Origin of the sequence: Citrobacter sp. CK194, from assembly GCF_030333395.1 — a bacterium.
Taxonomy (GTDB): domain Bacteria; phylum Pseudomonadota; class Gammaproteobacteria; order Enterobacterales; family Enterobacteriaceae; genus Citrobacter_B; species Citrobacter_B koseri.
The window spans coordinates 115,343-173,013 of the sequence record NZ_JAOWGA010000012.1 but is presented as its reverse complement, the minus strand read 5'-3'; the positions used below and the strand labels follow the sequence as shown (position 1 = coordinate 173,013).

Annotated in this window: 49 protein-coding genes and 1 riboswitch (2 of these 50 running past the window's edge); of the genes, 28 read left to right on the top strand and 21 right to left on the bottom strand. The window is 55.8% G+C overall.

Going from position 1 to position 57,671, the window contains the following annotated elements:
* Positions 1-481 carry the 3' portion of a glutathione-regulated potassium-efflux system protein KefC gene (gene kefC / locus OGX80_RS01490; protein ID WP_115182001.1) on the top strand. The gene continues 1,382 nt to the left of window position 1, outside the view, so only the last 481 of its 1,863 coding nucleotides appear in the window; its start codon lies off the left edge, out of view; it ends in the stop codon at positions 479-481.
* Between the two features lie 266 nt (positions 482-747).
* Positions 748-1,227, top strand: a complete 480-nt coding sequence (gene folA, locus OGX80_RS01485) for a type 3 dihydrofolate reductase (protein WP_012134119.1) — start codon at positions 748-750, stop codon at positions 1,225-1,227.
* A 116-nt stretch (positions 1,228-1,343) separates the two neighbouring features.
* Here the strand turns inward: folA and apaH are convergent, their stop codons facing one another.
* The 6 genes from apaH to lptD are packed head-to-tail and all read right to left on the bottom strand — an operon-like array spanning position 1,344 to position 8,087.
* Positions 1,344-2,192, bottom strand: coding sequence for a bis(5'-nucleosyl)-tetraphosphatase (symmetrical) ApaH (apaH, locus tag OGX80_RS01480; RefSeq protein WP_012134118.1), 849 nt, complete (start codon positions 2,190-2,192; stop codon positions 1,344-1,346).
* A gap of 10 nt (positions 2,193-2,202) precedes the next feature.
* Positions 2,203-2,580: a Co2+/Mg2+ efflux facilitator ApaG/CorD gene (gene apaG / locus OGX80_RS01475; protein ID WP_012134116.1), complete on the bottom strand. Its 378-nt coding sequence runs from the start codon at positions 2,578-2,580 to the stop codon at positions 2,203-2,205.
* Positions 2,581-2,582: 2 nt separating this feature from the next.
* Positions 2,583-3,404: a 16S rRNA (adenine(1518)-N(6)/adenine(1519)-N(6))-dimethyltransferase RsmA gene (gene rsmA, locus OGX80_RS01470; RefSeq protein WP_115181999.1), complete on the bottom strand. Its 822-nt coding sequence runs from the start codon at positions 3,402-3,404 to the stop codon at positions 2,583-2,585.
* On the bottom strand, positions 3,401-4,390 hold the full coding sequence (gene pdxA, locus OGX80_RS01465; RefSeq protein ID WP_115181998.1) for a 4-hydroxythreonine-4-phosphate dehydrogenase PdxA: 990 nt from the start codon (positions 4,388-4,390) through the stop codon (positions 3,401-3,403). Before pdxA ends, rsmA begins: the two co-directional genes overlap by 4 nt.
* Positions 4,390-5,676 carry a peptidylprolyl isomerase SurA gene (gene surA, locus OGX80_RS01460; protein WP_047458976.1) on the bottom strand — a complete coding sequence of 429 codons (1,287 nt, stop codon included), beginning with the start codon at positions 5,674-5,676 and terminating at the stop codon, positions 4,390-4,392. The genes pdxA and surA overlap by 1 nt, the downstream gene beginning before the upstream one ends.
* Before the next feature lie 53 nt (positions 5,677-5,729).
* Entirely contained in the window at positions 5,730-8,087 is a 2,358-nt protein-coding gene (gene lptD, locus OGX80_RS01455; RefSeq protein ID WP_049011438.1) for an LPS assembly protein LptD, read from the bottom strand.
* Positions 8,088-8,462: 375 nt separating this feature from the next.
* Between lptD and djlA the strand changes: the two genes are divergently transcribed.
* Positions 8,463-9,278, top strand: a complete 816-nt coding sequence (gene djlA / locus OGX80_RS01450; RefSeq protein WP_012134111.1) for a co-chaperone DjlA — start codon at positions 8,463-8,465, stop codon at positions 9,276-9,278.
* A gap of 99 nt (positions 9,279-9,377) precedes the next feature.
* Here djlA and rluA read toward each other — a convergent pair whose 3' ends face one another.
* The 6 genes from rluA to araB form a co-directional block, all read right to left on the bottom strand.
* Positions 9,378-10,037: a bifunctional tRNA pseudouridine(32) synthase/23S rRNA pseudouridine(746) synthase RluA gene (gene rluA / locus OGX80_RS01445; protein ID WP_104867779.1), complete on the bottom strand. Its 660-nt coding sequence runs from the start codon at positions 10,035-10,037 to the stop codon at positions 9,378-9,380.
* Positions 10,038-10,048: 11 nt separating this feature from the next.
* Positions 10,049-12,955: an RNA polymerase-associated protein RapA gene (gene rapA / locus OGX80_RS01440; RefSeq protein WP_012134109.1), complete on the bottom strand. Its 2,907-nt coding sequence runs from the start codon at positions 12,953-12,955 to the stop codon at positions 10,049-10,051.
* Positions 12,956-13,086: 131 nt separating this feature from the next.
* Complete coding sequence (gene polB / locus OGX80_RS01435) at positions 13,087-15,438, bottom strand: DNA polymerase II (RefSeq protein WP_012134108.1); 2,352 nt, start codon at positions 15,436-15,438, stop codon at positions 13,087-13,089.
* Positions 15,439-15,535: 97 nt separating this feature from the next.
* Positions 15,536-16,231, bottom strand: a complete 696-nt coding sequence (araD, locus tag OGX80_RS01430; RefSeq protein ID WP_012134107.1) for an L-ribulose-5-phosphate 4-epimerase — start codon at positions 16,229-16,231, stop codon at positions 15,536-15,538.
* Between the two features lie 98 nt (positions 16,232-16,329).
* Positions 16,330-17,832, bottom strand: coding sequence for an L-arabinose isomerase (araA, locus tag OGX80_RS01425; protein WP_115181997.1), 1,503 nt, complete (start codon positions 17,830-17,832; stop codon positions 16,330-16,332).
* A gap of 10 nt (positions 17,833-17,842) precedes the next feature.
* On the bottom strand, positions 17,843-19,552 hold the full coding sequence (gene araB / locus OGX80_RS01420) for a ribulokinase (RefSeq protein ID WP_049008525.1): 1,710 nt from the start codon (positions 19,550-19,552) through the stop codon (positions 17,843-17,845).
* 340 nt (positions 19,553-19,892) lie between these two features.
* Between araB and araC the strand changes: the two genes are divergently transcribed.
* Both araC and OGX80_RS01410 read left to right on the top strand, forming a co-directional pair.
* The gene (gene araC, locus OGX80_RS01415) at positions 19,893-20,738 is read left to right on the top strand and encodes an arabinose operon transcriptional regulator AraC (protein WP_012134104.1); all 846 of its coding nucleotides are present in this window, start codon (positions 19,893-19,895) and stop codon (positions 20,736-20,738) included.
* A 119-nt stretch (positions 20,739-20,857) separates the two neighbouring features.
* Positions 20,858-21,625, top strand: a complete 768-nt coding sequence (locus OGX80_RS01410; protein ID WP_012134103.1) for a DedA family protein — start codon at positions 20,858-20,860, stop codon at positions 21,623-21,625.
* Between the two features lie 92 nt (positions 21,626-21,717).
* Here the strand turns inward: OGX80_RS01410 and thiQ are convergent, their stop codons facing one another.
* From thiQ to sgrR, 4 genes are all read right to left on the bottom strand, one after another.
* The gene (thiQ, locus tag OGX80_RS01405; protein WP_058668564.1) at positions 21,718-22,416 is read right to left on the bottom strand and encodes a thiamine ABC transporter ATP-binding protein ThiQ; all 699 of its coding nucleotides are present in this window, start codon (positions 22,414-22,416) and stop codon (positions 21,718-21,720) included.
* On the bottom strand, positions 22,400-24,010 hold the full coding sequence (gene thiP / locus OGX80_RS01400) for a thiamine/thiamine pyrophosphate ABC transporter permease ThiP (protein ID WP_115181995.1): 1,611 nt from the start codon (positions 24,008-24,010) through the stop codon (positions 22,400-22,402). The genes thiQ and thiP overlap by 17 nt, the downstream gene beginning before the upstream one ends.
* The gene (gene thiB, locus OGX80_RS01395) at positions 23,986-24,969 is read right to left on the bottom strand and encodes a thiamine ABC transporter substrate binding subunit (RefSeq protein ID WP_115182358.1); all 984 of its coding nucleotides are present in this window, start codon (positions 24,967-24,969) and stop codon (positions 23,986-23,988) included. Before thiB ends, thiP begins: the two co-directional genes overlap by 25 nt.
* Before the next feature lie 31 nt (positions 24,970-25,000).
* Positions 25,001-25,122, bottom strand: a riboswitch (TPP riboswitch).
* 33 nt (positions 25,123-25,155) lie between these two features.
* Complete coding sequence (gene sgrR, locus OGX80_RS01390) at positions 25,156-26,811, bottom strand: HTH-type transcriptional regulator SgrR (RefSeq protein WP_012134099.1); 1,656 nt, start codon at positions 26,809-26,811, stop codon at positions 25,156-25,158.
* A gap of 93 nt (positions 26,812-26,904) precedes the next feature.
* On the opposite strand from sgrR, the gene sgrT reads away from it, so the two are divergent.
* Positions 26,905-27,027 carry a glucose uptake inhibitor SgrT gene (sgrT, locus tag OGX80_RS01385; RefSeq protein WP_024130713.1) on the top strand — a complete coding sequence of 41 codons (123 nt, stop codon included), beginning with the start codon at positions 26,905-26,907 and terminating at the stop codon, positions 27,025-27,027.
* A 122-nt stretch (positions 27,028-27,149) separates the two neighbouring features.
* Positions 27,150-28,328 (top strand): sugar efflux transporter, encoded by a 1,179-nt coding sequence (locus OGX80_RS01380; protein ID WP_012134096.1) that lies wholly within the window; start codon positions 27,150-27,152, stop codon positions 28,326-28,328.
* 90 nt (positions 28,329-28,418) lie between these two features.
* On the opposite strand, the gene leuD is transcribed toward OGX80_RS01380, so the two are convergent.
* The 5 genes from leuD to leuL form a co-directional block, all read right to left on the bottom strand.
* Positions 28,419-29,024 (bottom strand): 3-isopropylmalate dehydratase small subunit, encoded by a 606-nt coding sequence (gene leuD, locus OGX80_RS01375; RefSeq protein WP_049008518.1) that lies wholly within the window; start codon positions 29,022-29,024, stop codon positions 28,419-28,421.
* A gap of 10 nt (positions 29,025-29,034) precedes the next feature.
* Positions 29,035-30,435, bottom strand: a complete 1,401-nt coding sequence (leuC, locus tag OGX80_RS01370; RefSeq protein ID WP_012134093.1) for a 3-isopropylmalate dehydratase large subunit — start codon at positions 30,433-30,435, stop codon at positions 29,035-29,037.
* A 2-nt stretch (positions 30,436-30,437) separates the two neighbouring features.
* Positions 30,438-31,529, bottom strand: a complete 1,092-nt coding sequence (gene leuB / locus OGX80_RS01365; protein WP_012134092.1) for a 3-isopropylmalate dehydrogenase — start codon at positions 31,527-31,529, stop codon at positions 30,438-30,440.
* A complete protein-coding gene (gene leuA, locus OGX80_RS01360; protein ID WP_012134091.1) occupies positions 31,529-33,100 on the bottom strand; it encodes a 2-isopropylmalate synthase in 1,572 nt (523 codons plus the stop codon). Before leuA ends, leuB begins: the two co-directional genes overlap by 1 nt.
* Before the next feature lie 90 nt (positions 33,101-33,190).
* Complete coding sequence (gene leuL, locus OGX80_RS01355; protein WP_047458945.1) at positions 33,191-33,277, bottom strand: leu operon leader peptide; 87 nt, start codon at positions 33,275-33,277, stop codon at positions 33,191-33,193.
* Between the two features lie 659 nt (positions 33,278-33,936).
* On the opposite strand from leuL, the gene leuO reads away from it, so the two are divergent.
* From leuO to secM, 21 genes are all read left to right on the top strand, one after another.
* Positions 33,937-34,881 (top strand): transcriptional regulator LeuO, encoded by a 945-nt coding sequence (leuO, locus tag OGX80_RS01350; protein WP_012134089.1) that lies wholly within the window; start codon positions 33,937-33,939, stop codon positions 34,879-34,881.
* A 318-nt stretch (positions 34,882-35,199) separates the two neighbouring features.
* Positions 35,200-36,924: an acetolactate synthase 3 large subunit gene (ilvI, locus tag OGX80_RS01345; protein ID WP_012134088.1), complete on the top strand. Its 1,725-nt coding sequence runs from the start codon at positions 35,200-35,202 to the stop codon at positions 36,922-36,924.
* A 2-nt stretch (positions 36,925-36,926) separates the two neighbouring features.
* Entirely contained in the window at positions 36,927-37,418 is a 492-nt protein-coding gene (gene ilvN / locus OGX80_RS01340; RefSeq protein WP_003829566.1) for an acetolactate synthase small subunit, read from the top strand.
* Positions 37,419-37,683: 265 nt separating this feature from the next.
* Positions 37,684-38,688: a catabolite repressor/activator gene (gene cra / locus OGX80_RS01335; RefSeq protein WP_024130712.1), complete on the top strand. Its 1,005-nt coding sequence runs from the start codon at positions 37,684-37,686 to the stop codon at positions 38,686-38,688.
* Between the two features lie 643 nt (positions 38,689-39,331).
* Positions 39,332-39,790, top strand: a complete 459-nt coding sequence (gene mraZ, locus OGX80_RS01330; protein WP_012134081.1) for a division/cell wall cluster transcriptional repressor MraZ — start codon at positions 39,332-39,334, stop codon at positions 39,788-39,790.
* 2 nt (positions 39,791-39,792) lie between these two features.
* The gene (gene rsmH, locus OGX80_RS01325; protein WP_024130711.1) at positions 39,793-40,734 is read left to right on the top strand and encodes a 16S rRNA (cytosine(1402)-N(4))-methyltransferase RsmH; all 942 of its coding nucleotides are present in this window, start codon (positions 39,793-39,795) and stop codon (positions 40,732-40,734) included.
* Positions 40,731-41,096: a cell division protein FtsL gene (gene ftsL / locus OGX80_RS01320; RefSeq protein WP_012134079.1), complete on the top strand. Its 366-nt coding sequence runs from the start codon at positions 40,731-40,733 to the stop codon at positions 41,094-41,096. Before rsmH ends, ftsL begins: the two co-directional genes overlap by 4 nt.
* Before the next feature lie 15 nt (positions 41,097-41,111).
* Positions 41,112-42,878 (top strand): peptidoglycan glycosyltransferase FtsI, encoded by a 1,767-nt coding sequence (gene ftsI, locus OGX80_RS01315; protein ID WP_012134078.1) that lies wholly within the window; start codon positions 41,112-41,114, stop codon positions 42,876-42,878.
* Entirely contained in the window at positions 42,865-44,352 is a 1,488-nt protein-coding gene (gene murE / locus OGX80_RS01310; protein ID WP_058668566.1) for a UDP-N-acetylmuramoyl-L-alanyl-D-glutamate--2,6-diaminopimelate ligase, read from the top strand. The genes ftsI and murE overlap by 14 nt, the downstream gene beginning before the upstream one ends.
* Positions 44,349-45,707: a UDP-N-acetylmuramoyl-tripeptide--D-alanyl-D-alanine ligase gene (gene murF, locus OGX80_RS01305; protein ID WP_115181993.1), complete on the top strand. Its 1,359-nt coding sequence runs from the start codon at positions 44,349-44,351 to the stop codon at positions 45,705-45,707. The genes murE and murF overlap by 4 nt, the downstream gene beginning before the upstream one ends.
* Positions 45,701-46,783 carry a phospho-N-acetylmuramoyl-pentapeptide-transferase gene (gene mraY, locus OGX80_RS01300; protein WP_012134075.1) on the top strand — a complete coding sequence of 361 codons (1,083 nt, stop codon included), beginning with the start codon at positions 45,701-45,703 and terminating at the stop codon, positions 46,781-46,783. The genes murF and mraY overlap by 7 nt, the downstream gene beginning before the upstream one ends.
* A gap of 2 nt (positions 46,784-46,785) precedes the next feature.
* Positions 46,786-48,102, top strand: coding sequence for a UDP-N-acetylmuramoyl-L-alanine--D-glutamate ligase (gene murD / locus OGX80_RS01295; protein ID WP_012134074.1), 1,317 nt, complete (start codon positions 46,786-46,788; stop codon positions 48,100-48,102).
* The gene (gene ftsW, locus OGX80_RS01290; protein ID WP_115181992.1) at positions 48,102-49,349 is read left to right on the top strand and encodes a cell division protein FtsW; all 1,248 of its coding nucleotides are present in this window, start codon (positions 48,102-48,104) and stop codon (positions 49,347-49,349) included. The genes murD and ftsW overlap by 1 nt, the downstream gene beginning before the upstream one ends.
* Entirely contained in the window at positions 49,346-50,413 is a 1,068-nt protein-coding gene (murG, locus tag OGX80_RS01285) for an undecaprenyldiphospho-muramoylpentapeptide beta-N-acetylglucosaminyltransferase (RefSeq protein WP_012134072.1), read from the top strand. The genes ftsW and murG overlap by 4 nt, the downstream gene beginning before the upstream one ends.
* A 52-nt stretch (positions 50,414-50,465) precedes the next feature.
* Positions 50,466-51,941, top strand: a complete 1,476-nt coding sequence (murC, locus tag OGX80_RS01280) for a UDP-N-acetylmuramate--L-alanine ligase (protein WP_115181991.1) — start codon at positions 50,466-50,468, stop codon at positions 51,939-51,941.
* Complete coding sequence (locus OGX80_RS01275; RefSeq protein ID WP_012134070.1) at positions 51,934-52,854, top strand: D-alanine--D-alanine ligase; 921 nt, start codon at positions 51,934-51,936, stop codon at positions 52,852-52,854. Before murC ends, OGX80_RS01275 begins: the two co-directional genes overlap by 8 nt.
* 1 nt (position 52,855) lies before the next feature.
* Positions 52,856-53,686 carry a cell division protein FtsQ gene (gene ftsQ, locus OGX80_RS01270; RefSeq protein ID WP_012134069.1) on the top strand — a complete coding sequence of 277 codons (831 nt, stop codon included), beginning with the start codon at positions 52,856-52,858 and terminating at the stop codon, positions 53,684-53,686.
* Positions 53,683-54,945 (top strand): cell division protein FtsA, encoded by a 1,263-nt coding sequence (ftsA, locus tag OGX80_RS01265; protein ID WP_003018755.1) that lies wholly within the window; start codon positions 53,683-53,685, stop codon positions 54,943-54,945. Before ftsQ ends, ftsA begins: the two co-directional genes overlap by 4 nt.
* 61 nt (positions 54,946-55,006) lie before the next feature.
* Positions 55,007-56,158, top strand: a complete 1,152-nt coding sequence (gene ftsZ / locus OGX80_RS01260) for a cell division protein FtsZ (protein ID WP_004857884.1) — start codon at positions 55,007-55,009, stop codon at positions 56,156-56,158.
* Positions 56,159-56,258: 100 nt separating this feature from the next.
* Positions 56,259-57,176, top strand: coding sequence for a UDP-3-O-acyl-N-acetylglucosamine deacetylase (lpxC, locus tag OGX80_RS01255; RefSeq protein ID WP_012134068.1), 918 nt, complete (start codon positions 56,259-56,261; stop codon positions 57,174-57,176).
* A 401-nt stretch (positions 57,177-57,577) separates the two neighbouring features.
* A protein-coding gene (secM, locus tag OGX80_RS01250) for a secA translation cis-regulator SecM (protein ID WP_024130709.1) crosses the window boundary here: on the top strand, positions 57,578-57,671 show its beginning. Its footprint extends 413 nt past the window's final position; the window shows 94 of its 507 coding nt (coding positions 1-94); it begins with the start codon at positions 57,578-57,580; its stop codon lies off the right edge, out of view.

Below are 57,671 nucleotides of genomic sequence, written 5' to 3'. Positions count from 1 at the left end.
GGCGAAAGCGGAAGTGCTGATCAACGCGATTGACGATCCGCAAACCAGTTTACAACTGACAGAAATGGTAAAAGCCCATTTCCCCGACCTGCAAATTATTGCCCGCGCCCGCGATGTCGATCACTACATCCGTCTGCGACAGGCCGGTGTTGAGATGCCGGAGCGTGAAACGTTTGAAGGCGCGTTAAAAACAGGGCGTCAGGCGCTGGAAAAATTAGGGCTGGGACGCTACGAGGCGCGCGAGCGTGCCGATCTGTTCCGTCGTTTTAATACGCAGATGGTGGAAGAGATGGCGAAAGGGGAAAACGATCCAACGTCCCGCGCGGCTGTCTATAAACGCACCAGCGCTATGTTGAGCGAGATTATTACTGAAGACCGTGAACATTTATCGTTAATTCAACGCCACGGCTGGCAAGGCACGGATGAAGGTAAACATACGGGTGACGCAGATGATGAGCCGGAAGTGAAACCGTCAACGTAGGCCAGGTAAGGCGTTTATGCCGCCATCCGGCAATTTGCCCGGTGGCGCTGCGCTTACCGGGCCTACAAACCATCGTAGGCCGGATAAGGCATTTATGCCGCTATCCGGCATTGGGCCTGATGGCGGCCTGCGAGCTGACACCGCTTTAAATAAGTCGGGTTGCCAGCAGAACGGAAAATTTTCGTGCTATTCCTCTTTTCGTTAGTCGACGAAAGATTGCTCTTTCCGTATAGTGGCGACAATTTTTTGTATCCAGGAAATATTCAATGATCAGTCTGATTGCGGCGTTAGCGGTAGATCGCGTTATCGGCATGGAAAACGCCATGCCGTGGAACCTGCCTGCCGATCTCGCCTGGTTTAAACGTAACACCTTAAACAAGCCTGTGGTTATGGGGCGCCATACCTGGGAATCCATCGGGCGACCGCTGCCGGGGCGTAAAAACATCGTCATCAGCAGCCAGCCTGGCACTGACGATCGCGTGCAGTGGGTGAAATCGGTCGATGAAGCGATTGCCGCCTGCGGCGATGCGCCAGAGATTATGGTGATTGGCGGCGGACGCGTGTACGAACAGTTCTTGCCGAAAGCGCAGAAACTGTATCTGACGCATATTGATGCCGAAGTGGAAGGGGACACCCATTTCCCGGACTACGAACCGGATGACTGGGAATCGGTCTTCAGCGAGTTCCACGACGCCGATGAGCAGAATTCTCACAGCTACTGCTTCGAGATTCTGGAGCGTCGTTAATCCGGCATGTTGTAATGCAGATTTGTAGGCCTGATAAGCGAAGCGCCATCAGGCAATAATGTGGAGTGAATGCCGGATAGCGGCGTAAACGCCTTATCCGGCCTACAAAATAACGCTCAGGCGTTTACCGCCTCGCCTTTGCCTGAATCAAGATGACGATTCGACGGCTGCACGAAGTAGCGCTTATCTTCCCAACGCAGGCAGGTTAAATCCCCGCCCCAGCAGCAGCCGGTATCCAGACCATAAATGCCTTCCGGCGTCCCTTTACCTTCCAGCGACGCCCAGTGACCAAAGACAATGCTGTATGCTTCGCTAACCGGTCCCGGAATGGCGAACCAGGGTTTCAGCGGCGCAGGGGCGTTTTCCGGCGACTCTTTGCTGTACATATCCAGTTGGCCGTTCGGGAAACAGTAACGCATACGGGTGAAGGCATTCGTGATAAAACGCAGCCGCGCCAGACCCGTTAGCTCCGGCGTCCAGTTGTTCGGCATATCGCCGTACATCGCGTCGAGGAAGAAGGGATAGGAGTCGCTCGACAGTACGGCTTCAACATCGCGCGCGCAGTCTTTCGCTGTCTGTAAATCCCACTGCGGCGTAATGCCCGCATGCGCCATCACCAGCTTCTTCTCTTCGTCGACCTGCAACAGCGGCTGACGGCGCAGCCAGTTGAGCAGTTCGTCGGCGTCTGGCGCTTCCAGCAGCGGAGTCAGCCTGTCTTTCGGCTTATTGCGGCTAATGCCCGCAAAGACGGCCAACAGATGTAAATCGTGATTGCCAAGCACCAGACGCACGCAGTCGCCCAATGATTTCACGTAGCGGAGCACTTCCAGAGAACCAGGGCCGCGAGCGACCAGATCGCCGGTAAGCCACAGGGTATCTGAACCGGGGGTAAATTCCACCTGGTGTAACAATGCGATCAGTTCGTCGTAGCAACCGTGAACGTCGCCAATGAGGTATGTTGCCATTGCTTTAGTTTTAATGAATAAGTGTTGGAACGGCGAGTCGGAACACGGGAATATCGATAGTAAAGGCGACGCCTTTTTCATCGATCATTTCGTAGTGACCCTGCATGGTGCCCAGCGGCGTTTCAATAACGGCGCCGCTGGTGTACTGGTACTCTTCTCCGGGCGCGATGTGCGGCTGCACGCCAACCACACCTTCGCCCTGTACTTCGGTTTCGCGGCCATGACCATTGGTTATCAGCCAATAACGCCCCAACAACTGCACTGGCGCTCGCCCCAAATTGCGGATGGTTACCGTGTATGCGAATACGTAACGTTCATCATCAGGTGAAGATTGCGCTTCAATGTAGACGCTCTGAACCTGAATACACACTCGGGGCGAATTGATCATGCTTAACTCTCCTTCGCAGGCGCGTTTTCTGACAGATAGTTCGCCATCTGGCAATATTGCGCGACAGAGATATTTTCCGCTCGCAATGCCGGGTCAATGCCCAGTTCCGTCAGCACCTCGACGCTGAACAGATTGCCGAGGCTGTTGCGAATCGTTTTACGACGCTGGTTAAACGCCTCGGTGGTGATGCGGCTCAACACGCGTATGTCTTTCACCGGATACGGCATCGTCGTGTGAGGCACCAGGCGCACAACGGCGGAATCGACTTTAGGCGGCGGCGTGAAGGCGGATGGTGGCACTTCCAGCACCGGGATCACCTGGCAATAATATTGCGCCATGACGCTTAATCGACCATACGCCTTACTGTTCGGCCCTGCAACCAGACGATTGACCACTTCTTTTTGCAACATAAAGTGCATGTCGGCAATGGCATCAGTATAGCTAAAGAGGTGGAACATCAACGGGGTGGAGATGTTGTAGGGCAAGTTGCCGAATACGCGCAGCGGCTGACCTATCTTTTCAGACAGCTCGCCAAAGTTCATGGTCATGGCATCTTGCTGATAAATCGTCAGTTTCGGCCCCAAAAACGGGTGCGTTTGCAGGCGCGCGGCCAGATCGCGGTCAAGTTCGATCACCGTGAGCTGGTCCAGACGTTCGCCGACAGGCTCCGTCAGCGCTGCCAGACCGGGGCCGATTTCGACCATTGCCTGACCCTTTTGCGGGTTAATGGCGGAGACAATACTGTCGATCACAAACTGATCGTTGAGAAAGTTTTGCCCGAAACGTTTACGGGCTAAGTGGCCCTGATGGACTCGATTATTCATTGGGTATTAACAATCATTTTGATGGCGAGATTAAGCGCCGTAATAAAACTGCCGACATCCGCTTGCCCCCGACCCGCCAGTTCAAGCGCGGTGCCGTGGTCTACGGATGTTCGAATAAAAGGCAGGCCCAGCGTGATATTCACGCCGCGACCAAATCCCTGGTATTTTAGCACGGGGAGACCCTGATCGTGGTACATCGCTAGCACGGCATCGGCATGATCGAGATATTTAGGCTGGAAAAGCGTGTCGGCGGGCAAAGGGCCGCTTAAGCGCATCCCCTGAGCGCGCAGATCATCCAGTACCGGAACGATCGTGTCGATCTCTTCGGTTCCCATATGGCCGCCTTCACCCGCATGCGGATTTAGCCCGCACACCAGAATATGCGGATCGGCAAGGCCGAATTTCGTGCGTAAATCATGATGCAGAATGCCGATCACCTCATGCAGCAAAGTGGGCGTAATGGCGTCGGCAACCGCTCTTAACGGCAGGTGCGTTGTCGCCAGCGCGACCCGCAGCTCCTCGGTGGCCAGCATCATCACCACTTTCTTCGCCTGCGAACGCGCTTCAAAAAACTCCGTGTGTCCGGTAAACGGTACGCCAGCGTCATTGATGACGCCTTTGTGAACCGGCCCGGTGATCAGCGCCGCAAATTCCCCTTGCAGACAACCGTCGCAGGCGCGTGCCAGCGTATCCACCACATACTGTCCATTCTCAACGCTGAGTTGACCTGGGGTGACAGGAGCGCGAAGCGCTGTCGGCAACAGGGTCAGCGTGCCGGCGGATTGCGGTTTTGCAGGGTGATTTGGCGAGTAGGGAAGAAGCGAGAGGGGCAAACCGAGCAACGCGGCCCGGTCGGTTAACAGACGGGCATCTGCACAGACGACGAGTTCGACTGGCCACTCACGCTGTGCGAGCTGAACGACTAAGTCAGGACCAATCCCGGCGGGTTCGCCGGGAGTGATAACAACGCGTTGAACCGTAGTCATTAATTGCTCAGGATTTTAACGTAAGCGCTGGCGCGTTGTTCCTGCATCCAGGTCGCCGCTTCTTCCGAGAACTTACGGTTCATCAGCATACGGTAAGCTCTGTCTTTCTGCGCCGCGTCGGTTTTATCAACGTTACGCGTATCCAGCAGTTCGATCAGGTGCCAGCCAAAGGAGGAGTGTACCGGGGCGCTCATCTGGCCTTTGTTGAGGCGGGTCAGCGCGTCGCGGAAGGCAGGATCGAAAATATCCGCCGCTGCCCAGCCCAGATCGCCGCCCTGGTTGGCAGAACCTGGGTCCTGTGAAAACTCTTTCGCTGCGGCAGCAAAGGTCGTTTTGCCGCTCTTAATGTCTGCTGCGATCTCTTCCAGTTTCAGGCGCGCCTGTTGATCGGTCATGATCGGCGAGGGTTTCAGCAGAATATGGCGGGCATGAACTTCAGTGACGGAGATGCTCTGGCTCTGGCCGCGCAGATCGTTCACTTTCAGAATGTGGAAGCCAACGCCGGAACGAATCGGGCCAACGATGTCGCCTTTTTTCGCCGTGCTCAGCGCCTGCGCGAAAATGCCCGGCAGCTCCTGAATACGTCCCCAGCCCATCTGGCCGCCTTTCAGCGCCTGTTGGTCGGCGGAGTAGGTGATCGCCAGTTTGCCGAAATCACTGCCGTTACGCGCTTCATCAACAATCGAACGCGCCTGGGCTTCCGCTTCGCTTACCTGATCCGACGTCGGGTTTTCCGGTAGCGGGATCAGAATGTGGCTCAGGTTCAGCTCTGTGCTGGCATCGTTCTGGTTACCGACCTGTTGGGCCAGCGCATCCACTTCCTGCGGCAGGATGGTGACGCGACGACGCACTTCGTTGTTACGCACTTCGGAGATGATCATCTCTTTGCGGATCTGGCTACGGTAGGTTGAGTAGCTCAGACCATCGTAAGCCAGACGGCTGCGCATCTGGTCCAGCGTCATGTTGTTCTGTTTAGCGATATTGGCGATAGCCTGATCCAGCTGTTCATCAGAGATTTTCACCCCCATCTTCTGACCCATCTGGAGAACGATTTGATCCATGATCAAACGTTCCAGGATCTGATGACGTAGCGTGGCATCATCAGGAAGCTGCTGACCAGCCTGACCCGCATTAAGTTTTACTGATTGCATTAAGCCATCAACGTCGCTTTCCAGCACGACGCCGTTATTGACGACGGCTGCGACTTTATCGACCACCTGCGGGGCAGCGAAACTGGTATTCGCGATCATGGCGATACCGAGAAGCAGCGTTTTCCAGTTCTTCATACTTTTTCCATTTCAATTAACCGCAATGCGGATTACGTGGTAAATCAATCAAATCACAGAGAGCTTTGATACGGCAAAATGTTCGAACGCAACATCTCTTTGGTGCCGAGACCGTAGTTGGAGCTCAGACCACGCAATTCAATGTTAAAGCCGATCACGTTGTCATAAACAGCGTGTTCTTTATCGTTATCCCAACCGTTCAGCTTACGCTCATAACCGAAGCGAATCGCATAGCAGCAGGAGTTGTACTGCACGCCGAGCATCTGGTCGGCAGGCTTATTCACATTGGTATCAAAGTAGTAAGCGCCTACGATAGACCAACGATCGGCAATCGGCCAACTGGCAACGCCCCCGACCTGGGAAATCCCGTTTTTATACTGCTCCGCAGTGGAATAAGACGGCAGCGTAGCCTGAATATATTCCGCGCTGGCATAACGGTAGTTCAACTGTAAGAGACGATTTTCATCGCGACGGTATTCGATTGTACTGCTGCTGGTCGCGACGCTGTCCAGACGCGTGTCGTACTGAATGCCGCTACGCAGTCCCCAGCGGTCGGAGATACGCCAGTAGGTGTCGCCCGCCCAAACCAGTGAGCCCGTTTTGTCGTCATTCTCCCAGGTTATGTTGTCATCGCCGGTGCGAGACTCCGTGAAATAGTAGATTTGACCCACGGAAACATTAAAACGTTCAATTGCGGCATCATCATAAATACGCGATGTGACGCCGGTCGTGACCTGGTTTGCGGAGGCGATACGGTCCAGACCGCCATATGTGCGGTCGCGGAACAGGCCGCTGTAGTCGGACTGCAATAATGAGGAGTCGTAGTTATTGATGCTGCTCTGGTTACGATAGGGAACGTACAGATACTGCGCGCGCGGCTCCAGCGTCTGGGTGTAACCCGGCGCCAACGTCGTCATATCGCGTTCAAACACCATCCTGCCATCGACTTTGAACTGCGGCATTACGCGGTTAACCGACTCATCGAGTTTATTGACGTTTCGCGAATTGTTGTTGTACGAGTCCAGATTGGTTTGCTGGTAGTGCGTCGCCAGCAGCTTCGCTTCAGTATTGATGCTGCCCCACTGATTCGATAACGGCAGATTGATGGTTGGCTCCAGGTGAACGCGAGTCGCTTCCGGCATGTTGTCTCGGGTGTTCACAAACTTCACGGCCTGGCCGTAAATACGCGTATCGAATGGACCAACGTCATTCTGGTAGAAGTTAACGTCTAACTGCGGCTCAGCGGAGTAACTGCTGGTATTCTGATCGCTGAATACCTGGAACTGTTTGGTTGACACCGTGGCATCAAAGTTCTGCACGGCATAGCCGACGCTGAATTTCTGCGTGGCGTAACCGTCGGTACTGGAACCGTACTTATTGTCAAAGTCATTGAAGTAGCTGGAGTCGCTGACCTTGGTATAGTCGACATTAAAGCGCCATACCTGATCCATCACGCCGCCATGACGCCAGTAGAACAACCAGCGACGGGAGTTGCTGTCGTTCGGATGCTCATCGTCGTAAACGCGATCGGAATTCAGATAGTCGAACTCCATTAAACCCGCGCCCGCCTGGCTGAGGTAGCGGAACTCATTCTCCCACATGACACCGCCACGACGGTGCATATAATGCGGCGTAATGGTGGCGTCCATATTGGGCGCGATGTTCCAGTAATACGGCAGGTAGAACTCAAAATAGTTCTTGGTGGTGTACTTCGCGTTCGGGATCAGGAAACCGGAGCGGCGTTTGTCACCGACCGGTAGCTGTAAATAAGGGCTGTAAAAGACGGGAACCGGACCCAGTTTAAAACGGGCGTTCCAGATTTCCGCTACCTGCTCTTCACGATCGTGAATCACTTCGCTGCCCACAACGCTCCAGGTATCGGAGCCTGGCAGACAGGAGGTAAAGCTGCCATTTTCCAGAATGGTATAGCGGTTTTCGCCACGCTGTTTCATCAGGTCCGCTTTCCCGCGCCCCTGACGGCCGACCATCTGGTAGTCGCCTTCCCACACGTTTGTGTCTTTGGTGTTCAGGTTCGCCCAGCCTTTCGGCCCCTTCAGAATAACCTGATTGTCGTCATAATGGACGTTGCCGAGCGCATCGACGGTACGCACCGGTTCCGGCTGGCCTGGCGCCTCTTTTTGATGGAGTTGCACCTCGTCAGCTTGCAGGCGGCTGTTACCCTGGTTGATATCGACATTACCGGTGAATACCGCGTCGTCCGGGTAGTTACCTTTCGCGTGATCGGCGTTGATCGTCACGGGTAATTCGTTCGTCTCGCCTTTCACCAGAGGACGGTCGTAGCTTGGCACACCCAACATGCACTGCGAGGCAAGGTCGGCGGCCAGTCCCTGCTGACTATAAAGGGCGCTGGCGATCATGGTGGCCAGGAAAGTGGGAATACGTTTTTTCATACGTTGTATTTATTGTTCCATCATCAGTAGCGTTGCGCGTGACAAACGGTCAGAGACTAACGTACTCATCTTCACTACGCTAGTGTTAATCCTGTCCCTTTTCTACCCGTCGTCTTTCAGGTTGCGCTTTCGTGGACGTTATTCACATGCCCCGGCGACTTGCCTGGATAAGCGTCTGGCGGCTGTGCGGCGGTCTTGCTGCAACGTGAAATCCAATGGGTATGTGTCTGTGGTGTTAGGCACGGCATTGAATGACAGGTATGATAATGCAAATTATAGGCGATGTCCCACAATTGACCGCAGCCTTCATTCCAGGAAAAGCACTCTATATTGTGGGACATAGCCTCACTGTCAGCGTAAAGATTTGGGGAGTCTATGCAGTACTGGGGAAAGATTGTAGGTGTCGCAGTGGCGCTGATGATGGGAGGCGGCTTCTGGGGCGTGGTATTAGGTCTGCTGATAGGCCACATGTTCGACAAAGCCCGCAGCCGCAAAATGGCATGGTTCGCCAATCAGCGTGAACGGCAGGCACTGTTTTTCGCCACCACTTTTGAGGTCATGGGGCATTTAACCAAATCGAAAGGGCGCGTGACGGAAGCGGATATCCATATTGCCAGCCAGTTGATGGACCGGATGAATTTACACGGCGAATCACGTACCGCCGCCCAACACGCATTTCGCGTGGGAAAATCGGATAATTACCCGTTACGTGAAAAAATGCGCCAGTTTCGCAGCGTCTGCTTTGGGCGGTTTGATCTGATACGGATGTTTCTGGAAATTCAGATTCAGGCGGCGTTTGCGGATGGAACGCTCCATCCGAACGAGCGGGAAGTGCTGTACGTTATCGCCGAGGAGCTGGGGATTTCCCGCGCTCAGTTCGATCAGTTCTTACGCATGATGCAGGGCGGGGCGCAGTTTGGCGGCGGTTATCAGCAACAGCAGTCCGGCGGCGGCTGGCAGCAGGCGCAGCGTGGCCCTACGCTGGAAGATGCCTGCAACGTGCTGGGGGTTAAGCCGACAGATGATGCGACAACCATTAAACGCGCGTACCGCAGACTGATGAGCGAGCACCACCCGGACAAACTGGTCGCAAAAGGGTTGCCGCCGGAGATGATGGAGATGGCGAAGCAAAAAGCGCAGGAAATTCAGAAAGCGTATGAAATGATTAAAGAGCAGAAAGGTTTTAAATAATGCTTTTGCCGGATGGCGACGTAAAGCGTCTTATCCGGCTTACGTTGAGAACGGTAGGCCGGGTAAGCGAAGCGCCCCCGGCACAAATGGGCACAGAATTTAAAAATCTACCGGGGCTTTAAAGGTCATACTGTTGCCATACGCGGGATGGGTGATGGTTAGCGTTTCGGCATGCAGCAACAGACGCGACGCCATCGCCAGCGCTTCTGGCGACGCGTAGAAGCGATCGCCGAGAATGGGGTGTCCCAACGCCAGCATATGCACACGTAGCTGATGAGAACGCCCGGTAATCGGTTTAAGCACCACCCGTGCGGTGTTATCCGCAGCGAAGTCCACCACCTCATACCCGGTTTGCGCAGGCTTACCCGTCTCATAACACACTTTCTGTTTTGGTCTGTTCGGCCAGTCGCAGATCAGCGGTAAATCAACCAGCCCTTCGGCAGGGGCTGGATGCCCCCACACGCGCGCAACGTACTGTTTTTTCGGTTCACGCTCGCGGAACTGGCGTTTCAGTTCCCGTTCCGCCGCTTTGGTCAGCGCCACTACAATCACGCCGCTGGTCGCCATATCCAGACGATGCACCGACTCCGCCTGCGGATAATCGCGTTGAATACGCGTCATCACGCTATCTTTGTGCTCCTCAAGGCGACCCGGCACGGACAACAAGCCGCTGGGCTTGTTGACCACCATAATGTGCTCATCCTGATACAGGATAATCAGCCAGGGCTCCTGCGGCGGATTGTAGTTTTCCATCCCCATTTTTTGCTCCGTTACTGATGCGTGACGACGATAAGACGCAAGGCATCCAGACGCCAGTTGGCCTGATCCAGGCTTTCCATTACCTGCTGACGGTTGCTGTCGATCGCCGCAAGTTCATCATCACGGATGTTCGGGTTAACGGCGCGCAGCGCTTCCAGACGCGACAGTTCGGCAGACAGTTTTTCATCCGCTTCGCTACGCGCCGCGTCGATCAGCGCCCGGGCCGATTTCTCCGCCTGCGCTTCGCCCAGTTGCAGAATCGCGTGTACGTCCTGTTGCACCGCGTTGACCAGCTTGCTGCCGGTATGACGGTTAACGGCGCTCAGCTGGCGGTTGAAGGTTTCAAACTCCACCTGCGCGGCCAGGTTATTGCCGTTTTTATCCAGCAGCATGCGCACCGGCGTCGGCGGTAGGAAACGGTTAAGCTGTAAATGTTTCGGTGCCTGCGCTTCAACGACATACACCAGTTCCACCAGCAGCGTTCCCACCGGCAACGCTTTGTTTTTCAACAGCGAAATCGTGCTGCTGCCGGTATCGCCAGACAGAATCAGATCCAGTCCGTTGCGAATCAGCGGATGTTCCCAGGTAACAAACTGCGCATCTTCACGCGACAGCGCCACATCACGCTCGAACGTAATGGTGCAGCCATCTTCCGGCAGGCCAGGGAAGTCCGGCACCAGCATATGATCGGAAGGCGTCAGCACAATCAGGTTCTCACCACGGTCATCCTGGTTAATCCCGACGATATCAAACAGGTTCATGGCGAAGGCGATCAGGCTGGTGTCGTCATCCTGTTCTTCAATGCTCTCTGCCAGCGCCTGCGCTTTCTCGCCGCCGTTAGAGTGGATCTCCAGCAGACGGTCGCGCCCTTGCTCCAGCTGCGCCTTCAGCGCTTCGTGCTGCTCGCGGCAGGTTTTGATCAGCGCGTCAAAACCGTCGGTGTTTTCAGGCGTCGCCAGGTAAGCGATCAGATCGTGATACACCGTATCGTAGATGGCGCGACCGGTCGGGCAGGTGTGCTCAAAGGCATCCAGCCCTTCGTGATACCAGCGAACCAGCACGGACTGCGCGGTTTTTTCCAGATACGGAACGTGGATCTGAATATCGTGCGCCTGGCCGATACGGTCCAGACGGCCAATACGCTGCTCCAGCAAATCCGGGTTAAACGGCAGGTCAAACATCACCAGGTTGCTGGCGAACTGGAAGTTACGGCCTTCAGAACCGATTTCCGAGCACAGCAGAACCTGTGCGCCGCTGTCTTCTTCGCTAAACCACGCGGCGGCGCGGTCGCGTTCAATAATGGACATGCCTTCATGGAATACGGCGGCGCGAATGCCTTCGCGCTCGCGCAGCACCTGCTCCAGTTGCAGCGCGGTGGCGGCTTTCGCGCAGATCACCAGCACTTTCTGCGAGCGGTGGCTGGTCAGATGCCCCATCAGCCACTCCACGCGCGGGTCGAAGTTCCACCAGGTGCCGCTATCCCCTTCGAATTCCTGATAAATCTGCTCCGGGTAGAGCATATCGCGCGCTCTGTCCTCCGCGCTTTTACGCGCGCCCATAATGCCGGAGACTTTAATCGCCGTCTGATATTGCGTTGGCAGCGGCAGCTTGATGGTGTGCAGCTCGCGTTTCGGGAAGCCTTTGACGCCGTTACGGGTGTTGCGGAACAGTACGCGGCTGGTGCCGTGTCTGTCCATCAGCATGGAGACCAGCTCCTGGCGGGCATTCTGCGCGCCATCGCGGTCGCTGTTCGCCGTTTGCAGCAGCGGTTCGATGTCCTGCTCGCCAATCAGGTCGCCGAGCATGTTCAGCTCTTCGTTGCTCAGCTTGTTGCCTGCCAGCAGCATGGCGACGGCGTCGGCGACCGGGCGGTAATTTTTCTGCTCTTCGACAAATTGTTCGAAGTCGTGGAAACGGCTCGGGTCGAGCAGACGCAGACGGGCGAAGTGGCTTTCCATGCCCAGCTGTTCCGGCGTTGCGGTCAGCAGCAGGACGCCAGGCACGCGTTCCGCCAGTTGTTCAATCGCCATATATTCGCGGCTTGGCGCGTCTTCGCTCCACACCAGGTGGTGAGCTTCATCGACGACCAGCAGGTCCCATTGTGCGTCGCACAGATGTTCCAGACGCTGTTTGTTGCGACGTGCGAAGTCCAGCGAGCAGATAACCAGTTGCTCGGTTTCAAACGGGTTGTAGGCATCGTGCTGGGCTTCGGTGTAACGCTCGTCGTCGAACAGCGCGAAGCGCAGGTTGAAGCGGCGCAGCATTTCAACCAGCCACTGATGTTGCAGGGTTTCCGGGACGATGATCAGCACGCGTTCCGCCGCGCCAGACAGCAGTTGTTGGTGCAGGATCATCCCGGCTTCGATGGTTTTTCCTAAGCCCACTTCATCCGCCAGCAGGACGCGTGGCGCGTGGCGGCGACCGACATCATGGGCAATGTTGAGCTGGTGGGGAATCAGGCTGGTGCGCTGACCGCGCAGGCCGCTCCACGGCATGCGGTACTGCTCGCTCTGAAATTTACGTGCGCGGTAGCGCAGAGCGAATCGGTCCATCCGGTCGATTTGCCCGGCGAACAGGCGATCCTGCGGTTTACTGAAAACCAGCTTGCTGTCGAGCAGGACTTCACGCAGCGTGACGGCGGTTTCTTCGGTATCAAGGCGGGTGCCAGTATAGGCAAGCAGACCGTTTTCTTCTTTTACTTCATCGATTTGTAGCTGCCAGCCTTCATGGCTTGTAATCGTATCACCAGGGTTAAACATCACGCGGGTCACGGGGGAGTCACTGCGCGCATACAGACGGTTTTCACCTGTCGCCGGGAAAAGTAAGGTGACAGTTCGCGCATCCATCGCGACGACGGTTCCAAGTCCCAGTTCGCTTTCTGTATCGCTGATCCAGCGTTGACCAAGTGTAAAAGGCATATATGTTCGGCTCTATATCTTTAATTGCAGGCAATAATCACCCGCTACCAAAATAGAATGGCAGCAGTGTTAATTGGGTCCAGGAATGGAAAGGGCGCTATGGTAATGGATGGCGGCGCATTCGTCACGCGTCAAAATAACCCCAGTTGTCCTGTGAGTAGTGTAGCAAAATTATCATCGATGAAGGGAAGTATTCCCTCTGCGACTGGCTGTAGCTGGCGGGTTAAATAGTGCTCGTAATCCAGCGGTGAATGCCGGTAATCCAGCGGCTCAGGGCCGTTAGTCGTCCACACGTATTTGATCGTGCCTCGGTTCTGATACTGCGCCGGGCGCCCCAGTTTGATGTTTTGTTCATCGGCGAGCCGGGCGGCGCGAACGTGCGGCGGAACGTTACGCTGATATTCGCTCAACGGGCGGCGCAGTCGCTTGCGGTAAACCAACTGTTCATCCAGCTTGCCCGTCATCAGGTTATCGATGGTTTCCCGGACATACTCCTGATAAGGTTCCTGGCGGAAGATACGCAGGTAAAGCTCCTGCTGGAATCGCTGCGCCAGCGGCGTCCAGTCGGTGCGCACGGTCTCCAGCCCTTTAAATACCATTCGCTGCTTCTCGCCTTCCTGAATCAGTCCGGCATAGCGCTTTTTGCTACCGGTGTCCGCCCCGCGAATGGTCGGCATCAGAAAGCGGCGGAAGTGGGTTTCAAACTCTAATTCCAGCGCGCTGGTCAGCTTTTGCTGTTGCAGGGATTGCGTCCACCAGTCATTCACATGACGCACCAGCTCGCGGCCAATCCTTGCCGCCTCGTCTTCAGAATGCGCGCCTTTCAGCCAGACGAAAGTGGAATCCGTATCGCCGTAGATCACGTCATAACCCTGCGCCTCGATCAGTGCTTTGGTCTGACGCATGATCGCGTGGCCGCGCATGGTGATCGACGAGGCCAGTCGGGGATCGAAAAAGCGGCAGGCCGTCGTCCCGAGCACGCCGTAAAACGCATTCATGATGATCTTCAGCGCCTGGGACAGCGGTTTATTGCCGTGGCGTTTGGCCTCATCGCGCCCGTGCCAGATCTGCGTGACGATCTCCGGGAGACAGTGCGTTTCTCGCGAGAACCAGGCGTCAAGAAAGCCTTCGGTACTGTGTGTCGGGTCCGGTTGCGCCATCCCTTCCACCAGCCCAACCGGGTCGATCAGGAACGTGCGAATGATCGACGGGTACAGGCTCTTATAATCCAGCACCAGTACGGAGTCATACAGGCCAGGGCGCGAGTCCATTACGTAACCGCCAGGGCTGGCATGCGGCGGGACTTCACCGAGATTCGGCGCAACGTAACCGGCGCGATGCATACGGGGAAAATAGAGATGACCGAAGGCGGCGACAGAACCACCGTGGCGGTCAGCGGGCAGACCGTTAACGGTGGCGCGCTCCAGTAAAAACGGCATGATCTCCGTCTTATGAAAAATCTGCGTCACCAGCTCGCAGTCCTTGAGGTTATACGTGGCAAGCGCGGGCTTATCTTCGGCGAAACGGCGGTCAATTTCGTCCATTCTGTCCCAGGGATTATCGATCGATTTCCCTTCGCCAAGCAGCTCCTGGGCCACGGTTTCCAGTGAAAATGATGAGAAATTCCAGAACGCGGATTTGAGCGCCTCAATGCCGTCAATGATCAACCGCCCTTTGGCCTGGGCGAAAAACACGCCGTTCTTGAAACCGTGCTCGCGCCATTCCAGCTCGGTGTTGTCGCGCCCCAGACGTAAAGGGATACGATAGCGCTCGGCATGTTTTTGCAGGACGCGTAAATCAAACTGCACCACGTTCCAGCCGATGATCACATCGGGATCGTGCCGGGCAAACCAGTCGTTGAGTTTTTCCAGCAGCAGCGGGCGACTCGCCGCATACTCAAGCTGGAAATCCAGCGCCGAGGCATCGCCATTCGCCGGGCCGAGCATAAAAACGACGCGTTGTCCGCAGCCTTGCAGGCCAATGCAGTACAGCTCGCCGTGTCGGGTGGTTTCAATATCCAGCGATACCCATTTCAGCGGGGGACGGTAGTCTGGGTGCGGTTTCAGGCGGGCATTGACGATCGCGCCGTCTTTTGTGTCGCCCTCCAGCCAAACGGGAGCGGTGATAAACCGCTCCATCAGGTAACGTTCCGGCGGGCGCACATCGGCTTCATAGACCGTTACGCCCTGTTCTTTCAGCTGTTTTTCCAGACGCATCAGCTGTCGGTGCGAGCGGCAGTACAACCCCGAGACGGGCTGGCGATGAAAATCCTGCAAATTGAGCGGCGTCAGGCGATAGCCGTTTTCTGTGCGCAGCAGCGAGGTGACGCGGGCGGCCTGATGCGTAGGGATAAACGCGACCGACTCCTGCGGCGCGAGCGTGACCTGCAAAGGACCGGTGTCCGTTGCCAGCCAGAATGAGACCTCCGTTCCTTGCGGGGTATCCCGCCAGTGCCGGGTTAAAATAAAACCTGCCTGCGCCACGCTGCGTACTCATTAAAAAACCAGGCATGATTATAGCCTGGTTTGGAACGTTTTGCTGTGGTTTTATACAGGTGTGGTTGCGCCGTCGGGTTATCCATTACTGCCCGTAATAGGCCTTCGCCCCGTGTTTGCGCAGGTAGTGCTTATCCAGCAACGTTTGCTGCATATCCGGCAACTGTGGCGCAAGCTGGCGGCAGAAGATGCCCATACAGGCGACCTCCTCCAGCACAATGGCGTTATGCACCGCGTCTTCGGCGTTTTTTCCCCAGGTGAACGGACCGTGTGAATGCACCAGCACGCCCGGCATCTGCGCGGCATCGATACCCTGTTTTTCAAAGGTTTCGACGATGACGTTGCCCGTTTCCCATTCATATTCGCCGTTGATCTCCGCATCGGTCATTTTGCGCGTGCAGGGGATCGTGCCGTAAAAATAGTCCGCATGGGTCGTCCCCGTCGCCGGGATGGATTGCCCGGCCTGCGCCCAGATGGTCGCGTGGCGCGAATGGGTGTGGACGATGCCGCCAATCGACGGGAAAGACTGATACAACAGACGGTGGGTCGGCGTATCGGAGGAGGGCTTTTTCGTTCCTTCCACCACTTCACCCGTGGCAATGCTGACCACCACCATATCCTCTGCGCTCATCACGCTGTAGTCGACGCCGGAAGGTTTAATGATGAAGACGCCGCGCTCGCGATCGACGGCGCTGACGTTCCCCCAGGTGAGAGTCACCAGATTGTGTTTTGGCAGCGCCAGATTGGCTTCCAGTACCTGACGTTTGAGATCTTCTAACATAGCTGTCTCCACGCCGGATGGCGCTGCGCTTATCCGGCCTACAAGGTTGGTGCGACCTGTAGGCCGGATAAGGCATTTACGCCGCTATCCGGCAACTGTTAACGTTTGAAACCGTAATAAACTTCGTTCCAGCGCAGCGCGTCTTTAAAGGCGGGCAGACGGGTATCGTTATCGATGACGGTGATTTCGATATCGTGCATCTCTGCGAACTGGCGCATATCGTTCAGATCCAGCGCATGGCTGAAGACGGTGTGGTGCGCGCCACCGGCGAGAATCCACGCTTCGGATGCGGTGGTCAGATCCGGCTGGGCTTTCCACAGCGCGTTGGCGACCGGCAGCTTCGGCAGGTCATGCGGCGTTTTTACGGTGTCGATGCAGTTGACCAGCAGACGATAGCGATCGCCGAGGTCGATCAGGCTGGCGACGATCGCCGGGCCGGTTTGGGTGTTGAAGATCAGACGTGCGGGCGCGTCTTTACCCCCGATGCCGAGGTGCTGCACGTCGAGGATCGGTTTTTCTTCCACCGCGATAGACGGGCATACTTCCAGCATGTGCGAGCCGAGCACCAGATCGTTGCCCTTCTCAAAGTGGTAGGTGTAATCCTCCATAAATGAGGTGCCGCCCGGCAAACCGCCAGACATCACTTTCATGATGCGAAGCAGCGCGGCGGTTTTCCAGTCGCCTTCGCCAGCGAAACCGTAGCCCTGTTGCATCAGGCGCTGTACGGCCAGCCCTGGAAGTTGCTTCAGGCCGTGTAAATCTTCAAACGTCGTGGTGAACGCGTGGAAGCCGCCCTGTTCCAGAAAGCGCTTCATGCCCAGTTCAATACGCGCGGCTTCCAGCACGTTCTGCCGCTTGTCGCCGTGAATTTGCGTCGCGGGCGTCAGGGTATAGCGGCTTTCGTATTCATCCACCAGCGCGTTAATGTCGCCGTCGCTAACCGCATTCACGACCTGCACCAGGTCGCCCACTGCCCAGGTATTCACCGAGAAGCCGAACTTGATCTGCGCCGCCACTTTATCGCCGTCGGTCACGGCCACTTCACGCATGTTGTCGCCGAAGCGGCACACTTTCAGGTGGCGGGTATCCTGTCTGGAGACCGCCTGGCGCATCCATGAGCCGATACGCGCGTGCGCGTGTTTATCCTGCCAGTGACCGGTCACTACCGCGTGCTGCTGACGCATACGCGCGCCGATAAAACCAAACTCGCGTCCGCCGTGCGCGGTCTGATTCAGGTTCATAAAGTCCATGTCGATGCTGTCCCACGGCAGGGCGGCATTGAACTGGGTGTGGAACTGTAACAGCGGCTTGTTGAGAATACTCAGCCCGTTAATCCACATTTTCGCGGGCGAGAAGGTGTGCAGCCAGACCACCAGGCCCGCACAGCGATCGTCATAACTGGCGTCACGACAAATCGCGCTGATCTCGTCAGGCGACGTCCCCAGCGGTTTCAGCACCAGTTTGCAGGGCAGTTTTGCTTCGGTATTCAGCGCCTTTACCACATGTTCGGCATGCTGAGTAACCTGGCGCAGCGTTTCAGAGCCATACAAATGCTGGCTGCCAATCACAAACCACACTTCATAGTTGTCAAAAATCGTCATTGTCGTGTCCTTAATGGGTCAGGGTTGCCTGGCTGACCGGGGTTTTTGGCGCCGGGGCGGCAGTCGGAAGATAGTGTTGTTCGGCGCTGACCGCCCACTGCCGGTAGCGCTGATAAAGCTGTTCGAAGCGTTGAGCCTGTTCCGGGCGCGGTTGCAGGGTGTTCTCTACGGCGCTGGCCATTTTTTGTTGTGCGGCAGGGATATCGACATGCGCTTTTGCGGCGACGGCGGCAAAAATGGCGGCGCCTAACGCGCAGCACTGGTCTGAGGCGACAATCTGTAGCGGGCGGTTGAGCACGTCGCAGCAGGCCTGCATGATCACCTGATTCTTACGGGCGATGCCGCCCAGCGCCATCACGTTGTTGACGGCAATGCCCTGTTCGGTAAAGCATTCCTGAATGGCGCGTGCGCCGAAGGCAGTGGCGGCGATCAGCCCGCCAAACAGCGCTGGCGCATCGGTGGCGAGATTCAGATCGCTAATCACCCCTTTCAGACGCTGATTAGCGTTCGGCGTGCGGCGACCGTTAAACCAGTCGAGCACCACGGGCAGATGATCCAGCGATGGATTCTTCGCCCACGCCTCGGTCAGCGCCGGGAGTAGCTGCTTTTGGCTGATGGCGATTTGGTCTTTCAGTTCAGGATGCTGCGCCGCAAGCTGCTCCAGCGGCCAGCCGAGAATGCGGCCAAACCAGGCATAGATATCGCCGAATGCCGACTGTCCCGCTTCCAGGCCAATAAAATCAGGCACGACGCTGCCGTCTACCTGGCCGCAAATGCCTTTCACCGCGCGGTCGCCGACGCTCTGCTTGTCGGCAATCAGAATGTCGCAGGTCGATGTGCCGATCACTTTCACCAGCGCATTCGGCTGCGCGCCCGCGCCAACCGCGCCCATATGGCAGTCAAACGCGCCGCCAGAGATGACCACGCTTTCCGGCAGGCCGAGGCGTTGCGCCCACTCCGCGCACAGCGTGCCAACCGGCAGATCGGCAGTGAAGGTGTCGGTAAACAGCGGCCAGGCGAGGTGGCGGTTGATGATGGGATCGAGGTCATCGAAGAAACTGGCGGGCGGCAAACCGCCCCAGCTCTCATGCCACAGCGATTTATGTCCGGCGCTACAGCGACCACGGCGAATATCCTGCGGGCGCGTGGTGCCGGAGAGCAGGGCAGGCACCCAGTCGCACAGCTCAATCCAGGAGGCGGCGGCCTGCGCGACGGCGCTGTCCTGACGCGTAACGTGCAGAATTTTCGCCCAGAACCATTCGCTGGAGTAAATGCCGCCGATGTAGCGGGAATAATCGGTTTTGCCCGGCGTATGGCACAGGCGGGTGATGGCTTCCGCTTCTTCGACCGAGGTGTGATCTTTCCACAGGACGAACATCGCATTCGGGTTTTCGGCGAACTCAGGACGCAGCGCCAGTACGTGGCCGTCGGCATCAATGGGGGCGGGGGTGGAGCCGGTGCTGTCGACGCCGATGCCGACCACCTCGCCACGCTGTGACGCGCTCAGGGTCGCGAGAACGTTTTTCAACGCAGCTTCCATTGACTCTATGTAGTCGCGTGGATGATGGCGGAACTGGTTGTTCGGGGCGTCGCAATAGCGCCCTTCCTGCCAGCGAGGATACCACTCTACGCAGGTGGCGATCTCTTCCCCGGTGGCGCAATCCACCGCCAGAGCACGAACTGAATCACTGCCAAAATCGAGGCCAATTGCAATCGCCATCGTCTTACTCCAATCGAAAAAAACAGGTATGGAGAAACAGTAGATAGCGGGGATAAAAACCGTCAGGCAGGATCCGCTAATCTTATGGATTAAAATGCTATGGCATTGCAAAGTGTGACGCCGTGCAAATATTCAATGTGGACATTTCTGCCGTAGTTATAGACACTTTTGTTACCCGTTTTTATCGCCTTCGCAATCGGCCTTTGTTACAAATCTCTTTTCGCAAGCGGGGTTGATGGTCCGTAACCGCAATGACGGCGGGGCGCAGAGGGGAAGGTGAAGATGTCTCACTCAATATGGACAATTGGTTTCTTCTCAGAACGCCGGGAGTATTGAATTTATGGCTGAAACGCAAAATGATCCCCTGCTGCCGGGTTATTCGTTTAATGCGCATCTGGTTGCCGGGCTGACGCCCATTGAGGCGAACGGCTATCTGGATTTTTTTATCGACCGCCCGCTGGGGATGAAGGGATATATCCTTAATCTTACGATTCGCGGGGAAGGGGTGATCAATAACCACGGCAAACAGTTTGTCTGCCGTCCGGGGGATATTTTGCTGTTTCCGCCTGGCGAGGTACACCACTACGGTCGCCATCCCAATGCGAGCGAATGGTATCACCAGTGGGTGTACTTCCGACCGCGCGCCTACTGGCAGGAGTGGCTCACCTGGCCGACGATTTTTGCGCAGACCGGTTTTTTCCGCCCTGACGAAGCGCACCAGCCGCGCTTTAATGAGCTTTTTGGTCAAATCATCAATGCCGGGCAGGGGGAAGGGCGCTACTCTGAACTGCTGGCGATTAACCTGCTGGAGCAGCTTCTGCTGCGACGTATGGAGGCGATCAATGAATCGTTGCATCCGCCGATGGACAGCCGGGTGCGCGACGCCTGTCAGTACATCAGCGATCATCTGGCGGACAGCCAGTTTGATATTGCCAGCGTGGCGCAGCACGTCTGTCTGTCGCCGTCCCGCCTGTCGCACCTGTTCCGCCAACAGTTAGGCATTAGCGTACTGAGCTGGCGCGAAGATCAGCGCATCAGCCAGGCGAAGCTGCTGCTCAGCACGACGCGGATGCCGATAGCCACCGTCGGGCGCAATGTCGGGTTTGACGATCAGCTTTATTTCTCTCGCGTCTTTAAAAAATGTACCGGGGCCAGCCCGAGCGAGTTCCGCGCTGGTTGTGAATAAAAAGTGAATGATGTGTCTGCAAAGATGTCATAACGCGTAATCTATTCAGACAATTGGCGACTTGACGAAGCGGGTGAGGGTTAGCAGAATCGCTGCTTCGTAAATCTGACGGACACATTATGCAAGCATTGCTGGAACACTTTATTCTCCAATCCGCTCTGTACTCGCTAATTGCGGTGGCGCTGGTGGCCTTTCTGGAGTCGCTGGCGTTGGTCGGTCTGATTCTGCCCGGTACGGTGATGATGGCGGGGCTGGGGGCGCTTATCGGCAGCGGTGAGCTGAATTTCTGGCATGCGTGGCTGGCGGGCATTATCGGTTGCCTGCTGGGGGACTGGATCTCCTTCTGGTTGGGCTGGCGCTTCAAAAAGCCGCTGCACCGCTGGTCTTTTATGAAAAAGAACAAAGCGCTGCTGGACAAAACCGAACACGCGCTGCATCAACACAGCATGTTCACCATTCTGGTCGGGCGTTTTGTCGGCCCGACGCGGCCGCTGGTGCCGATGGTGGCGGGGATGCTGGATCTGCCCGTCGCGAAATTTATCGTGCCGAATATTATTGGCTGCGTGCTGTGGCCGCCGTTCTATTTCTTGCCGGGGATTCTGGCGGGCGCTGCGATCGACATTCCGGCCGATATGCAGAGCGGCTATTTCAAATGGCTGTTGTTGGCAACGGCGCTGCTGCTGTGGCTGGCGGCCTGGCTGTGCTGGCGGTTATGGCGTAGCGGTAAGGCCGCCGCCGATCGCTTAACGCCGTTTTTACCGCGAGGCCGCCTGTTATGGCTGGCGCCGGTGATGCTCGGCGCGGGCATTGTCGCGCTGGTGATGCTGCTTCGTCATCCGCTGATGCCGGTGTATATCGATATTCTGCGTAAAGTCGTGGGTTACTGAGGAATCTTTTGCCGGATGGCGCTGACGCTTATCCGGCCTACAACGGATGCCTGTCCGTAGGCCCGGTAAGCGTAACGCCGCCGGGCATCCCATTACGCTTTAATGCCCAGTAATGCCGAAGCGCTGGCCTGACCGCTTAATAACTCATCCGTTTTGCCCTGCCATGCGATACGCCCGTCGGCCACGACAATCGAGCGTGACGCAATGCGCGCGGCATCCTCCACGCTATGTGACACCATCAGCAGGGTTAATTGCTGGTCGCGGCAGACGTCGCTGACCAGCGTCAGCATCTCCTGACGCAGGGCGGGATCGAGAGCGGAAAACGGCTCGTCGAGCAGCAATACCGGCTGCTCGCGCACCAGGCAGCGCGCAAGCGCCACGCGTTGACGTTGCCCGCCGGAAAGCTCGCCCGGCAGGCGCTCCAGCAGATTTTCGATCCCCATCTGGCGTGCAATATGATGCAGCTTCTCCCGCTGAGCCGCGTTCAGCTTTAGCCCAGGGTTTAACCCCAGCCCGATGTTCTGCTGCACGTTCAGGTGGCTGAACAGATTATTTTCCTGAAACAGCATGGAAACGGGACGGCGGGAGGGCGGTGTTGTGGTGTGATCCTGACCTTCAATCATTATTGTGCCGCTGGCCGGTGTCAGAAACCCGGCGATTAAATTCAGCAACGTACTTTTCCCGGCGCCGCTTGGCCCGAGAACTGCCACCTGTTCACCGCGCGCTACCGACAGTGTAAAGCGCATGGGCAAATGGTGATAAAGCCAGGTGATATCAGTCAGTTTTAACATTTCGCCCCGGTAATTTTTCGATAACGGTAAACAGCATAAAGCAGAGCATCAGCAGTAATAATGCGGTAACTGCGCCATCCTGGCTGCGATAGGAGCCAATTTGCTGATACAGATAAAACGGCAGCGTGCGGAAATCGTCGTTGCCAAACAGCGCCACCACGCCAAAATCACCGATGGAGAGCACGCAGGCAAAGGCCAGCGCCTGCGCCAGAGGGCGTTTCAGGGCGCGCAGTTCCACCACCTTCAGTCGCGACCATCCCTCAATGCCCAATGACTGACACAGCATACTGTAGCGTGCGGTCACGTCGCGCATGGGGTTTTCCAGCACTTTTAGCGCATAGGGAATCGCCATTAGCGCGTTGGTGAAAATCACAATACCGTCAGCCGACTCCGGTAGTCCAACGCTGTTGTTGAGCAGTAAAAAGAAGCCGGTCGCCAGCACGATGCCGGGCATAGCAAGGATCAACATCCCGCTCAGTTCCAGCGCCTGGCCTGCCAGTACCTGCTGGCGGGCGCGCAGTTCGCGGCTGCTCCATAAAAGCATCATCGTCAGGATGACGCACAGCACTCCCGCCGCCAGCGCAATGCGCAGAGAGGTCCACAGCGCCTGCCACAAAATGGGTTGCGCCAGCACGTCCAGCAGGCTGCGATTGACGCCATCAATAATAACCGCCAGCAGCGGCGGGAGAAGCAACAGCAGCGCCAGGGCGATCAGCAGGCTGTCCGTCAGGCGGCTGTGGAGCCGATCGTCAGGGTCGCGCCAGCCTTGCACCAGCGTGACGCCGGGGGCAATGGCTTTACTCAGCCGCTGGCTCAGCAGCACCAGCGCCAGACAACATATCATCTGGATCAGCGCCAGCATGGCCGCACGGGCAGGATCGTAGTCGTAGCTCAGCGCCTGATAGATGGCCAGCTCGATAGTGGTAGCCTGCGGGCCGCCGCCAAGTGACAACACGGTGGCGAAACTGGCGAAACAGAGCATAAAAATCAGCGCCGCCACCGGCGGGATTTGACGACGCAGCCACGGCCATTCAACAAAGCGGAAGAAGTGCCAGCCGCGCATACCTAGCTGCGCGGCGAGCTGTCGCTGTTCGCCGGGAATGTTTTCCAGCTCCTGAAGCAGCAGGCGGCTTGCCATCGGCAGGTTAAAAAAGACGTGCGCCAGTAAAATCCCCTGCAAGCCGTAGGGCGAGAAATGCCACTCCAGCCCCAGCGTATGCCACAGCGAGGCCAGCCAGCCCTGACGACCGTAGACGCTGAGGATACCGAAAACGGCGACCAGCACCGGTAAAATCAGCGTCATGGCGCACAGGCGCAATAACGCCAGACGTCCGGGAAAACGGCGACGATAGAGCGCTCTGGCGAGGAAAATCGCCGGGATGACGGAGAGCAGCGCCGACAGGAACGCCTGCCAGAACGAGAAACGCACGACGTGCCACAGGTAGCTGTCCTGCCACAGCGACGACCATTCACCCTGCGGCGCGTTAAGCCATAGCGCCAGAAATGCCGCCAGAGCCACTGCCACCATCAGCGCGGCGGCAGAAAGCCCGGGTATCAGCCAGCCGGGAATTAGCGGCTGACGGCGCGTTGCCATTCGCTAATCCATGCCTGACGCTGGGATGCCACTTCCGCAGGCGTAAATTCCAGCGTGGTGGATGGCTTCGTCAGTTGTTCAAATCCTGCGGGCAGGGCGACGTCAGCGACCGGATACATCCAGTTGCCGGTGGGAATGGCGTTCTGGAATGCCGGTGAAACCATAAATTTGAGGAATTTTTCTGCCAGTTCCGGCTGTTTGCTGGCGGCAGTGCGCGCAGCCACTTCCACTTGCAGGTAATGACCTTCGCTGAAGCTGGCGGCGGCGTAGTTATCTTTTTTCTCTTCGATGATGTGATATGCCGGAGAGGTGGTGTAGCTCAGCACCAGATCGCTTTCGCCTTTCAGGAACAGGCCGTAGGATTCACTCCAGCCTTTGGTGACGGTGACCGTTTTGGCCGCCAGTTTTTGCCAGGCTTCCGGCGCGTTATCGCCGTAGACTTTCTGCATCCACAGCAGCAGACCCAGCCCTGGTGTACTGGTGCGCGGGTCCTGATAAATCACGCGCCATTTCCGATCGCTCTCTACCAGTTCTTTCAGGCTTTTCGGTGGGTTTTTCAGTTTGTTTTTGTCATAGATGAAGGCGAAGTAGCCATAATCAAACGGCACGAATGTGTCGTTATGCCAGCCGCCTGGCACGTTAACCGCATCAGGCGCAATGCCGCTTTTCGCGAACAGGCGGGTTTGCGTGGCGGCTTCCAGCAGGTTGTTGTCCAGGCCAAGCACCATGTCGGCTTTGCTGTTTTTCCCTTCCATTCGCAGGCGGTTGAGCAGCGACACGCCATCTTCCAGCGCCACCAGCTTCAGTTCGCAATCACAGTCAGCTTCAAAGGCTTTTTTGATTGTCGGGCCAGGCCCCCAGTCGGCAGCGAAGGAGTCATAGGTATAGACGGTCAGAACAGGTTTGGCGAAGGCAGGCGCTGCGCACAGGAGTAGCAAGGGAAGACATTTTTTTAACACTTTGCACCTCATAAAGTGGGTGGCAAAGGACTTGAGAAGCAGTCTCAAATCCCTTCGCCGGCGTTATCCGGATCAGGTTCGACGGGTATTTTCTCAGCCCATACACTTCACGAATGGTTTCGCGTATGTTTATCAGCACCCCGTTGAGGACGGCGTTAGTGTAGTGATTTTGTTGCTAAGCGGCAATCATGGGTCGGGTGGCGCAAACCATGCCGATTTAAAGTCAAACCAGCCGAGGGTGTTCATACGTAGCCCGCGCATACTGCGCTGCCCCTGGATGATCAGCCAGTGGTGGATCAGCGGGACGATCGCTTTACTGGCGAGCAATTGCTGGCACCACACTGCCAGGTTCATCTCGCCGTTTCGCCACTGCGCGGCGTCGCCCTCCCAGTCCAGCGGGATGCAATGCTGCAACAGCGGGACTTCGCACAGGTGCGCAAACAGGGAAAAATCGAGCGGTAGCGTAAAGTTGGCGCTGTTGAGCCAGATGTCGCTTGTGACCTCCCCCGCATGCCATTGATCGTAGTCGATCTCATGGATATCCAGATGGACCTGATGTTCAGCCAGCAGTTGGCTCATGATCTGCGCGATCACCCGATGTTCGATGTGGTCGTGGTAGTAGGTCAGCGTGATTGTCTCCAGCCCGGCGGGTTTTTCGCCGTGTCCCGGGCGGGCATGGTGCCAGCGGGGCAGTAATCCGTAAGCCGGGAACCAGTGGCGCTGGTATTGCTCGTCGGCATAGAAGAGCAAATTGCTGGGGGAGAGCACGCGGCTTATCCACTCTCTGACTTCCTGATTCGCGCCGCGATTCGTCCGGGCGTCGAACAGCATATAATAGCAGCCCTCTTCCAGCCGGCTTTCGATGGCTTTTTCATCTTCGGTCGGCCCTTTTAACGTCAGACCGCCGTTCGGCTCGTCGCCAATGTCCGGCAATACCCAGACGTTCACTTCATCAATCAGCGCCCGATAGCCGAAGAAATCATCAAAGGCGTGGATTTTTAACTGGTTGCGCGTATTACGCATCACCGCGTAAGGGCCGGTGCCGATCGGATGGCTGGAGAAATTATTCAGCGTTTCCCACTCCCGCGGCAGGATCATCGCCGGAACCTGACCCAGCAGCCACGGCAGCCAGCGATCCGGCTGCGACAGGTGAATATCCAGCGTCCAGGCGGTGGGGGAGACTATCTCGGTAATGTGCGAGTAAAGCGGCAGGGCGTTGATGCGCGTTAGTGAGGCAATGACATCCTCCATCTCCAGCTCGCGTCCGTGATGGAAGTGAATCCCCGGACGAAGAAAAAAACGCCACTGCAAAGGGGAAATCTGTTGCCAGTGGTGGGCAATATCGGCTTCCAGTTCCCCATTTTCCTCATTTACGCGCGTCAGTGCGCTGAAAATTTGCCGGGCGATATGGGTTTCTGAACGACGCAATGCGGTGCCAGGCAGCAGGTTGTGCATTGGACGATAGTAGAGCACGCGCAGAATATGCCGCCCCTGGCGAAAGCTGCGCCCCAGGTGGGACACCAGCATTTGCCGCACGGCGGTTTTGTCGCCCACCAGCTGTACCAGCTGGTCGATGCGATCTTGCTCCAGCAGGTCTTCCGCCCGCTGCTGCTGTAGCGCCAGCCCGGTATAGAGGAAGGTCAGACGGGAGCGTTTCCCGCGTCCGACCTCCGCCTCCCACGTCAACCAGCCACGTTCCTGCATGGTATTTAGCAGCGTACGCATATGGCGGCGGGAGCAGCTCAGCAGGTCTGCCAGCTCGTTGAGCGTGGTGTCTTGCGTTTTGCCGTCGCAGCATTGCCACAGACGGATGAACTGTTGTTGCAGACGACCTGAAGACATAAAAGGGGAACTCCTGCGCAAAACTCAGCAATTTTACTATCCCCATATTAGGTCAATAATGGATTCCGATGAAGCAATATGGAGAGGTCTTCGATGCGTCAGTTTTATTTGAAGTACTTTACCGCGACAGAAGGGTTGTCCTGGTTGGCTTGTCCGAGCGCGCCGCAGCGCTTAAAGATGCTTGAAGAACTGATGCAGTGGGAGGTGACTGCCTGACCTCGGATTTCCGAATTGCAGACATCATGTGTGACTGAGTATTGGTGTTTATCGCCGCGCCAGCAGATAATTCCTGCTGGCTTTTTTCGTTTCGGCTGCGTTTAGCCATAAAAAGGGAAAGTATGCTCTGGTTAATGACGATGGGACGGCGCCTCAACGGTGTTTATGCCGCTTTTATGCTGGTTGCCTTTATGATGGGCGTGGCGGGAGCGTTACAGGCACCGACGCTGAGCCTGTTTTTGAGTCGTGAAGTCGGTGCGCAGCCGTTCTGGGTCGGCCTTTTTTACACGGTCAACGCGATTGCCGGGATTCTGGTCAGCCTTGCATTAGCAAAACGCTCGGACAGTAAAGGCGATCGCCGTAAGCTGATTATGTTCTGCTGCCTGATGGCGATTGGCAACGCGCTACTGTTCGCCTTCAATCGCCATTATCTCACCCTGATCACCTGCGGCGTGTTATTCGCGTCGCTGGCCAATACCGCCATGCCGCAGCTATTTGCGTTGGCGCGGGAATATGCCGATAACTCCGCGCGTGAAGTGGTGATGTTCAGCTCGGTAATGCGTGCGCAGCTTTCACTGGCATGGGTGATTGGCCCGCCGCTGGCTTTTATGCTGGCGCTGAACTATGGCTTCACGGCGATGTTTTCCATTGCCGCCGGCATATTCGCCATCAGCCTGGCGTTGATTGCTTTTATTCTGCCCTCGGTGGCGCGCGTTGAGCAGCCTGCCGATGTTCCGGTCACGGAAGCGGGCGGCTGGCAGGATAAAAACGTCCGTATGCTGTTTATCGCCTCCACGCTGATGTGGACCTGCAACACCATGTACATCATTGATATGCCGCTATGGATAAGCCTTGAGCTGGGTTTACCGGATAAACTGGCCGGAATATTGATGGGAACCGCAGCAGGTCTGGAGATCCCGGCGATGATTCTGGCTGGCTACTCGGTGAAGCGCTTCGGTAAGCGGCGGATGATGGTTATCGCCGTGGCTGCGGGGGTACTGTTTTATCTCGGCCTGATTTTCTTTCACAGCCAGACGGCGTTGCTTATCCTGCAACTGTTTAACGCGGTGTTTATCGGCATTGTGGCGGGGATTGGTATGCTGTGGTTTCAGGATTTAATGCCTGGCCGCGCTGGTTCAGCCACCACGCTGTTTACCAACAGTATCTCCACGGGAGTGATTCTGGCGGGGGTGATTCAGGGCGCGGTCGCGCAAAGCTACGGGCATTTCGCTGTTTACTGGGTGATAGCGGCGATTTCGCTGGTGGCGCTGGTGATGACCGGGCGGGTGAAGGATGTGTAAAAAATGCCGGATGATGGCTTCGCCTTATCCGGCCTACACAGAGTGGCAGGCCGGATAAACGAAGCCGTCATCCGGCAGGTATGCTGAGAATCAGCGCATAAACGACGGTTGTTTCTCTTCGTATGCCGCAATTGCGCTTTCGTGTTGCAGCGTCAGGCCGATGCTGTCTAGACCGTTCAGCATGCAGTGGCGGCGGAAGTCGTCGATTTTAAAGCTGTAGGACTTATCGCCCGCTTTTACTACCTGCGCTTCCAGATCCACTTCAAATTTAATCCCCGGATTGGCTTTCACCAGGGCGAACAGTTCATCGACCTCTTCATCGCTCAGTTTTACCGGCAGCAGCTGGTTGTTAAAGCTGTTGCCATAGAAGATATCCGCGAAGCTCGGCGCGATGACCACTTTAAAGCCGTAATCGGTCAGCGCCCACGGCGCGTGCTCGCGCGATGAACCGCAGCCGAAGTTTTCCCGCGCCAGCAGAATCGATGCGCCTTTATATTCCGGGAAGTTCAGCACGAACTCCGGGTTCGGCTGCTGACCCTTTTCATCCAGAAAACGCCAGTCATTGAACAGATGCGCGCCAAAACCGGTGCGGGTGACTTTCTGTAAAAACTGTTTCGGTATAATCGCGTCGGTATCGACGTTAGCAGCATCCAGCGGGACGACCAGGCCGGTGTGTTGGGTAAATTTCTCTGCCATGGTGTGCTCCTTATTTGATGCTGCGAATATCGGCGAAATGACCGGTGACGGCGGCAGCGGCAGCCATCGCCGGGCTAACCAGATGCGTGCGTCCGCCGCGCCCCTGACGACCTTCAAAGTTACGGTTGCTGGTGGAGGCGCAGCGCTCGCCCGGATTCAGACGGTCGTTGTTCATCGCCAGACACATGGAACAGCCTGGTAAACGCCATTCAAAACCGGCTTCGATAAAGATCTTATCCAGACCTTCCGCCTCTGCCTGCGCTTTTACCGGGCCGGAGCCGGGAACCACCAGAGCCTGAACGCCCGGTGCAACTTTACGCCCTTTGGCGATTTCCGCCGCCGCGCGTAAATCTTCAATACGCGAGTTGGTGCAGGAACCGATAAACACTTTGTCGATCGCCACGTCGGTTAACGGAATGCCCGGTTTCAGCCCCATATAGGCCAGCGCTTTTTCGGCGCTTGCGCGCTCGACAGGATCGGCAAACGAGGCCGGATCGGGGATATTGTCGTTGACGGAGATAACCTGACCCGGGTTGGTTCCCCAGGTAACCTGCGGCGCAATGTCTTCCGCTTGCAGGGTCACGACGGTATCGAACGTTGCGCCGTCGTCGGTTTTCAGGGTTTTCCAGTATGCGACGGCATCGTCAAAATCGCTGCCTTTCGGGGCGTGCAGACGCCCTTTTACGTAGTTGAAGGTGGTGTCATCCGGCGCGACCAGACCGGCTTTGGCGCCCATCTCGATCGCCATGTTGCACAGGGTCATACGACCTTCCATGCTCAGATTGCGAATTGCTTCGCCGCAGAACTCGACCACATGGCCCGTACCGCCCGCGCTGCCGGTTTTACCGATAATCGCCAGCACGATATCTTTCGCCGTAATGCCCGGCGCAGCCGTGCCTTTCACCTCAATCTTCATGGTTTTTGCGCGGCCCTGTTTCAGGGTCTGCGTCGCCAGAACGTGTTCAACTTCGGAGGTGCCGATGCCAAACGCCAGCGCGCCGAATGCGCCGTGCGTGGCGGTATGGGAATCGCCGCAAACAATGGTCATCCCCGGTAAGGTTACGCCCTGTTCCGGCCCCATTACGTGGACGATCCCCTGATACGGGTGGTTCAGGTCATACAGCTCCACGCCGAACGCTTTGCAGTTTTTGATCAACTCCTGCATCTGAATCCGCGCCATCTCGCCAGAGGCGTTGATGTCTTTGGTTTGTGTAGAGACGTTATGATCCATCGTCGCGAAGGTTTTACCCGGCTGGCGAACCGGGCGACCGTGGGCGCGCAGACCGTCAAACGCCTGCGGGGAGGTCACTTCATGCACCAGATGCCTGTCGATGTACAGCAGCGGGGTTTCGTTCTGCGCCTCATAGACCACATGCGCATCGAACAATTTTTCATACAACGTTTTAGCCATGATTACACCCCTTCGGCGACATAACGGGCAATGATGTCGCCCATCTCATCAGTACTGACAGCGGCAGCGCCACGGGCTAAATCACCGGTGCGAATACCTTCTTCTAATGCGCGGTTAATGGCGCTTTCAATGGCCGTTGCCGCATCGTCAGCATCCAGGCTGTAACGCAGCAGCAACGCCAGCGACAGGATCTGCGCGATCGGGTTGGCGATGTTTTTCCCGGCGATATCCGGCGCAGAACCGCCCGCCGGTTCATACAGGCCGAAACCCTGCTCGTTCAGGCTGGCGGAAGGCAACATCCCCATTGAGCCGGTGATCATCGCGCATTCGTCAGACAGAATGTCGCCAAACAGGTTGGAGCACAGCAGCACGTCAAACTGAGAGGGATCTTTAATCAACTGCATCGTGGCATTGTCGATGTACATGTGCGCCAGTTCGACATCCGGGTACGCTTTGGCGACCTCATTGACGATCTCGCGCCACAAAATGGACGTTTGCAGGACGTTGGCTTTGTCGATTGACGTAACCTTACGGCGACGTTTACGCGCCGATTCGAAGGCGATGCGCGCAATACGTTCGATTTCAAAACGGTGATACACCTCGGTATCGAAGGCTTTTTCATGTTGCCCGCTGCCTTCGCGGCCTTTCGGCTGACCAAAATAGATCCCGCCGGTTAATTCACGCACGCACAGGATGTCGAAACCGTTGGCCGCGATGTCGGCGCGCAGCGGGCAGAAGGCTTCCAGCCCCTGGTACAGCTTTGCCGGACGCAGGTTGCTGAACAATTTGAAGTGTTTACGCAGCGGCAGCAGTGCGCCGCGTTCCGGTTGGCTGTCCGGCGGCAGATTTTCCCATTTCGGGCCGCCGACGGAGCCAAACAGAATGGCATCCGCCTGTTCACAGCCTTCAACGGTCGCTTTCGGCAGCGGTTGACCGTGGTTGTCGATAGCGGCGCCGCCGACATCGTAATGGCTGGTGGTAATGCGCATGGCAAAACGACTGCGAACGGCTTCCAGGACTTTCAGGGCTTGCGCCATCACTTCCGGGCCAATACCGTCACCCGGCAAAACAGCAATATGGTAATTCTTCGACATCACACGGTTTCCTTATTGTTCTCTTTATTCTGAGCTTTGCGTTGCAATTCTTTTTCGACTTCGGCGGCACGCCAGATGTTGTTCAGGACATGCACCATCGCTTTCGCGGAGGATTCGACGATATCGGTCGCCAGACCGACCCCGTGGAAGCGACGGCCGTTATAGTTGGCGACGATATCCACCTGGCCCAGCGCATCTTTGCCGTGGCCTTTCGCCGACAGGCTGTATTTCACCAGTTCAATGTTGTAATCGGTGATGCGGTTGATGGCCTGGTAAATGGCATCGACCGGGCCGTTGCCGTTCGCGGCTTCCGCTTTGATGTCGTCGCCGCAGGCCAGTTTGACGGAGGCCGTGGCGATATCGTTAGAGCCGGACTGCACGCTGAAATAGTCCAGACGGAAATGCTCTGGCTCTTCCTGTTGTTTATTGATGAAGGCCAGCGCCTCCAGGTCGTAATCGAATACCTGACCTTTTTTATCCGCCAGCTTCAGGAAAGCGTCGTACAGGTTGTCCAGATTGTATTCACTCTCTTTATAGCCCATCTCGTCCATACGGTGTTTTACGGCCGCACGCCCGGAGCGAGAGGTCAGGTTCAACTGGATCTGGTTCAGGCCGATAGACTCTGGCGTCATGATTTCGTAGTTTTCACGGTTTTTCAGCACGCCGTCCTGGTGAATGCCGGAGGAGTGGGCGAACGCGCCGCTGCCGACAATCGCTTTGTTCGCCGGGATCGGCATGTTGCAGATCTGACTGACCAACTGGCTGGTGCGCCAGATCTCCTGGTGATTGATGCGGGTATGCACATTCAGAATGTCCTGGCGTACCTTGATCGCCATGATGACTTCTTCCAGCGAGCAGTTACCGGCACGTTCACCGATACCGTTCATGGCGCCTTCAACCTGACGCGCGCCCGCGTGGACGGCCGCCAGCGCGTTGCCGACGCCCAGACCTAAATCATCATGGGTATGTACGGAGATGATGGCCTTGTCGATATTCGGTACGCGCTCATACAGCCCGGAAATAATACCGCCGAACTCGAAGGGCATGGTGTAGCCCACGGTATCGGGAATGTTGATTGTTTTCGCGCCCGCATTGATCGCCGCTTCCACGACGCGAGCGAGATCGTCAATCGGGGTACGACCTGCGTCTTCGCATGAGAACTCCACGTCATCAGTGTAATTACGCGCACGCTTAACCATATAGATAGCACGCTCAATCACTTCATCCAGCGTGCTGCGCAGCTTGGTGGCGATATGCATCGGCGAGGTGGCGATAAAGGTATGGATGCGAAAAGCGTCCGCGACCTTCAGTGATTCTGCCGCGACGTCGATGTCTTTTTCCACGCAGCGGGCTAACGCGCAAACGCGGCTGTTTTTGACCTGGCGGGCGATAGTCTGTACCGACTCAAAATCGCCAGGTGAAGAGACGGGAAAACCCACTTCCATCACATCGACGCCCATACGTTCAAGGGCCAGGGCAATTTGCAGCTTTTCTTTCACACTCAGGCTAGCCTGTAACGCCTGTTCACCGTCGCGTAAAGTGGTATCGAAAATAATGACTTGCTGGCTCATGGTTTAGGTCCTTGTCTCTTTAGGGCGCCTTGCTTCGAGCATAAAAAAACCCGCGCAACGGCGCGGGTTTTTAATCTTACTGATGCTGACTTAATGCTGAATGTCGCTCACCAGTCTACCGCGCAACGAAGATGCGTTTAGTAGTAGTAGACCGTTAAAGCGAGCGATACGAATCATTAAATCAACTCCAGATGAATGCGATATGCTTTTAGTGGTACTGGATACGCTGCGCGATGTCAACCCTGTTGCAGATAAACCCTCCCATGCAGAGGGGATCTTGCGTTCTGTACTTTAGCTAATTGTGCTGAACTTTCAGGCAAATGCAAAATAAATCGACAGGAGGTGCGTACATACTTTTCACTGTTTGACATATTTGAGCATGTTTATTTGCAACTACAGCAAGCTGAAAGGGGGGTAAAGGTATTGCAAAGGTCGTACTTATCTTTTTGATTTTATTTATTTTTATATCTTTCGTGAATAAATTAATGAATCCGTTGCACACGTTATTGATAAATTATTGTTAAGAGTAAAAGCACAACTAATATAAACAATTAATTAAAACTTAATTTATTATTCACCAAAAGCATGATTGTGTATTCGCCACGCTTATGTTTATATTGCTTTTGTAATTTAAACATTATGAATCATCGTGCTGTGGCCTCTGCCGTATTGTACTGGCATGGGCTTTCGCCTTTTCCTGAACGATGCCTTTATGTTTTCCTAATTTTTATGTTTTCTCTTTTTCTTATTTTATATGCATGATAAATCATATTTCCTGAGATTATTTCTGCATTTCGTCAAGAAAAAGGGAGTTTAGTGTGACAGTGGAGTTAACTATGCCAGAGATAGAAATAGATAAACCGCATCCGATAGAAATGGTTAAGCCTCAGCTTCGTATGGTTGATCTGAATTTACTGACCGTCTTTGACGCCGTGATGCAAGAGCAGAATATCACGCGGGCGGCTCACTCCCTGGGGATGTCGCAGCCTGCCGTCAGTAATGCGGTGGCGCGTCTGAAAGTCATGTTTAATGACGAGCTGTTTGTCCGGTACGGACGCGGTATCCAGCCAACGGCGCGCGCTTATCAGCTATTTGGTTCCGTTCGCCAGGCGTTACAGTTGGTGCAAAATGAGTTGCCCGGTTCAGGTTTTGAACCCGCCAGCAGCGAGCGTGTATTCCATCTTTGCGTGTGCAGCCCGCTGGATAATATTCTGACGTCGCTTATTTATAATCGCGTTGAAAAGATTGCGCCGAATATTCATGTCGTTTTTAAATCATCGTTAAATCAAAATACGGAACATCAGCTGCGTTATCAGGAAACGGAATTTGTTATTGGGTATGAAGAGTTCCGCCGTCCTGAGTTTACCAGCGTATCGTTATTTAAAGATGAAATGGTGCTGGTCGCCAGCAGAAAACATCCGCGTATCAGCGGTCCGTTGCTGGAGAGCGATGTTTATAATGAACAACATGCGGTCGTTTCACTCGATCGTTATGCCTCATTTAGCCAGCCGTGGTATGACACGCCAGACAGACAAAGCTGCATTGCTTATCAGGGAATGGCGTTGATCAGCGTGCTTAATGTTGTCTCTCAAACGCAACTGGTGGCAGTTGCGCCGCGTTGGTTAGCCGATGAATTTGCCGAGTCATTAGCGTTACAGATATTACCGTTGCCTTTAAAACTGAATAGCCGGACCTGTTATCTTTCCTGGCATGATGCCGCGGGTCGGGATAAGGGTCATCAATGGATGGAAGAGTTATTGGTTTCTGTCTGTCAAAAGTGAATACGGGCGGAATAAATCAGAGTGAAATATCTGGTTTATTCTGCTTTTTCGTCTGTGTGTGAAATTTTATACTGAATTGTGCATCCAGGCGCTTTACGCATATCGCAAAAAATGGCGATATTGCTGTAAGTCCCCATTTTTAAGCGATTATTTATCATCACATCTGCTTATCCTGGTGTAATTCGCCGTTTCTTCTGCGCTTTCATCTCATTTATTCTTATTTATCTTCGAACGACGACATCAGCCTGAATTGCCTGCGTCATGGTGAGCAGTTAATGTGTTAGCAAAAGGTAAATCATCATAATAGTGGAGCAAGCCATGGAGATGTTGTCTGGAGCCGAGATGGTCGTCCGATCGCTCATCGATCAGGGCGTGAAGCAGGTATTCGGTTATCCCGGGGGCGCGGTCCTCGATATTTATGATGCGCTGCACACGGTCGGTGGTATTGATCATGTGCTTGTCCGTCATGAACAAGCGGCTGTGCATATGGCGGATGGCCTGGCGCGGGCAACAGGTGAAGTCGGGGTCGTTCTGGTCACTTCCGGGCCAGGCGCCACGAATGCGATCACCGGTATTGCCACGGCCTATATGGACTCCATTCCTCTGGTCATCCTTTCCGGGCAAGTGGCGACGTCGTTGATTGGCTATGACGCCTTTCAGGAATGCGACATGGTGGGGATCTCACGTCCGGTGGTGAAACACAGCTTCCTCGTTAAACAGACGGAAGACATCCCGCAGGTGCTGAAAAAAGCGTTCTGGCTGGCGGCAAGCGGGCGTCCTGGACCCGTGGTCGTGGATCTCCCGAAAGATATTTTGAATCCGGCGAAAAAGTTGCCCTACGTCTGGCCGGAGTCGGTCAGTATGCGCTCTTATAACCCGACCACGACAGGGCATAAAGGGCAGATTAAGCGCGCGCTGCAAACGCTGGCGGCGGCAAAAAAACCGGTGGTCTACGTCGGCGGCGGTGCAGTGAATGCGGGTTGTCATGAACAACTGCGGCAAACCATTGAAGCGCTCAACCTGCCGGTCGTCTCGTCGCTGATGGGGCTGGGCGCATTCCCGGCCACGCATCGTCAGTCGTTAGGGATGCTGGGGATGCACGGCACCTATGAAGCCAACATGACCATGCATCATTCCGATGTGATTTTTGCCGTCGGGGTGCGTTTTGACGATCGCACGACCAATAATCTGGCGAAATACTGCCCGAATGCGACCGTGCTGCATATCGATATCGATCCGACCTCTATCTCTAAAACCGTGACGGCGGATATTCCCATTGTGGGCGATGCGCGCCTGGTTCTGGAGCAAATGCTGGAATTACTGCCGCAGGAAGTCGCGCAGCAGCCGCTGGATGATATTCGCGACTGGTGGCAACACATTGAACGCTGGCGCGCCCGTCAGTGCCTGAAATATGACACCCAAAGCGAGAGCATTAAACCGCAGGCGGTGATCGAGGCTATCTGGCGTCTGACGAAAGGCGATGCGTATGTCACTTCTGATGTCGGTCAGCACCAGATGTTCGCCGCGCTCTACTACCCCTTTGATAAGCCGCGTCGCTGGATTAACTCCGGCGGTCTCGGCACGATGGGTTTTGGCCTGCCAGCGGCTCTGGGCGTGAAGATGGCGCTGCCGGATGAAACGGTAGTGTGCGTCACGGGAGATGGCAGCATTCAGATGAACATCCAGGAGCTGTCGACGGCGCTGCAATATGAACTGCCGGTGCTGGTGCTCAACCTTAACAACCGCTATCTCGGCATGGTCAAACAATGGCAGGACATGATCTACTCCGGGCGTCATTCGCAATCTTACATGCAGTCGCTGCCCGATTTTGTACGCCTTGCCGAGGCTTATGGGCATATCGGTATCCAGATTAATCATCCAGATGAACTGGAGAGCAAGCTGGGCGAAGCGCTGGAACATGTGCGTAACCATCGTCTGGTGTTTGTCGATGTCACCGTCGATGGCAGTGAGCATGTCTACCCCATGCAGATTCGTGGGGGCGGGATGGATGAAATGTGGTTAAGCAAAACGGAGAGGACCTGATTATGCGCCGGATATTATCAGTATTGCTGGAAAACGAGTCGGGTGCATTGTCGCGTGTGATTGGCCTCTTCGCCCAGCGTGGATACAACATTGAAAGCCTTACCGTCGCGCCGACCGACGATCCGACGTTATCGCGTATGACCATCCAGACGGTTGGCGATGAGAAAGTTCTGGAGCAAATTGAAAAGCAACTGCACAAGCTGGTGGATGTTCTGCGCGTAAGCGAACTTGGGCAGGGCGCGCACGTTGAGCGAGAAATCATGCTGGTGAAGATTCAGGCCAGCGGATACGGAAGGGAAGAGGTGAAGCGCAACACGGAGATTTTCCGTGGGCAGATTATTGATGTCACGCCTTCTATTTATACCGTCCAGCTGGCAGGCACCAGCGATAAGCTGGACGCGTTTCTGGCGACGCTGCGTGAAGTGGCGAAAATTGTTGAAGTTGCCCGTTCCGGCGTTGTCGGGCTTTCGCGCGGCGACAAGATCATGCGTTAATCATTGTGTTATCTTTCAATTGTAGGCCTGATAAGCGAAGCGTCATCAGGCAATTATACCCTACCGGATGGCGCTAATGCTTATCCGGCCTACAGGTGACGTCTCAATCTCCGCCGACGCTACCCGTTGGCTTTTTTTTGCGAAATCAGTGGTAACCCGGAATAAAAGCGGTTGCCGCAGTCACTATTCTGCGCTTAGATGTTAAGAAATTTAACCCATGCCGTCACAATGGTTATGGTTTGTACATTTTACGCAAGGGGCAATTGTGAAACTGGATGAAATCGCTCGGCTGGCCGGTGTATCGCGAACGACTGCAAGCTACGTTATTAACGGAAAAGCAAAGCAATACCGCGTGAGCGACAAGACCGTCGAGAAAGTCATGGCGGTGGTGCGTGAGCATAATTACCACCCGAATGCTGTGGCCGCCGGGCTGCGTGCTGGACGCACACGTTCTATCGGACTGGTCATTCCCGATCTGGAGAACACGAGTTATACCCGTATCGCCAACTACCTGGAGCGCCAGGCGCGCCAGCGCGGTTATCAACTGCTGATTGCCTGCTCAGAAGATCAGCCGGATAACGAAATGCGGTGTATCGAACATCTTCTACAACGCCAGGTGGATGCGATCATTGTATCGACCTCGTTACCGCCGGAGCATCCGTTCTACCAGCGCTGGGCCAATGGTTCATTCCCCATCGTGGCGCTGGATCGCGCGCTGGATCGCGAACATTTCACCAGCGTTGTCGGGGCGGATCAGGATGATGCGGAAATGCTGGCGGCAGAGTTACGTAAATTCCCGGCGGAAACGGTGCTTTACCTGGGCGCGTTGCCGGAGCTGTCCGTCAGTTTCCTGCGCGAGCAGGGGTTCCGTACCGCATGGAAAGACGATCCGCGCGAAGTACACTATCTGTATGCCAACAGCTACGAGCGGGAAGCGGCGGCGCAGCTGTTCGAAAAATGGCTGGAAACTCACCCGATGCCGCAGGCGCTGTTTACCACGTCGTTTGCGCTTTTGCAGGGCGTGATGGATGTGACGTTACGTCGTGACGGGAAGCTGCCTTCCAACCTGGCGATCGCCACCTTTGGCGATAATGAGCTGCTCGACTTCTTGCAGTGTCCGGTTCTGGCGGTCGCACAGCGTCATCGTGATGTTGCTGAACGCGTCCTGGAGATCGTCCTGGCCAGCCTGGATGAGCCGCGTAAACCGAAGCCAGGTTTAACGCGAATCAAACGTAATTTGTACCGCCGCGGTATTCTTAGCCGCAGTTAGTCCATTTCTGTATGCCGGATAAGGCGGTTATGCCGCCATCTGGCAAATCGCCCGGCGGCGTTGTCGCTGACCGGGCAAATATTCACCTGCCAACAATACTCACACCATAATTAAGATTATTCCTTAGAATTATCCGACTTATCTTTCAAATATGCTGATTTTAAACCTGTCGATACCGACTTCAGGTTTATTGAGACGTCGTATTGAACCCGTTTTGTATTATTTTGTTACATGCGGGCGACGAATTGCCGAATTAACAAACACTTTTTTTCGATGTGGCCTTCACGTCGCGGCTGGCTTGTCGGTGCGGGGCGTAGAGAGCGATAAACAGGTACTGTTATCTCGCTGCATATTGTCCTAAAATGCCGCTCGCGTCGCAAACTGACACTTTATATTTTTATCAGATGATATTGAGTCGTTTTAAACGGTGATGAGTTTTTGGATCTTTTTTCTTACAAATATTCATGACGTTAATTTGCTTCGCTCGTTGGACGGAATTTAATCAACGCTGATATTAGCCGTATACATTGGGTTTTTTACTCCGGTAAGCGTCCTGACTTGCTTGACAAGCTTTTCCTCCGCTCCGTAAACTCCTTTAAGTGGGAATTTGTGGGGCAAAGTGGTAATAAGGGGTGAGGCTGGCATGTTCCGGGGAGCAACGTTAGTCAATCTCGACAGTAAGGGGCGCTTATCTGTGCCCACCCGTTACCGGGATCAACTGATCGAGAACGCTACCGGTCAAATGGTTTGTACCATTGACATCCATCACCCGTGCCTGCTGCTTTACCCCCTGCCTGAATGGGAAATTATCGAGCAAAAATTATCGCGTCTGTCGAGCATGAACCCGGTTGAGCGCCGCGTGCAGCGTTTACTGTTGGGGCATGCCAGCGAATGTCAGATGGATAGCGCGGGTCGCTTATTGATCGCGCCGATTCTGCGGCAACATGCCGGGCTGACGAAAGAAGTGATGCTGGTTGGACAGTTCAATAAGTTTGAACTGTGGGATGAAACGACCTGGTATCAACAGGTCAAGGAAGATATCGACGCTGAGCAGTCAGTAACCGAAACCTTGTCGGAACGACTGCAGGACTTGTCTCTATAATGATGATGGAAAATTTTAAACACACTACGGTGCTGCTGGACGAGGCCGTAAACGGTCTGAACATTCGCCCTGACGGCATCTACATTGATGGGACATTTGGTCGCGGCGGCCACTCACGTCTGATCCTCTCCCGGCTTGGCGAAGAGGGACGTTTGCTGGCGATCGATCGCGATCCACAGGCTATTGCCGAAGCCCAGGCCATCAATGATCCTCGCTTCTCCATCATTCATGGACCTTTCTCTGCGCTTGCTGATTATGTAAGTGAGCGCGAACTTATCGGCAAGATCGACGGGATTCTCCTTGATCTTGGCGTCTCTTCACCGCAACTCGATGATGCCGAACGTGGTTTTTCTTTTATGCGCGATGGCCCGCTGGATATGCGTATGGACCCAACGCGCGGTCAGTCTGCCGCAGAATGGCTGCAAACCGCGGAAGAAGCCGATATTGCCTGGGTGCTGAAAACCTTTGGCGAAGAGCGTTTTGCGAAACGTATTGCCCGCGCCATTGTGGAGCGCAACCGCGAACAGCCCATGACCCGCACCAAAGAACTGGCGGAAGTGGTCGCAGCGGCGACGCCGGTGAAGGACAAATTCAAACATCCCGCGACCCGTACCTTCCAGGCGGTGCGCATTTGGGTGAACAGTGAACTGGAGGAGATAGAGCAGGCGCTAAAAAGCTCGCTCAGCGTGCTGGCCCCGGGTGGGCGGCTTTCCATTATCAGTTTCCACTCGCTGGAAGACCGTATTGTGAAGCGCTTTATGCGTGAGCAAAGCCGCGGTCCACAGGTTCCAGCAGGGTTGCCGATGACGGAAGAGCAGCTCAAAAAACTGGGCGGTCGTGAGCTAAGAGCATTAGGCAAGTTGATGCCGGGCGAAGAAGAAGTGGCGGAAAATCCACGCGCCCGTAGTTCAGTTCTGCGTATTGCAGAGAGGACGAACGCATGATCAGCAGAGTGACAGAAGCCCTGAGCAAAGTGAAGGGATCGACGGGAATCACCAATCGCCATGCTTTGCCTGGCGTGATCGGTGACGATCTTTTGCGATTTGGGAAGCTGCCACTCTGCCTGTTCATTTGCATCATTTTAACGGCGGTCACCGTCGTGACAACGGCGCACCATACGCGCCTGTTAACCGCACAGCGCGAGCAACTGGTGCTGGAGCGTGATGCGCTGGATATCGAATGGCGCAACCTGATTCTTGAAGAAAACGCGCTCGGCGATCATAGCCGGGTAGAACGGATCGCAACGGAAAAGTTGCAGATGCAGCATGTCGATCCCTCACAAGAAAATATCGTAGTGCAAAAATAAGGATAAACGCGACGCATGAAAGCAGCGGCAAAGACGCTCAAACCAAAACGCCAGGAAGAACAAGCCAACTTTGTCAGTTGGCGTTTTGCGTTGCTGTGCGGCTGCATTCTGCTGGCGCTGGGGTTCCTGCTGGGGCGCGTGGCCTGGCTGCAAATTATTGCGCCTGACATGTTAGTGCGTCAGGGCGACATGCGCTCTCTGCGTGTACAGGAAGTCTCCACCTCTCGCGGCATGATCACCGACCGCTCTGGTCGCCCACTGGCGGTGAGCGTGCCGGTAAAAGCCATCTGGGCGGACCCGAAAGAGCTGCATGATGCAGGCGGGATCACGCTGGACAACCGCTGGAAGGCGCTGGCGGACGCGCTGAAAATGCCGCTCGACCAACTGGCGGCTCGCGTTAATGCGAACCCGAAAGGCCGCTTTATCTATCTGGCGCGTCAGGTTAACCCGGATCTCGGCGACTACATCAAAAAACTGAAGCTGCCAGGCATTCATCTGCGCGAAGAGTCCCGCCGTTACTATCCTTCCGGGGAAGTGACCGCTCACCTCATTGGCTTCACTAACGTCGATAGCCAGGGGATCGAAGGGGTTGAGAAGAGCTTCGATAAGTGGCTGACCGGCCAGCCAGGCGAACGTATTGTACGTAAAGACCGTTATGGCCGGGTTATTGAAGATATCTCTTCTACCGACAGCCAGGCCGCGCACAATCTGGCGCTGAGCATTGATGAGCGCCTGCAAGCGTTGGTCTATCGCGAACTGAACAACGCCGTGGCCTTCAACAAAGCGGAGTCAGGCAGCGCCGTGCTGGTGGATGTCAATACTGGCGAAGTGCTGGCAATGGCGAACAGCCCGTCCTACAACCCGAATAATCTGACCGGTACGCCGAAAGACGCTATGCGTAACCGCACCATCACGGACGTGTTTGAACCCGGTTCAACCGTCAAACCGATGGTGGTGATGACCGCGTTACAGCGCGGGGTCGTGCGTGAAAACACCGTGCTGAACACGGTGCCATATCGAATTAATGGTCACGAAATTAAAGACGTGGCGCGTTACAGCGAATTGACCCTGACCGGGGTTTTACAGAAGTCGAGTAACGTCGGCGTTTCTAAGCTGGCGTTAGCGATGCCGTCCTCAGCGTTAGTAGATACTTACTCACGTTTTGGGCTAGGAAAGGCGACCAATTTGGGGTTGGTCGGAGAACGCAGTGGCTTATATCCTCAAAAACAACGGTGGTCTGACATAGAGAGGGCCACCTTCTCTTTCGGCTATGGGCTAATGGTAACCCCGTTACAGTTAGCGCGAGTCTACGCAACGATTGGCAGCTACGGCGTTTATCGTCCGCTGTCGATTACCAAAGTTGATCCTCCTGTACCGGGCGAGCGCGTCTTCCCGGAAGCGACCGTTCGTACCGTCGTCCACATGATGGAAAGCGTGGCGCTGCCGGGCGGCGGCGGCGTGAAGGCGGCGATCAAAGGTTATCGCATCGCCATTAAAACCGGTACGGCGAAAAAAGTGGGGCCGGATGGCCGCTACATCAACAAATACATTGCTTATACCGCAGGCGTTGCGCCTGCGAGTCAGCCGCGCTTCGCGCTGGTGGTTGTTATCAACGATCCGCAGGCGGGTAAATACTACGGCGGCGCCGTTTCCGCGCCGGTATTCGGTGCCATTATGGGCGGCGTACTACGCACCATGAACATCGAACCGGATGCGCTGGCAACGGGCGAAAAAAGTGAATTTGTAATTAACCAAGGCGAGGGAACAGGTGGCAGATCGTAATTTGCGCGACCTTCTCGCTCCGTGGGTGCCTGGCGCACCGGAGCGAGCACTGCGGGAGATGACACTCGACAGCCGTGTGGCTGCATCGGGCGATCTCTTTGTGGCAGTGGTGGGTCATCAGGCGGACGGGCGTCGATATATCCCGCAGGCGATAGCGCAAGGTGTGGCTGCCATTATTGCAGAGGCCAAAGATGAGGCGACCGACGGGGAAATCCGTGAAATGCACGGTGTGCCGGTTATCTATCTGAGCCAGCTCAACGAGCGTTTATCTGCACTGGCGGGCCGCTTCTACCACGAGCCATCTGAACATATGCGTCTGGTCGGCGTGACCGGAACGAACGGAAAAACCACCACCACGCAACTGCTGGCGCAGTGGAGCCAACTGCTTGGCGAAACCAGCGCGGTAATGGGAACGGTGGGTAATGGCCTGTTGGGCAAAGTGATCCCGACGGAGAACACAACCGGTTCCGCCGTTGACGTACAGCATGTGCTGGCCGGTCTGGTTGAGCAGGGCGCAACATTCGGCGCAATGGAAGTCTCTTCCCACGGTCTGGTGCAGCACCGGGTCGCCGCGCTGAAATTTGCCGCCTCTGTTTTCACGAATTTAAGCCGCGATCACCTTGATTATCACGGTGACATGGAACATTACGAAGCGGCGAAATGGATGCTCTATTCAACGCACCATTACGGCGAGGCTATCGTCAATGCCGATGATGAAGTCGGACGCCGATGGCTGGTGAGGTTGCCGGATGCCGTTGCGGTCTCGATGGAGGATCATATCAACCCGAACTGCCACGGACGTTGGCTGAAAGCGGTTGAGGTGAAGTACCACGATAGCGGCGCGACGATCCGTTTCGACTCCAGTTGGGGCGAAGGCGAGATTGAAAGCCGTCTGATGGGCGCGTTTAACGTCAGCAACCTGCTGCTGGCGCTGGCAACGTTGCTGGCGCTTGGCTACCCCCTGGCGGATCTGCTGAAAACCGCCCCTCGACTGCAACCGGTTTGCGGGCGGATGGAGGTGTTCAGCGCGCCGGGCAAAACTACGGTGGTGGTCGATTACGCCCACACGCCGGATGCGCTGGAAAAAGCGTTGCAGGCTGCGCGGTTGCACTGTACTGGTCAACTGTGGTGCGTCTTTGGCTGCGGCGGCGATCGCGATAAAGGTAAACGTCCGCTGATGGGGGCGATTGCCGAAGAGTTCGCGGACGTGGTGGTCGTGACGGACGATAACCCACGCACCGAAGAGCCGCGCGCGATCATTAACGACATTCTGGCGGGTATGCTGGATGCCGGGCACGCGAAAGTGATGGAAGGCCGCGCGGAGGCGGTGACCTGCGCCATTATGCAGGCGAAAGAAAACGACGTGGTTCTGGTCGCGGGTAAAGGGCATGAGGATTACCAGATTGTCGGTACTCAGCGCCTTGATTACTCCGACCGCGTAACGGCTGCACGTCTGCTGGGGGTGATCGCATGATTAGCGTAACGCTCAGCCAACTGGCCGGTATTCTGCACGGCGAATTACAGGGCGCCGACCTGACGATTGACGCGGTCACGACTGATACGCGTAAGGTGACGCCGGGCTGCCTGTTTGTGGCGCTGAAAGGCGAGCGTTTCGACGCCCATGATTTTGCGGATAACGCGAAAGAGGGCGGCGCCGGTGCGCTGCTGGTGAGTCGCCCGCTGGATTGCGATCTGCCGCAGCTGATCGTCAAAGATACGCGGCTGGCCTTCGGCGAACTGGCCGCATGGGTTCGGGCGCAGGTTCCCGCTCGCGTCGTGGCGTTAACCGGCTCCTCCGGCAAAACATCCGTTAAAGAGATGACCGCCGCCATTCTGAGTCAGTGTGGCAACACCTTATACACCGCGGGCAACCTGAATAACGATATCGGCGTACCGATGACGTTGCTGCGGTTAAACAACGATTATGACTATGCCGTCATTGAGTTAGGCGCCAATCACCAGGGCGAAATTGCCTGGACCGTCGGCCTGACGCGTCCTGAAGCGGCACTGGTTAATAATCTGGCGGCAGCGCACCTGGAAGGATTCGGTTCGCTGGCGGGCGTGGCGAAAGCGAAAGGCGAAATCTATACCGGCTTGCCGGTGAATGGGATCGCCATTATGAACGCCGATAACAACGACTGGCTGAACTGGCAGGGCATTATTGGCGATCGCAAAGTGTGGCGTTTTTCACCGAATGCCGCCAACAGCGATTTTACCGCGACCAATATCCATGTGACCTCGCACGGTACGGAATTCACGCTGCAAACGCCGACGGGCGACATTGACGTCCTGCTGCCGCTTCCTGGTCGTCACAATATTGCAAACGCGCTGGCGGCGGCTGCGCTGTCGATGGCGGTAGGGGCGACCCTTGACGCCATTAAAACCGGTCTGGCGAACCTGAAAGCCGTGCCGGGGCGCCTGTTCCCCATCCAGTTGAATGACAACCAGCTGTTACTTGATGACTCCTATAACGCCAACGTCGGTTCGATGACCGCCGCTGTGCAGGTGCTGTCTGAAATGCCGGGCTACCGGGTGCTGGTGGTCGGCGATATGGCGGAGCTGGGCGTGGAAAGCGAAGCATGCCATGTTCAGGTCGGTGACGCGGCAAAAGCGGCGGGTATCGACAGCGTGCTGAGTACAGGAAAACTGAGTCAGGCGATCGGCAATGCCAGCGGCGTTGGCGAACATTTTGCGGATAAATCGGCTCTGGTCGCGCGTCTTAACACGCTGATTGCGGAGCATCAGATTATTACCATTTTAGTGAAGGGTTCACGTAGTGCCGCCATGGAAGAGGTAGTACGCGCATTACAGGAGAATGGAACATGTTAGTTTGGCTGGCCGAACATTTGGTCAAATATTATTCCGGCTTTAACGTCTTTTCCTATCTGACGTTTCGCGCCATCGTCAGCCTGCTGACCGCGCTGTTCATCTCCTTGTGGATGGGCCCGCGTATGATTGCCCGCTTACAAAAATTGTCTTTTGGCCAGGTCGTGCGTAATGACGGCCCGGAATCGCACTTTAGCAAGCGCGGTACGCCGACAATGGGCGGCATTATGATTCTGACGGCGATTGTGGTCTCCGTCCTGCTGTGGGCTTACCCGTCTAACCCGTACGTCTGGTGCGTGCTGGTGGTGCTGGTGGGCTACGGCATTATTGGTTTTGTCGATGATTATCGCAAAGTGGTGCGTAAAGACACCAAAGGGCTGATCGCTCGCTGGAAATATTTCTGGATGTCGGTGATTGCGCTGGGCGTGGCGTTCGCGCTGTATCTGGCAGGGAAAGACACGCCGGCCACCGAACTGGTGGTGCCGTTCTTTAAAGACGTGATGCCGCAACTGGGTCTGTTCTACGTGCTGCTGGCGTACTTCGTGATCGTCGGAACGGGCAACGCAGTTAACCTGACTGATGGCCTGGACGGCCTGGCGATTATGCCGACCGTATTCGTCGCCGCCGGTTTTGCGCTGGTGGCGTGGGCAACCGGCAACATGAATTTCGCCAACTACCTGCATATTCCGTACTTACGTCATGCTGGTGAACTGGTGATTGTCTGTACGGCGATTGTCGGCGCGGGCTTAGGTTTCCTGTGGTTTAACACCTATCCGGCGCAGGTCTTTATGGGAGACGTCGGGTCGCTGGCGCTGGGCGGCGCGCTGGGCATCATCGCGGTGCTGCTGCGTCAGGAGTTTTTGCTGGTGATTATGGGCGGCGTGTTTGTGGTGGAAACCCTGTCAGTCATTTTGCAGGTCGGTTCCTTTAAATTGCGCGGGCAGCGCATCTTCCGCATGGCGCCGATTCACCATCACTATGAACTGAAAGGCTGGCCGGAACCGCGCGTTATCGTGCGCTTCTGGATTATTTCGCTGATGCTGGTCCTGATTGGCCTGGCAACGCTGAAGGTACGTTAATCATGGCTGATTACCAGGGTAAAAAAGTCGTCATTATTGGTCTGGGATTGACCGGACTTTCCTGCGTGGACTTTTTCCTGGCGCGCGGCGTAACGCCGCGCGTAATGGATACCCGTGCGACGCCGCCGGGTCTGGACAAATTACCGGAAGCGGTAGAGCGTCACGTCGGCAGCCTGAATGATGACTGGCTACTGGCGGCAGATTTGATTGTCGCCAGCCCTGGTATTGCTCTGGCGCACCCTTCACTGAGCGCTGCCGCCGATGCGGGTATTGAGATTGTCGGTGATATCGAACTGTTCTGTCGCGAAGCGCAGGCGCCGATCGTGGCGATCACCGGATCGAACGGTAAAAGCACCGTGACCACGCTGGTAGGCGAGATGGCGAAAGCGGCGGGCGTGAACGTGGGCGTTGGCGGTAACATTGGTCTGCCTGCGTTGATGCTGCTGGACGCCGCTCGCGAGCTGTACGTACTGGAGCTTTCCAGCTTCCAGCTGGAAACGACATCCAGCCTACAGGCCGTTGCCGCAACCATCCTGAACGTTACCGAAGACCATATGGACCGATATCCGTTTGGTCTGCAACAGTATCGCGCGGCAAAACTGCGCGTGTATGAGAATGCGAAAGTTTGCGTGGTGAATGCCGATGACGCGCTGACCATGCCGGTACGCGGCGCGGATGCGCGTTGCGTCAGTTTTGGCGTCAACATGGGGGATTATCACCTCAATCGCCAGCAGGGCGAGACCTGGCTGCGGGTGAAGGGGGAAAAAGTGTTGAACGTAAAAGAGATGAAGCTTTCCGGCCAGCACAACTACACCAATGCGCTGGCGGCGCTGGCGCTGGCCGATGCGGCGGGTTTACCGCGCGCCAGCAGCCTGAAAGCGTTGACGACCTTTACCGGCCTGGCGCATCGCTTCCAGCTGGCGCTGGAGCATAACGGCGTGCGCTGGATTAACGATTCCAAAGCCACCAACGTAGGCAGCACGGAAGCGGCGCTGAATGGCCTGCACGTAGACGGTACGCTGCACCTGCTGCTCGGCGGCGATGGTAAATCGGCGGATTTCTCTTCGCTCACCCGTTACCTGGGCGGCGATCGCGTTCGCCTGTACTGCTTTGGTCGTGATGGCGCGCAGCTGGCGGCGCTGCGCCCGGAAATCGCAGAACAAACTGAGACGATGGAAGAGGCGATGCGTCTGCTGGCGCCGCGTTTGCAACCGGGCGATATGGTCCTGCTGTCTCCGGCCTGCGCCAGCCTCGATCAGTTTAAGAATTTTGAGCAACGGGGCGATGTCTTTACCCGTCTGGCGAAGGAGTTAGGTTGATGCGTTTATCTCTCCCTCGCCTGAGAATGCCGCCGCGCCTGCCGGGATTTGGAATCCTGGTATGGGTCTTTACGGCGCTTAAAGGCTGGGTGATGGCGTCGCGCGATAAAGACGACGATAGCCTGATCATGTACGACCGCACGTTGCTCTGGCTGACATTTGGCCTGGCGGCGATCGGTTTCATCATGGTGACGTCGGCGTCAATGCCTGTCGGACAACGTCTGGCGAACGATCCTTTCCTGTTTGCCAAGCGTGACGCGCTGTACATACTCCTGGCGTTTTGCCTGGCGATGATCACGCTGCGTTTACCGATGGAGTTCTGGCAAAAGTACAGCACCACGATGCTGATCGCGTCGATCATCATGTTGTTGATCGTGCTGGTGGTGGGTAGCTCAGTTAACGGGGCATCGCGTTGGATTGCGCTGGGGCCGCTGCGTATTCAGCCTGCGGAATTTACCAAACTGTCGCTGTTCTGCTACCTCGCCAACTATCTGGTGCGCAAAGTTGATGAAGTGCGTAATAACCTGCGCGGCTTCTTAAAACCGATGGGCGTGATTCTGGTGCTGGCGATTTTGCTGCTGGCGCAGCCCGATCTCGGGACGGTGGTGGTGCTGTTCGTTACCACGCTGGCGATGCTGTTTCTCGCCGGGGCGAAGTTATGGCAGTTCATTGCCATCATCGGCATGGGGATATCGGCGGTGATCCTGCTGATCCTCGCCGAACCGTATCGTATTCGCCGTGTGACCTCTTTCTGGAACCCCTGGGAAGATCCGTTTGGTAGCGGCTACCAGCTGACGCAATCCCTGATGGCATTTGGCCGTGGTGAGATGTGGGGGCAGGGGCTGGGGAACTCGGTACAAAAACTGGAGTATCTGCCGGAAGCGCATACTGACTTCATCTTCGCCATTATTGGGGAAGAACTGGGTTATATCGGTGTGGTACTGGCGCTTTTAATGGTATTCTTCGTCGCTTTTCGCGCGATGTCGATTGGCCGTAAGGCGCTGGAGATTGATCACCGTTTTTCAGGATTCCTGGCCTGCTCGATTGGAATCTGGTTCAGCTTCCAGGCGCTGGTCAACGTCGGCGCGGCGGCAGGCATGCTGCCAACGAAGGGTCTGACGCTGCCGCTGATCAGTTATGGGGGTTCCAGTTTGCTGATCATGTCGACGGCCATCATGTTTTTGTTACGTATTGATTATGAAACGCGTCTGGAAAAAGCGCAGGCGTTTACACGAGGTTCACGATGAGTGGTCAACCGAAGCGGTTAATGGTGATGGCGGGCGGTACTGGCGGACATGTGTTCCCAGGACTGGCCGTCGCGCACCATTTAATGGACCAGGGCTGGCAAGTACGCTGGCTCGGAACCGCCGATCGTATGGAAGCGGATTTAGTGCCGAAGCATGGCATTGAGATTGATTTTATTCGTATTTCCGGTTTGCGCGGAAAAGGCGTGAAAGCGCTGCTGGCGGCACCGCTACGTATTTTTAACGCCTGGCGTCAGGCGCGGGCGATCATGAAGCAGTTTAAGCCTGATGTGGTGCTCGGCATGGGCGGCTATGTCTCTGGCCCCGGCGGTCTGGCGGCGTGGTCGCTGGGTATTCCGGTTGTGCTGCATGAGCAAAACGGCATTGCGGGGTTGACCAATAAGTGGCTGGCGAAAATCGCCACGACGGTGATGCAGGCTTTTCCCGGCGCGTTTCCGAAAGCGGACGTGGTCGGAAACCCGGTACGTACTGACGTACTGGCGCTCCCCTTGCCGCAAGAACGCCTGGCCGGACGTGAAGGGCCGATTCGCGTGCTGGTGGTGGGCGGCTCTCAGGGGGCCCGGGTATTGAACCAGACGCTGCCGCAAGTTGCGGCAAAACTGGGCGATACGGTCACTATCTGGCATCAAAGCGGTAAAGGCGCGCAGCAGACCGTAGAGCAGGCTTATGCCGGGGCGGGGCAACCGCAGCATAAGGTGACGGAATTTATTGATGACATGGCCGCAGCCTATGCGTGGGCGGATGTTGTCGTTTGCCGCTCTGGCGCGTTAACGGTGAGTGAAATTGCCGCCGCTGGTTTACCCGCGCTGTTTGTGCCGTTTCAGCATAAAGACCGGCAGCAGTACTGGAATGCCCTGCCGCTGGAGAAAGCGGGGGCCGCCAAAATTTTTGAGCAGCCGCAGTTTACTGTGGATGCCGTCGCCAGCACCCTGTCCGGGTGGTCGCGAGAAACGTTATTAACCATGGCAGAACGTGCCCGCGCTGCATCTATTCCAGATGCCACCGAGCGTGTTGCAAATGAAGTGAGCCGGGCTGCCCGGGCGTAATTGTGGCGGTGCCTTTTGCACCGCATGAATTGAGAAGTGAATAGCGTAAAGAATGAATACACAACAACTGGCAAAACTGCGTTCCATCGTGCCCGAAATGCGTCGCGTTCGGCACATCCACTTTGTCGGCATCGGTGGTGCCGGTATGGGCGGTATTGCCGAAGTTCTGGCCAATGAAGGGTATCAGATCAGTGGTTCTGATTTAGCGCCGAATCCGGTTACGCAGCAACTGGCGAGCCTTGGCGCCACCATTTTCTTCAATCATCGCCCGGAAAACGTGCGCGATGCGAGCGTGGTGGTGGTTTCCAGCGCGATCTCTGCGGATAACCCGGAGATTGTCGCGGCGCATGAAGCGCGTATTCCGGTGATCCGCCGCGCGGAGATGCTGGCGGAATTAATGCGTTTTCGTCACGGCATCGCCATTGCCGGGACGCACGGTAAAACAACGACCACCGCGATGGTGTCCAGCATTTACGCGGAAGCGGGGCTGGACCCGACCTTCGTCAACGGTGGGCTGGTGAAAGCGGCGGGCGTGCATGCGCGTTTAGGCCACAGCCGTTATCTGATTGCGGAAGCGGATGAGAGCGATGCGTCGTTCCTGCATCTGCAACCGATGGTGGCGATTGTCACCAATATTGAAGCCGACCATATGGATACTTACCAGGGCGACTTCGAAAATTTGAAGCAGACCTTTATTAATTTCCTGCACAATTTGCCGTTTTATGGTCGTGCAGTGATGTGTGTTGACGATCCGGTGATCCGCGAGCTGCTGCCGCGCGTGGGCCGTCAGACCACAACGTATGGTTTTAGCGACGACGCTGACGTGCGTGTGGAAGAGTACCGGCAGGTTGGGCCGCAGGGGCATTTTACGCTGCTGCGTCAGGATAAACCTGCAATGCAGGTGACGCTGAATGCGCCGGGCCGCCACAATGCGCTGAACGCGGCTGCTGCCGTGGCGGTGGCGACCGAAGAGGGGATTGACGACGAGGCGATTCTGCGCGCGCTGGAAAGCTTCCAGGGTACCGGGCGTCGCTTCGATTTCCTCGGCGAATTCCCGCTTGAGCCGGTAAACGGTAAAGCAGGGACGGCGATGCTGGTCGATGATTACGGCCATCATCCAACGGAAGTTGACGCCACCATTAAGGCCGCGCGTGCAGGCTGGCCGGATAAAAATCTGGTGATGGTTTTCCAGCCGCACCGCTTCACGCGTACGCGCGATCTGTACGACGATTTCGCCAACGTGCTGACGCAGGTTGACGCGCTGTTAATGCTGGATGTTTACGCCGCAGGCGAAGCGCCAATTCCGGGAGCGGACAGCCGTTCGCTGTGCCGTACGATTCGCGGTCGCGGTAAAATTGACCCGATTCTGGTCTCCGATCCGGCGCAAGTTGCGCAAATGCTGGCGCCGGTATTAACCGGTAATGATTTGATTTTGGTGCAAGGCGCGGGAAATATCGGCAAAATTGCGCGCACCTTAGCTGAAATTAAACTGAAGCCGCAAACCCAGGAGGAGGAGCAACATGGCTGATAAAATCGCGGTCCTGTTGGGTGGAACCTCCGCCGAACGTGATGTTTCGCTGAATTCCGGCGCGGCGGTGCTGGCCGGGTTACGCGAAGGCGGCGTGGATGCGCATCCGATCGACCCGAAAGAGGTTGATGTCACCCTGCTGAAATCAATGGGTTTTCAGAAGGTGTTTATTGCGTTGCATGGTCGCGGCGGCGAAGATGGCACGCTGCAAGGGATGCTGGATCTGATTGGCCTGCCCTATACCGGCAGCGGGGTGATGGCTTCAGCAATCTCAATGGATAAACTGCGCAGCAAATTGCTGTGGCAGGGCGCCGGATTACCGGTTGCGCCGTGGGTGGCATTGACGCGCGCTGAGTTTGAAAAAGGGCTTAGCGACGACGCGCTAACGCGAATTTCTGCGCTGGGTTTGCCGCTGATTGTGAAGCCGAGCCGTGAAGGTTCCAGCGTCGGCATGTCGAAAGTGGTAGAAGAAAATGCTTTGCAGGCAGCATTAGCATTGGCTTTTCAGCATGATGAAGAAGTACTGATTGAGAAATGGCTCAGTGGCCCGGAATTTACGGTTGCGATACTCGGTGAAGAAATTTTACCGTCAATTCGTATCCAACCCGCCGGAACCTTCTATGATTATGAGGCGAAGTATCTCTCTGATGAGACACAATATTTCTGCCCGGCAGGTCTGGAAGAGGAACAAGAGGCTATTTTGCAGACATTGGTCCTGAAAGCGTGGACCGCGTTGGGTTGCAAAGGATGGGGCCGCATTGACGTCATGCTGGACAGCGATGGCCAGTTTTATCTGCTGGAAGCGAATACCTCGCCGGGTATGACCAGCCACAGTCTGGTGCCGATGGCGGCGCGTCAGGCGGGCATGAGCTTCTCGCAGTTGGTGGTACGAATTCTGGAGTTGGCGGACTGATATGTCGCAGGCTGCGCTGAACACGCGAAACAGTGATGAAGAGGTGTCTTCTTCACGGCGCAATAATGGAACGCGTCTTGCAGGAATACTGTTCCTGCTGACGGTGCTCTGCACCGTGTTTGTCAGCGGCTGGGTTGTGTTGGGCTGGATGGAAGACGCGCAGCGTTTGCCGTTGTCGAAACTGGTGTTGACCGGCGAGCGGCATTACACGCGCAATGATGACATCCGCCAGTCGATTCTGGCGTTGGGTGCGCCGGGTACGTTTATGACTCAGGATGTGAACATTATCCAGAGCCAGATAGAGCGTTTACCGTGGATTAAACAGGCCAGCGTCAGAAAGCAATGGCCTGATGAATTGAAGATTCATCTGGTTGAATATGTGCCGATTGCGCGTTGGAATGATCAGCATATGGTTGATGCCGAAGGCAATACCTTCAGCGTACCGGCAGAGCGAACCAGTAAACAGGTATTACCCATGTTGTATGGCCCGGAAGGCAGCGCGAGTGAAGTGTTGCAGGGGTATCGCGATATGGGGCAGGTGCTGGCTAAGGACAGATTCACCCTGAAGGAAGCGGCAATGACCGCGCGTCGTTCCTGGCAGTTGACGCTGAATAACGATATTAAGCTCAACCTCGGCAGGGGCGATACGATGAAACGTTTGGCTCGCTTTGTAGAACTTTATCCGGTTTTACAGCAGCAGGCGCAAACCGATGGCAAACGGATAAGCTACGTTGATTTGCGTTATGACTCGGGGGCGGCAGTAGGGTGGGCACCCTTACCTCCAGAGGAATCTAATCAGCAACAGAATCAGGCACAGGCAGAACAACAATGATCAAGGCGACGGACAGAAAACTGGTAGTAGGACTGGAGATTGGCACCGCGAAGGTTGCCGCTTTAGTAGGGGAAGTTCTGCCCGACGGTATGGTCAATATCATTGGCGTGGGCAGTTGCCCGTCGCGAGGTATGGATAAAGGCGGGGTGAACGACCTCGAGTCAGTGGTGAAGTGCGTACAGCGCGCCATTGACCAGGCGGAGCTGATGGCGGATTGCCAGATCTCCTCGGTGTATCTGGCGCTTTCTGGCAAGCACATTAGCTGTCAGAATGAAATTGGTATGGTGCCGATCTCCGAAGAAGAAGTGACGCAGGAAGATGTGGAAAACGTCGTGCATACCGCGAAGTCGGTGCGCGTGCGTGATGAGCATCGTGTACTGCATGTCATTCCGCAGGAATATGCGATCGATTACCAGGAAGGCATTAAGAATCCGGTTGGCCTTTCCGGCGTGCGTATGCAGGCAAAAGTGCACTTGATCACATGCCACAACGACATGGCGAAAAACATCGTTAAAGCGGTGGAACGTTGTGGCCTGAAAGTTGACCAACTCATATTTGCCGGGTTAGCGGCCAGTTACTCCGTTTTAACGGAAGATGAACGTGAACTGGGCGTCTGCGTGGTTGATATCGGTGGTGGTACAATGGATATCGCCGTTTATACTGGCGGGGCGTTGCGCCATACCAAGGTAATCCCTTACGCAGGGAATGTCGTGACCAGCGATATCGCGTATGCCTTCGGTACGCCGCCGAGCGATGCTGAAGCCATCAAAGTGCGTCACGGCTGCGCGCTGGGCTCTATCGTCGGCAAAGACGAAAGCGTTGAAGTGCCGAGCGTGGGCGGTCGTCCGCCGCGTAGTCTGCAACGTCAGACGCTTGCGGAGGTGATTGAGCCGCGTTACACCGAGCTGCTCAACCTGGTCAACGAAGAGATTTTGCAATTACAGGAACAGCTTCGCCAGCAGGGTGTGAAACATCATCTGGCGGCGGGGATTGTATTAACCGGCGGCGCGGCGCAAATTGAAGGTCTTGCTGCCTGTGCTCAGCGCGTGTTCCATACGCAAGTGCGTATTGGCGCGCCGCTGAATATTACCGGACTGACGGATTATGCCCAGGAGCCGTACTACTCAACGGCGGTGGGGCTGCTTCACTACGGGAAAGAGTCCCACTTAAGTGGCGAAGCGGAAGTGGAAAAACGTGTTACGGCATCAGTTGGCTCGTGGATCAAGCGACTTAATAGCTGGCTGCGAAAAGAGTTTTAATTTTTATGAGACCGGCGACTATTAACGGTCTCAGGCGACAGGCACAAAACGGAGAGAAACTATGTTTGAACCTATGGAACTGACCAACGACGCGGTGATTAAAGTCATCGGCGTCGGTGGCGGCGGCGGTAATGCCGTTGAACACATGGTGCGCGAGCGCATCGAAGGTGTTGAATTCTTCGCGGTGAATACCGACGCTCAGGCGTTGCGTAAGACTGCGGTTGGGCAGACCATTCAGATTGGTAGCGGCATCACCAAAGGTCTGGGCGCGGGTGCAAACCCGGAAGTCGGTCGCAATGCGGCGGACGAAGATCGTGAAGCACTGCGTGCAGCGCTTGACGGCGCAGACATGGTGTTTATCGCAGCAGGCATGGGCGGCGGTACCGGTACCGGTGCAGCGCCAGTGGTTGCGGAAGTGGCAAAAGATTTAGGTATCCTGACCGTTGCCGTGGTGACGAAGCCTTTCAACTTCGAAGGCAAGAAGCGCATGGCATTCGCGGAGCAGGGTATTACTGAGCTGTCCAAACATGTGGACTCGCTGATCACCATCCCGAACGACAAGCTGCTGAAAGTGCTGGGACGCGGTATCTCCCTGCTGGATGCGTTTGGCGCGGCGAACGACGTGCTGAAAGGCGCGGTGCAGGGTATCGCTGAGCTGATTACCCGCCCGGGTCTGATGAACGTCGACTTTGCAGACGTGCGCACCGTGATGTCCGAAATGGGCTACGCGATGATGGGCTCCGGCGTGGCAAGCGGTGAAGACCGTGCGGAAGAAGCAGCAGAAATGGCGATCTCTTCTCCGCTGCTGGAAGATATCGATCTGTCTGGCGCGCGCGGCGTGCTGGTTAACATCACTGCGGGCTTCGACCTGCGTCTGGATGAGTTCGAAACCGTCGGTAACACCATCCGTGCTTTTGCGTCGGATAACGCGACCGTGGTTATCGGTACTTCTCTGGACCCGGATATGAACGACGAACTGCGCGTCACCGTTGTGGCAACCGGTATTGGTATGGACAAGCGTCCTGAAATCACCCTGGTGACCAACAAACAGGTACAGCAGCCGGTGATGGATCGTTACCAGCAGCACGGCATGGCGCCGCTGACGCAAGAGCAGAAGCCGGTCGCAAAAGTGGTGAACGACAATACGCCGCAAACGGCAAAAGAACCGGATTATCTGGATATCCCTGCGTTCCTGCGTAAGCAAGCCGATTAAGAATTGGCTGGAATTTGGGATTCACGGCTCTTTGTGCTAAACTGGCCCACCGAATGTATAGTACACTTCGGTTGGATAGGTAATTTGGCGAGATTATACGATGATCAAACAAAGGACACTTAAACGTATCGTTCAGGCGACAGGTGTCGGTTTACATACCGGCAAGAAAGTCACCCTGACCTTACGCCCTGCGCCGGCCAACACCGGGGTCATCTATCGTCGCACCGACTTGAATCCACCGGTAGATTTCCCGGCCGATGCCAAATCTGTGCGTGATACCATGCTCTGTACGTGTCTGGTCAACGAGCATGATGTACGGATTTCAACCGTAGAGCACCTTAACGCTGCTCTGGCGGGTCTGGGTATCGATAATATCGTTATCGAAGTCGATGCGCCGGAAATCCCGATCATGGATGGCAGTGCTGCTCCGTTCGTCTACCTGCTGCTTGATGCGGGTATTGATGAGCTGAACTGCGCCAAAAAATTTGTACGCATCAAAGAGACGGTTCGCGTCGAAGATGGCGATAAGTGGGCTGAATTTAAGCCGTACAATGGTTTTACGTTGGATTTCACCATCGACTTTAACCATCCGGCGATTGATTCCAGCAGCCAGCGCTATGCGATGAACTTCTCTGCGGACGCGTTCATGCGCCAGATCAGCCGTGCGCGTACCTTCGGTTTCATGCGTGATATCGAATATTTGCAGTCCCGTGGCCTGTGCCTGGGCGGCAGCTTCGATTGTGCCATCGTTGTTGACGATTATCGCGTACTGAACGAAGACGGCCTGCGTTTTGAAGACGAATTTGTTCGTCACAAAATGCTCGACGCGATCGGTGACTTGTTCATGTGCGGTCACAACATTATTGGTGCGTTTACCGCGTATAAGTCCGGTCACGCATTGAATAACAAACTGTTGCAGGCTGTCCTGGCGAAACAGGAAGCCTGGGAATATGTGACCTTCCAGGACGACGCAGAACTGCCGTTGGCTTTCAAAGCGCCTTCGACTGTACTGGCATAATAGCTATACACAAGATCATTCAAGTTGCATCAAGACGGCAACTGAGCGAATTCCCGGAAACGTACGACCAGTACGTGACTGGGGTGAGAGAAGGCAGCCAACAAAGAGGCAGCTTGAAGGATGAAGTGTATACCTGTCGCATAAATTCGACTGGTTAATCTGGCACCCTCTCCGGCCAGGTAAGCCAGTCGTTTTTTTATCTCTTCCGTCCGGCGTTTGCCTTCGCCTTTTTCTCTGCCGCTGAACCGAAATACAGTGCGTTCGCTGCTTTCTTAAGCATTTTTATCCTCAGCGCCATGTCATTACTGCTGTAGAGCGTACGCTTTAATGGTAAGATTTGTGCGCAAAAAACGTTTTGAATTCGTAAGCCCACATGCCGGGCATATCAGGGTGGCAATGACGTGAGTGGAATACTGACGCGCTGGCGACAGTTAGGTAGACGGTACTTCTGGCCGCATCTCTTATTGGGGATGGTCGCGGCTAGCTTTGGTCTGC

Excerpts from the sequence above, each read along its gene's own strand:
- folA (WP_012134119.1), top strand. The coding sequence starts at position 748 with ATGATCAGTCTGATTGCGGCGTTAGCGGTAGATCGCGTTATCGGCATG.
- OGX80_RS01380 (WP_012134096.1), top strand. The coding sequence starts at position 27,150 with ATGCTCTGGTTAATGACGATGGGACGGCGCCTCAACGGTGTTTATGCC.
- leuB (WP_012134092.1), bottom strand. The coding sequence starts at position 31,529 with ATGTCGAAGAATTACCATATTGCTGTTTTGCCGGGTGACGGTATTGGC.
- murD (WP_012134074.1), top strand. The coding sequence starts at position 46,786 with ATGGCTGATTACCAGGGTAAAAAAGTCGTCATTATTGGTCTGGGATTG.
- sgrR (WP_012134099.1), bottom strand. The coding sequence starts at position 26,811 with ATGTCTTCAGGTCGTCTGCAACAACAGTTCATCCGTCTGTGGCAATGC.
- rsmA (WP_115181999.1), bottom strand. The coding sequence starts at position 3,404 with ATGAATAATCGAGTCCATCAGGGCCACTTAGCCCGTAAACGTTTCGGG.
- ilvI (WP_012134088.1), top strand. The coding sequence starts at position 35,200 with ATGGAGATGTTGTCTGGAGCCGAGATGGTCGTCCGATCGCTCATCGAT.
- djlA (WP_012134111.1), top strand. The coding sequence starts at position 8,463 with ATGCAGTACTGGGGAAAGATTGTAGGTGTCGCAGTGGCGCTGATGATG.
- ftsA (WP_003018755.1), top strand. The coding sequence starts at position 53,683 with ATGATCAAGGCGACGGACAGAAAACTGGTAGTAGGACTGGAGATTGGC.
- thiQ (WP_058668564.1), bottom strand. The coding sequence starts at position 22,416 with ATGTTAAAACTGACTGATATCACCTGGCTTTATCACCATTTGCCCATG.
- murF (WP_115181993.1), top strand. The coding sequence starts at position 44,349 with ATGATTAGCGTAACGCTCAGCCAACTGGCCGGTATTCTGCACGGCGAA.
- mraZ (WP_012134081.1), top strand. The coding sequence starts at position 39,332 with ATGTTCCGGGGAGCAACGTTAGTCAATCTCGACAGTAAGGGGCGCTTA.
- sgrT (WP_024130713.1), top strand. The coding sequence starts at position 26,905 with ATGCGTCAGTTTTATTTGAAGTACTTTACCGCGACAGAAGGGTTGTCC.
- ftsQ (WP_012134069.1), top strand. The coding sequence starts at position 52,856 with ATGTCGCAGGCTGCGCTGAACACGCGAAACAGTGATGAAGAGGTGTCT.
- thiP (WP_115181995.1), bottom strand. The coding sequence starts at position 24,010 with ATGGCAACGCGCCGTCAGCCGCTAATTCCCGGCTGGCTGATACCCGGG.
- pdxA (WP_115181998.1), bottom strand. The coding sequence starts at position 4,390 with ATGACTACGGTTCAACGCGTTGTTATCACTCCCGGCGAACCCGCCGGG.
- rsmH (WP_024130711.1), top strand. The coding sequence starts at position 39,793 with ATGATGGAAAATTTTAAACACACTACGGTGCTGCTGGACGAGGCCGTA.
- apaG (WP_012134116.1), bottom strand. The coding sequence starts at position 2,580 with ATGATCAATTCGCCCCGAGTGTGTATTCAGGTTCAGAGCGTCTACATT.
- murG (WP_012134072.1), top strand. The coding sequence starts at position 49,346 with ATGAGTGGTCAACCGAAGCGGTTAATGGTGATGGCGGGCGGTACTGGC.
- OGX80_RS01410 (WP_012134103.1), top strand. The coding sequence starts at position 20,858 with ATGCAAGCATTGCTGGAACACTTTATTCTCCAATCCGCTCTGTACTCG.
- leuD (WP_049008518.1), bottom strand. The coding sequence starts at position 29,024 with ATGGCAGAGAAATTTACCCAACACACCGGCCTGGTCGTCCCGCTGGAT.
- OGX80_RS01275 (WP_012134070.1), top strand. The coding sequence starts at position 51,934 with ATGGCTGATAAAATCGCGGTCCTGTTGGGTGGAACCTCCGCCGAACGT.
- surA (WP_047458976.1), bottom strand. The coding sequence starts at position 5,676 with ATGAAGAACTGGAAAACGCTGCTTCTCGGTATCGCCATGATCGCGAAT.
- mraY (WP_012134075.1), top strand. The coding sequence starts at position 45,701 with ATGTTAGTTTGGCTGGCCGAACATTTGGTCAAATATTATTCCGGCTTT.
- murC (WP_115181991.1), top strand. The coding sequence starts at position 50,466 with ATGAATACACAACAACTGGCAAAACTGCGTTCCATCGTGCCCGAAATG.
- ftsI (WP_012134078.1), top strand. The coding sequence starts at position 41,112 with ATGAAAGCAGCGGCAAAGACGCTCAAACCAAAACGCCAGGAAGAACAA.
- ftsZ (WP_004857884.1), top strand. The coding sequence starts at position 55,007 with ATGTTTGAACCTATGGAACTGACCAACGACGCGGTGATTAAAGTCATC.
- leuO (WP_012134089.1), top strand. The coding sequence starts at position 33,937 with ATGCCAGAGATAGAAATAGATAAACCGCATCCGATAGAAATGGTTAAG.
- leuL (WP_047458945.1), bottom strand. The coding sequence starts at position 33,277 with ATGATTCGTATCGCTCGCTTTAACGGTCTACTACTACTAAACGCATCT.
- lpxC (WP_012134068.1), top strand. The coding sequence starts at position 56,259 with ATGATCAAACAAAGGACACTTAAACGTATCGTTCAGGCGACAGGTGTC.
- ilvN (WP_003829566.1), top strand. The coding sequence starts at position 36,927 with ATGCGCCGGATATTATCAGTATTGCTGGAAAACGAGTCGGGTGCATTG.
- rapA (WP_012134109.1), bottom strand. The coding sequence starts at position 12,955 with ATGCCTTTTACACTTGGTCAACGCTGGATCAGCGATACAGAAAGCGAA.
- araA (WP_115181997.1), bottom strand. The coding sequence starts at position 17,832 with ATGACGATTTTTGACAACTATGAAGTGTGGTTTGTGATTGGCAGCCAG.
- leuA (WP_012134091.1), bottom strand. The coding sequence starts at position 33,100 with ATGAGCCAGCAAGTCATTATTTTCGATACCACTTTACGCGACGGTGAA.
- araD (WP_012134107.1), bottom strand. The coding sequence starts at position 16,231 with ATGTTAGAAGATCTCAAACGTCAGGTACTGGAAGCCAATCTGGCGCTG.
- apaH (WP_012134118.1), bottom strand. The coding sequence starts at position 2,192 with ATGGCAACATACCTCATTGGCGACGTTCACGGTTGCTACGACGAACTG.
- ftsL (WP_012134079.1), top strand. The coding sequence starts at position 40,731 with ATGATCAGCAGAGTGACAGAAGCCCTGAGCAAAGTGAAGGGATCGACG.
- ftsW (WP_115181992.1), top strand. The coding sequence starts at position 48,102 with ATGCGTTTATCTCTCCCTCGCCTGAGAATGCCGCCGCGCCTGCCGGGA.
- lptD (WP_049011438.1), bottom strand. The coding sequence starts at position 8,087 with ATGAAAAAACGTATTCCCACTTTCCTGGCCACCATGATCGCCAGCGCC.
- araB (WP_049008525.1), bottom strand. The coding sequence starts at position 19,552 with ATGGCGATTGCAATTGGCCTCGATTTTGGCAGTGATTCAGTTCGTGCT.
- leuC (WP_012134093.1), bottom strand. The coding sequence starts at position 30,435 with ATGGCTAAAACGTTGTATGAAAAATTGTTCGATGCGCATGTGGTCTAT.
- araC (WP_012134104.1), top strand. The coding sequence starts at position 19,893 with ATGGCTGAAACGCAAAATGATCCCCTGCTGCCGGGTTATTCGTTTAAT.
- rluA (WP_104867779.1), bottom strand. The coding sequence starts at position 10,037 with ATGGGGATGGAAAACTACAATCCGCCGCAGGAGCCCTGGCTGATTATC.